Raw genomic sequence first — 57671 nt, forward strand, 5'->3', positions numbered from 1 at the left:
CTGGGACATGCTGAATAGATTTGACTTTGGGTATAACCCGGCACATGCCATCGACAATCTTGGGATTGGGGAATTAGGGAGTTTCGAGATCCTCGGCGACCCTCTTCAAATCATGTCTGAATATGCAGGAACGTTGTTATTCCGAAATGGCTTCATTGAAAAAGCAGATCCGCGATTTATATTCGTAAGAGATAAAACATATAGCACCACGGATGAGAAGGGCGCACAGCCGCAAATTGGGCTTGAGAACCTCTACTATATTTCTCATTTATATAATACACAGACGGTTTATGCCGACAAACCAGGAGAACCGCTTACCATCTATAAGGTTACCCCTGATCTGACGCCAGCCCAGATCGCAAGCGGGAATATTCCATCTCAAAATAAGTTGAACATCACGTCCTCGATGACGTTGAAAGAAGCAGCTCAGGTTTTCATCCGCTCACTCGGAAACGAAGATATGGACATTAAAAATAGGCAGCTTGCCTATTTAGAGCAGGATAAGCTGATTTCCGATACTGGCGAGTTGGTTTTTGACATAGGAACGGATGTATATACCGTGAATACACCTTATTTGGTTGCAGCTGCCGGTACGCTCAACAATCACATTTTTACGTTTGATAAAGCGTCAGCCTCCTTCCAAGGCAGTGTGGACAAGGGCACGTTTATGGCATCATCGCTTGAAAGTAAACATTTAGATCAGAGCAGTAGAATTTTAATTACGCATACGACAAACGCGGCAAGTACGGGGGAAAGCCTTGTCCAATTAACGAATGGAGAAGTGCAATTCAGCAAAGGGAGCAGGCCCACGTTAACCAAATATGGTACAGCCGAATTCGGTATGACAACAACGCTGGATCCAACGCAGTTTAAGGCTTACAAGTTGGCGACGAACGGTGCAAGACTGGAAGAAATGCCTGTCCATGTGAGCGGTCAGCATATCTCCATTAATCTGGATACGGCGAAGGGGTTTGCTTTTGAACTTGTTGCGTATCCGATTGATCTTCCGATTGTTGTACCTCCAACAACGCAGCCTCCGGTTGTTCCGCCTGCGCCTGTGAAGCCGGCAACGGAGATCACCGTCGATAATGGAAGTGCGGAATTTACGGGAACCTGGAGCACAGCCTCGATCAATGCCAACAAATATGGCGCGGATTATGCCATTGTGGCCGGAGGCGGAGCAGGTGCCAATAAGATGAGATGGAGGCCGAATATTCAGGCATCCGGCGAATATGAGGCGTACTACTGGCTGCCTGATGGCAATAACAGTATGGCGAAAAACGTTGCGTTTACGGTTTATAATGGCTTGGCGAGCAAAGCCATAACGGTAGACGAGAGTAAACCTGGTGGACAGTGGGTTTCGCTTGGCACGTATACATTTACGCGCGGCACCACAGGGTATGTTGAAATTGCTGACAACGTGACAGGCAACATCGTTGGTGACGCTGTCAAATTCGTCATGCGAAGTATGATCATGGATGATAGCGATGCGCTGGCCACAGGGAAATGGACACAATCCAGCTTTAACCCCAACTATTTTTCGAGTAGTTATATGAATGCCACGAACGGAGCTGGAGCTAACAAATTAACCTGGAGACCGTATATACCGGTAAGCGGCAATTACGACGTCTACTACTGGCTCCCTGACGGCAGCAGCAACAGAGCGAATGCGGCACCTTTTACGATTAATTACAGTGGTGACAACCAAGTGTTCTATGTCGATCAAACTGTCCCAGGGGGCAAGTGGGTTGAATTCGGCAGCTTCTTCTTTGATGAAGGAACGAGTGGCTATGTGGAGCTTAATGATAATGCAAGCGGTTATGTGATTGGCGATGCTATCAAATTTGCTCTTCCTAACAGTACACCACCCGTGATACCAGAGATACCGACGACTCCGCCTGTAACACAACCGATAGAAATCATCATCGATAATACTGGAGCGGCCACTGTAGGAACGTGGACTTATGGAACAGCCCAACCTAACAAATACGGTGCCAACTATAGTACCATTGCGGGGGATGGTACTGGCACACACAAATTCAAATGGACACCAACGATCGCTACAGAAGGCGATTATGACGTGTATTACTGGCTTCCTGATGGCAACAGCAATCGTCCGAGTGCAGCCCAATTTACGGTTTTCTATAGCGGAGGCAGCAAGCTCTACACGGTTGATGAAAGGGTTGTTCCAGGAGGCAACTGGATCTTGCTTGGCAAGCATCATTTCGTTCCGGGTACTTCAGGGTATGTGGAGTTAACCGATAAAGCAAGCTATGGGAATATCATTGCCGATGCGATTCGATTCTATTTGCCGGCAACCCCGCAAGGAGACATGCAGCCGCCGTCATGGCCGGCAGGAGGCAATATAACCGTCAGCAATGCGACCTACAATAGCGTTACTTTAAACTGGCTGCCAGCAACCGATCTTGTTGGTGTAACCAATTATAGAATCTATCAAGATGGGGCCTTGCTGCAAACCGTTGGAGGAAATGTATATCAACTTGATGTAACGGGTCTTTCAACGAACACGTCCTACAAATTTAAGGTTACAGCTGGAGACGCAGCCGGCAATTGGTCAACGGACAGCGTGACCACGACAACGAAGTTGAATGTGAACACGACGAATTCACTCTATACCTCTTTTGACAATAAAGCCAAGATTATGGAAGCAGGGGAAGAAACCACAGTCGTTCTGATGGCATCGACAGCTGTATGGGGCGGCAATATTAGCATCTCCTACGATAGTAGCTTGTTCGACGTTGGGACAGCGGACATTGTGCTGAGCGACCAGTTGGCTAATCTTGGTGTAACAGCGTCTGTCTATTCAAACGTCTATCGTGCGGACGGGATTCTTAACATTAAATTGAATCTTAACAATCAGATCAATCCGCAGATTGGCAGCAGCGTGGAGCTTTTGAAAGTTAAATTCAAGGGCAAACAGCTAACAGGCAAAGCCCTATTTAAAATTCGCAAGGAAAGCGCGATCGCGAAGAAAGACGGCAGCTTTACATTCGCTCAAAGCGATTATCTGGATAATTTCATATTGGCAAATGCAAATGTAGACGGAGATGCCATCATTAACGAACAAACCTATATTAAGGTGCTAACCAATATCGCCAATCAATTGCGATTGACAAGCAGCGATAGTCATTTTGATCCACGACTAGACATGAATATGGACGGAAAGATCGACATCGTGGATATGGTTTATGTGTATAAAAAACTTATCCTGCTGAGAAGTCCAAGGTAAACCGTATAGAATGGCAATTACAAAAGGGGAGGTAGCACAATGCGGAAGAGAGTGGCCATGTTGCTGGCGCTGATGTTTTTAATCGGTACGGCAGTTGTGATGAATACATCGAAAGTCCATGCGCTGAATACGACGTCAATTGTAGCAACGACCGACAAAACAAGCTATTCTGTAGGTGATACCGTAAAGGTCACCATAACGGGACAGAATATGCTCGACCTGAATGGGGTTGGATTTACGCTGAAATATGATACGAGCCTATTAAATTTGCAAGGAAATGGGATTGTACTGTCTCCGACGTACGAAACCTTTGGAGGAGCAATCGTAGATACAACCAATGGTGTCTTGACCTATGCCTTATTAAATAAGGCCCCTGTTCAAGTAACAAAAACCGAAGTCATCGGACAAATCAATTTTAACGTGTTGAAGAGTGGAATTGGCACGCTACAGCTAAGTGGAATTACAGCGATAGATGGTAATCTGTCGCAAGTTCAGGCCAGTACACAGGCGCAGACTGCATTTAGCGCCAGTGCTCAACAGCCACCAACGACGCCGACAACTCCAACAACACCGTCGACGCCTACGTCGACACCTGCAACAACATCAGAACCAACGTCGACTCAACTTGTTTCCCAAAATGATTTGCCAGCTGCAACTAAGGGGACGATAGCCCTTCAAATTCAAGACGGCAAACATACCGTGAAGCTGCCAAGCCGTCTTGCTGACCTCGTTGGCGTTAACAGTCTTCAATTGATAGGGAAAGATTTTACAATCGAATTCTCCAACGAAGCGCTCAAAAATATCGAGGCAACGTTTACGGGCAAGCAAGCTGATGGTGCCCAAATCAGCTTCTCGGCGACAGTTGCTTCGAAAGATGTGGCAACAAATCTCACGAACCATCACGTAATAAACAGTTCTGTCCGTGTAGACCCGGCAAGTGCTGTATATAACTTCAACGTACATGTTGTTGCTACAGATGGAACTCAAGTACCTGTAACAACGCTTAAGGAGCCATTGATGCTCTCATTTAAAGTGAATCCGAGTGCAAATTGGGATTTACTAGGCGTGTATGAGATAGCGTCTGATGGAACCATTCGCTATGTAGGGGGTACTTTCGTTCAAGGCATGATCACCGTTCAAATAACAGAGCTCAGTCAATATGCTGTGCTTGAATTTAACAAAACATTTTCCGATGTAGCTTCGTCCTTCTGGGCGAACGATGTGATTAAGAAAATGGCGGCAAAGCATCTCATTGATGGCGTAACGGATACGAATTTTAACCCTGAGGGCAATGTGACTCGGGCACAATTTGCCGCCATGCTTGCACGAACGATGGGATTGAAAGCGGCAGGCAGCGCTTCATTTAAAGATGTGAACCCGGGGGCATGGTATGCAGAGGTGGTGGCTCAGGTTAGCGAAGCGGGGATCGTGCTTGGACGCAGTTCAGATACGTTTGCACCAGACGAACCCATTACGCGAGAAGAAATGGCGGTTATGAGTATGCGAGCTTATGAACATCTGAAAGGCAAGCAAGTAACGGTGACGAACACTGCCTCGTTTCATGATCATGCACAAATTCAGGCGTGGGCACAAAATGCAGTAAGTGCTGCCCAATCCGTGGGTTTGATTCAAGGACGCAGCACGAATCAATTTGCACCGCAAGCGCTGATGACACGTGCTGAAAGCGCTCAAGTGATTTCCAATCTATTGTCCAAATATCAGAATTTATAAGTTTTACTTAATAATTATGCTGAATTTCTAGATAAACGCTCCTGTCCTTCAAAGGACGGCGTAGCCGTTTATTTCGGGTATACAGAAATGATCTTCGTCATTGCACCGATCGTAGGCAGGTTCTATAATTAAATAATAACCATTTTAGTGAGAAAGCCCCAAAATCTTTTGGGGCTTTCTCCAATCAACACGCTGAATGGAGACACATACATGGATGATCATGTTTTAAGCGTACTTATTGTGGATGATGAAATTCTCATTCGCCAAGAACTGCAAATGTTTGATTGGGAATCTCGCGGATCCGTACTTGTAGGCGAAGCTAGCAATGGTGAAGAGGCACTTGCCTTTTGCAGGAAGTATGTACCCGATGTGATTATAACGGACATTACGATGCCAGTTATGAATGGGCTGGCTTTAATTCGAACCTTGAAAAAGGAATTTCCTCAGATTCAGGTTGTGATCCTTAGTTGCCACAGTGACTTCGAGTACGCAAGAGAGGCTCTAAAGTTAGGGGCTATTGGATATGTCGTTAAAGTCATGATGGATGATAGCGAATTAGAACAAGCACTTGTAGAAGCTAGAAGATCGATTGAAAAAGAAAAATCGTACAGTACCAAAAAAAAGGAAGAGGACAGGTGGAACCAATCCAAGCTGCTCGGACAACTGCTGAATCACAATGATTCCACGATGCTCCTATATACAAGTTTGGCGGATAATGGGCTTCCGATTGTTTTTCCTCTCCAGATCGTACGGTTTTATGTGGAAGCCAAACATGGTGATTGGCTATTTGTTGACCGTGAGGTTCGGCACGTATTGGGGAGCTATGACCAAGATTTTGCTTGGGTGCCGGTAGATATCGGGGAGCATTTTGTATACTTTGGTCATCAAAGTAAGGATCGCATGCCCATCATGCAAACGATTGAAGCGGTCATTTCTGATATGCATCACAGATTGAAAAGTATACATTTGCATAAGCCTGAATGTATTCATATCTATGCATCCATCAGTGATGATGTGGAAAAGCCCGAGCAATTCAATCAAGCTTTCCAAGAAATGAACTTGTGGAAAAATGATTATTTTTACAACAGCAGCAATCGCGTGTTTCTGGGAAAACCAGAAGGCACACATGCCATTGAACCAAAGGCCCTTGCAGTGATTGAAGAGAAGATGAAAAAGGTGATCTGGAATCAGGCTGGGTTATCGACTTTCATAGAAGGAGATTTTCTCAATTGGGCGAGGGAACATCGCATTATGCCGAATGAGCTCAAAAAATTGGTCCATAAATGGCACGTCTTATGGAATGAAGAGCTTGGGGATTCGAATGATGATGTCATATTGTCTCAGCACACCTATCAGACTGTAACCCTTGACGAAATGATTGCAGCGTTGATTCATGATATCTACATCAATTTCGGTAAAGAAAATAAGTATCGACCGGAGATTCGCCTTGTCATGAAGATCATACGAGAGAAGATCAGCCAGCCGCTCAGTCTATCCTCTGTAGCTGAACAAGTCGGCTTCAGCTCCCCTTATCTAAGTCGTTTATTTAGCGAAGAAGTCGGAGAATCATTTAATGATTATGTGACTCGGCTTCGCATGGAAAAAGCAGCATTCCTCCTGAAAAATATGAATCTAAAAGTATATGAAGTAGCTGAACAGGTTGGAATTCCAAGCTATAGATATTTCTCGATCGTCTTCCGTAACTGGATGGGAGTTACGCCATTGGAGTTTAAAAAGGGATGATACAAATGAAGAACAAGGTTTTTGTGAAAAGCTATAGAAACTATGGCATTGCAACCAAACAGTTTTTATTGCTTTTTGTGCTGACCGTCACGATATTTATGACAATTTCTTGGAATAACATCGGGATATCCAAAAAAAGCTTTGAAAACAAGATGATTGAGGACTCCAAGCTGACGGTGTTACGGACAAATACTTTTTTGAATATGTATCTGGAAAACATTACGAATATTTTGCTGCCTATTTCTGCACAAAAAGATCTGATTGAAAACGGAACAACCGATGAGTCACAAAATATTTTACAGCATTATGGAGAAATGAACAGCCATCTTATCAAAACACTTTATTTGGTGCGATCAGATGGCATGGTTTGGAGCAGCAAGCAAGTCCTATATGAGATCTATGGCAATCAAATGCTGCCCAAATTAAATGAAATGGGTAGTCAAGGCGTTGAAGGATTAAGGTGGAGTGAACCCTATGAAACGGCCTTATCGGATCGTACAGTTGCTTTTATTTTTCCAATAAGGAGTAAGACTAACAAGTATTTAGGATCAGCAATCGCCGAGATTAGCCTAGAGTATTTGAATCAGAAAATCATTCCGATGATTTCAAGCAGTGAACAGTCGATCATATTGAGTTCATTAGCAAACGAGCCGATTGTTTTTGACCCACAGAGCGAATTGCTGCCTTATGAAAAAGGGGTTTTTCCTCCCGTGATTACGAGTGATTTTATGAAAGGCATCGGGCAGTTGATCGATGGTGTAGACAGTACTGAATTAGGAACACAGCATTATATTGTTGCGAACTCGAAAGGAAATAATTTGGGCTGGCGTGTGTCCTTGCTCACGAATGAAAAAATATTGAATGAAAACGTTTCAAAGCTATACAACAATTTTGCCTTTACCGCCTTGCTTTGGATTATCGTTTTTTTAATCGGCTCTTTTCTGATCTCCTATTATTTTACGAATCCCATACGGAAGCTTGTCCTCATCATGAATACGGTCACCAAATATGGGCGATTATCCACGATTGAAATGAAGCGTGAAGACGAAATTGGACAGCTTGCCATGAGTTACAACTCCATGATGGACCGGATTAATGGCTTAATTCGCGAGATCAGAGAAGTTGAGGTGCAGAAACAAGCATATGAATTAAAAATGCTGCAAAGCCAGATAGGCCCGCATTTTTTATATAACACATTAGCTGGGATAGGAAGCTTGGCGAAACAGGGGCGGAATACGGAAGTCCGGGATACGATTCGTTCACTTGTCAATCTGTTGTCGTACAGCTTTGACAAAAGGTATGAGTACATTGCGCTCGAAGAAGAAATAGAAGCTTTGAACAGCTATATCTATATTCAAAAAACAAGATATGGCGATATATTCACCTGTCATTTTGATATTAGTCCGGAATTAATGAGATGCAAGGTGCTTAAGCTTACTCTGCAGCCTATCGTGGAAAATGCTATTTTTCACGGCTTGCTTTCAAAGAAAAGCTCCGGCAGAATTGAAATACGCGGTAGGCTGGTCAAAAATACAATGAGAATATACGTTATAGATAACGGAGTCGGCATGGAAAAGGAGCAGTACAGCAAGCTGTTGATTTCCAGCAGTGAAAGGAAGCTGAGAGATGGGTTTAACAGTATCGGCATCATGAATGTGCATGAACGGATTCAGATTTACTTTGGCAACCAATACGGCCTGCATATTGTAAGCCGTATACATCGAGGGACGATTGTCCGTATCGATCTGCCCATCATGAATGATGATCACGAGGTTGAAATGTCGGGAATACGCAACAGATAAAGGGACCATCAGAGCAATTATGCCTGATGGTCTTTTCTTTCTAATCTAGACAAAATCCATTACATAATTGAACTTTTTATGTATATCTGTCTGCATGATAGGGGCGATATAATGAGTGTAGAAAGTGAATGAAAGCGGTTTATAAGGGAATCTGAGGCTTGAAAGTCCTCACATGGAGGGAACGCGAGATGCAGGAAGACTTGGCAATACAACGGGCTAAGGTGGTTCGTCGGAAGTTTGTAGGGAGTAAATTATTGCGCAATATATGGAGATATAGAACTTTATATCTCATGCTTGCCCCTGGCATCATCTATTACTTGATATTTAAGTACATGCCCATGTTCGGGATCATCATTGCCTTCAAAGAGTATAACATTACGAAAGGCATTCTAAAGAGCCCTTGGGCAGATCCCTGGTATAAGTATTTTGAAGTTTTCGTAAGCTCGCCTTATTTTTCGCAACTGCTGACGAATACGCTTTTAATTAGTTTTTATAAGCTCATATTCGGCATGATTCCGCCCATTATTTTGGCGATACTGCTCAACGAATGCAGAGTTTCGTGGTTCAAGAGACTGATACAAACCTTGAGCTATATGCCGCACTTTTTATCGTGGGTCATTATCTATGGCATTTTAATCGCTTTATTATCACAAGATAGCGGCCTATTCAATCGATGGATTGTTGAAGCTGGCGGCAAAGCCATTCCATTCTTGACATCAGAGAGTTGGTTCAGAAGCCTGTTGGTGAGTTCGGACATTTGGCAGAACATGGGGTGGGGAGCAATTATTTATCTGGCAGCAATCGCAGGCATCGATCCCTCACAGTATGAAGCAGCAACAATGGATGGGTGCAAACGGATTCGCCTCATTTGGCATGTGACGCTGCCTAATTTACGCTCTATCATCACAATTCTATTAATCTTAAGACTAGGTAGTATTATGGATGCAGGATTTGAACAAATCTATGTCTTGTATAATAGTTATGTGTATTCCGTAGGAGATATCATTGATACATGGGTGTTCCGAACAGGTCTTGAACAGTTGAATTTTAGTTTGGCAGCATCAGTTGGCTTGTTTAAATCTATCATTGGCTGTGTGCTAGTCTTACTTTCCAATAGAATCGCTAAGAAATGGGGTGATGGCATATGGTAAGGGGGAAAGGGGATAAAATTTTTGACGGCTTCGTGTTTATGTTTCTGTTAGCAGTTGGCATTGTGGCTCTATTCCCTCTACTGTATGTGTTATCGGTTTCACTCACCCCGTTTTCAGAGCTTTTGAAAAATGGCGGATTTGTCATTATACCGAAATCGATTACTTTCTTAGCGTACAAGGAACTTTTTTCGATGCCGCGCATCCCGGATGCGTTTCGAGTTACACTTTTTATCACCGTCGTAGGCACGATTGTTAATATGATTCTAACGGTGCTGCTTGCTTACCCACTGAGTAGAAAAAAGCTTCCTGGCCGTAGTTTTTTCTTGTTGATGATTGTGTTCACGATGTTGTTTAGTGGCGGGATCATTCCCTCTTACTTGACCGTTAAATATTTGGGTTTGCTGAATAGTGTATGGGCTATGATCATCCCAGGAGCGATCTGGAGCTTTAATGTGTTAATTGTAAAAAGCTTTGTTGAAAGCTTGCCTGAGGAGCTAATAGAGTCGGCCCATATAGATGGCGCTAAAGAGCTAAAGATCTTAATGAAGATTATTGTTCCCTTGTCCATGCCTGTCATCATGACTGTGAGCCTCTTTTATATGGTCGGGCATTGGAATGAGTTTTTCCAGGCGATTTTGTATGTGACGCCGATTAAGCTGCAACCGCTCCAGATTGTTGTAAGGTCTATTTTATTGCAGTCTAATCAGGCATTTGAAAATCCTGAAGTAACGCTCCCTTCTGCTACGCTGCAGATGGCGGTGGTCATTTTCGCGAGTGCACCGATAATTATGGTGTATCCGTTTATTCAGAAATATTTTACAAAAGGCATGATGCTTGGCGCGATTAAGGGTTGATATTTTGACGAGGCAGTTGAGTTTTCGAAGAGCTGCTTGTCAAATTCAATAAATAAGAAAAATAGAAGGGTTGATCACGATGAAGAAATTAAGGGGCTTAACAACATTTCTAGCTATGACGATTCCTGTTACTGTCATGATGGCAGGATGTTCTAACGGGACAGAAACCAACCAAACAGCTGCAACGAATGCACCAACAACGAGCAAGGCGCCAGCAGCTCCGGTAAAAATTGAATGGATGCAAGTAGGGTGGGGGACGAATGTACCTACTAATGATGACTTCGTCAAGACGGAATTGGATAAAAAATTAGGAACAAATCTAATTTTAACGTCTCCGGCTACAAATGAAGACTATCAGAACCAATTGAACGTGCGTTTGGCAGGCGGGACGCCTCCAGATGTTTATCAAATTTTGAACAGGGACAGCTTGCTTAAAAGCGTCAGTACAGATAGTTTGTTAGACATAACTCCCTATTTGAAAACCAAGTTGAAACCATTTGCTGACTTTGTTGGCGAGGAAACCCTGAATAACGATAAGGTAGACGGTAAACTTTACACCATAACCAAGAAACCAGGGAATGTTAGTTCCAACAGTTATTGGCTTCGCAAAGATTGGTTGGATAATTTGAAATTGCAAGCACCTGTTACGTTGGATGATTTGTATGCGGTTGCGAAAGCCTTTACAAATGATGATCCTGATAAAAATGGCAAAAAGGATACCTATGCGATCACGGGAGCAGGATTCGATGCTTTCTCTGTTATATATGGAGCGTTTGGCGTGGGGTCACCAATTCCGAACAACGGATTGCCGGAAATCTATGTAAAAGACAATAAGATGGTAAGCGCTCTGTATGATCCCAATATGAAAAACGCACTTGCATTCATTAAAAAAATGATAGATGAAGGACTCGTCGATCCTGAATTACTTGCGTCCACGGGTCAACAATTTGTTCAGAAAGCCATTCAGGGCAAGGCAGGTATGGGCAATTTTTCATGGACGGATCTAGCGAAGGATGCGCCTGCGAAGCAAATCAAGGAAGTCAACCCTAAGGCAGAGTGGATGCAGATTGCTCCTCCTAAAGGGCCAGGTGGACAGTATGATCTATCTACAGGTAAAGGAACATCCTTCACTATGTTCGGAATACCCAAGGCATTAGAGAAGGATACGGCTAAACTAGATAAAATTTTTGAATACATTAATTACATATCGACCAAAGAGGGCAATCGTTTGGTCAGTTATGGCTTGGAAGGGCGTCATTATACATTAAATGGTGAAAAAGTAATTCCTACAGATTTAATGGCGAAAGAAGGGGCGTACACATGGCTCTACCAAGTGACAGGTCGTCCTGAAGCGGAGTACTTGCAAACGAAATTTGCTGCTCAAGCCCCGTTAATCGACTTTGTGCAGAAACAGCCGAGACTGACAGCTTACAATGGTCTTCTAAACCCGCCGGCGGACTTTATGTCTGCTGATGCCACAAGATTTATTAAAGAAGAATTGTCTAGATTTATTTACGGTAAAACGTCGTTGGATAAATACGATGAATTCTTGAAGAATCTAGAAACAAAATTCAAATATAATCTGTACTTGGATGGGGCACAAAAACGCTTGAAAGAACTTGGTTATACAAACTAATCGATAAGTCGCCAAACGGAGGGGAGAAACTTGTTTCTTCTCTCCGTACTTGTTAAAGGTACACAGAAATTGGAGTTTGAAACAATAAAAACGGAGCGCCGCAAACCTGCGGGCTCCGTTTTCTAATTTATACTGGATTATCAGACTTGTAGCCGATTGTCTCATGAAATAATAACATTCTCCTATATTCAAAACAGCTGCAATGAACTTACAATTTGAAGTAATTGAAATCGTCAAGCGGCAGCTTTCTGACGGAGAATGCAAAGGAAATGATCGTGTTTCAGACTATTCCATATACAGGGTGGAAGTCAATTATTCGAGTTCCTTATCCCGAAATTGCCAGCGGCATCTATCGCATGCGGAATGTTACAGTGTTAATTGCTATCGTTAGTGTTGCTATTTCAATCTTGCTCATCCTTTTCATCTCTTCATCCTTTACGAAAGGACTGCAAAGTCTTCGTCGCACGACTCTGTCAACGCAAGTGGGTAATGCAGTCGCAAATTCTTTCGCACTTTCTATTTAATGCGCTAGAATCCATTAACGCGATGGCTAATTTAATTAATCACGAGCCCATCGAACGGACAGCTATTTCTTTATCCAAAATTCATGTTAAGTTTTCATAGAATCAACTCACGAAGTGCTTCAGCAAATCTGGATATCCCCAATGCAATCTCATCTGACTTCGCCCTAGCGAATGTAAACCGCACGAATCCCGAATCGGAACCATAAACACTCCCGGGTACCATTACGATACCTTTCTTTATGGATTCTTCCAACAATATACCGTCTGGAATACTCGGAATTAATTTGCACCAAAAATGAATGCCACCTACGGGAACCACGTACTCAATCAGACCTGAAAGTTCCTTTTCTAAAGATTCGATGAGTAAATCACGTTTAAATTGAAGCTGAATTCGCAAACGCTCCAAATGAGGAGCAAAATAAGCTGACTGTAAAAATTGTCCCGCAACTTGCTGCGGAATGATGCTTAATCCAAAATCCATCTGTTGCCTAGCATCGGCTAGCCGTTCCACGATAGAACGAGGAGCTACCATCCATCCTATCCGTAAGCCAGAAGCTGCGATCTTGGAGAATGAACCAATATATAGAACCGATCCTGTCGTATCCATGGATTTGAGTGACAAAGGAGGAACACCGTCATACGAGGTTAAGCTATATGGATCATCTTCTACTACAGGAAGTCCTAGTTCACTAATGATATCAAGAAGACGTCTGCGTCTTTCTTCACTTAGTACCGCTCCAGTTGGATTCTGATAATTCGGATTCAAAAACACCATTTTAATACGGTGTTTTTTGTATAAAGTGCGAATATCCTCTGGCTGTACGCCATGATTATCGACTGGAAGACGGTACAAGCGAAGGCCAGCCGATTGAAACATGGGCAGCGAATAGCAGTAGGAAGGATCTTCTATGGCAACTGCGTCACCTGGAGACAGAAGACATTGCGTAATTAAAAACAACGATTGTTGAGAGCCCGATGTGATAAGAATGGAGGATTCTGTTGTCCGGATTCCTCGATAATTAGCTAGATATTCAACCAAAGCTTCTCTTAATGGAGTTGAACCTTGAGGGTTAACGTAACCCAAGTAGGACGTGTATGCATGATTACTCATGAGTGCAGCGATTTCGTCTGTTGGAGCTAGATCAGCAGAGAGCTCACCACTCGCAAAATCGATTAATGATGGATTATGAGCTAACGCTTCGCGAATCCTCCGTAAAAAAGGCAGGTTAGGAAGAAAACTTCCTCCTTCGGCAAACCGACTCCAGTTTGGGGTATGTTTCGGAGTTGCCCCCCATTTGGTAGTACTTACCCGAGTTCCGCTGCCAATGCGGCTCTCGATTATCCCCATAGATCGCAGTTCCGCGAATGCCGAAATGACAGTGCTGCGGTTCACATCAAATTGTTCAGCAAGTTTTCGTTCGGGGGGCAGCAAACTCCCTGGAGGAAACTCCCCATATGAAATTCTTTGCTCGAGATAGTCGGCAATTTGCTCATATAGAGCTTTTTTACTATTGCGATCAGGTTTCCACATCTTAAAAATCCCCTTGAATAATAGATCAAACCAGATCAATTTTACATTTATAATACCACTTCTTATGAAAAATATCCGATCTTTTCTTCTATAGCATTCTGTAAACAGGGATGAGAGCAAATTTTGGATGGCATAAAAACTGAAAAATTGGTTGGTTACATTCATCCCCTTCAAATTTATGATAGTTATTAATAACGCTTGGTGTTACTAACTGTGGGGAGGAGATGGAACAATGACAGCTTTGATATCTTTCATTTTGCTTTGTACTGCGCTTGTATCAAGTCCTTTGCTCATCGCTATAGGAGGTGCTCGTCTCATCCGTGAAGATGATCGTGAAATTGAATGTAATAAGGCGAGAAACAATATAGCCATTTCATAAAAAAAGGAGAGAATAAGAATGAATAATTCACATAGAAACGATTATGAACAGAGATTGGATGGACTTCTCCCATTAACAATTATATTTTTTCTTTCCATTTTTTCAGGGTTCTTTTTCTTTCTAATAACCCATTTTTTATAGAAGTAATGCTTTTGTTTCAACTATAAAAAGAAAAAAACCTTAGTACAGTGATTTACTGAACTAAGGTTTTTTTGTCATTTGACAATATAAATGATTAAAGCTAACAATCCTAGAGGGATAATAACCGCATAATAGAGAGTAAGATTAACGAATATGCTTTTTGTTTGGCGATCATAACCCGGATTACCTTCTTTATTTGCATTAGAGTGTCCAATCGCTACTGTTGCTACTCCACCGGTAATTAAGATAGCAGCAAATATCATATAATAAAGATATAACGACATATTTCTTCACTCCTCTAAGTTATTGAAAACGATACTATCAGAATCATAGTATCAGTTCATCCGCGTCATGTAACCATCCAATTCGCATTCGAAATATCCATCCAATTATGATCTGCAGAGTGTTATCCGTGTCACCGTATCATTCGTGATCTCCCCATGGTTGTCGAATCGACACTACTGTCTCCCCAGTTCTAATAGCCTGCTCTATCAACATGCCAATATAGTGGTCCTGAGAAGCTTCCGGTAGACCATAAAACCCAGGTCCTCCCTTGGCATAAACCGCCATTTTCTGCAAACAGGCTGCAATAGCAATTTCATCATCATATAATCTAGCAGGTATGTAGGGGTTTTCATAAACCCATTGATCTCCCGCCATAATTCCTTTAAGGAAGTAGCCTTCCGCGTTTTCATACTCACCTTTATTGATGCGCCTTAATTCCATTTGAATCTGTCGGCAAGAAGGATCTTGAATGCTAATCCGATTATCAAATATTTCCCCACGTTCTCCCCGAATACATAGGTGATTTGAACGGGTCCATGAACGATGCTGATCCTTGGTGAAATCGTATATCCCCAGTTTTCCGCCAAAATCCAACCAAGCGATATCTCTTTCAGATTTGATTAATTTATCTTCGGTTGGCGGACCACTTCGGTTTGGCCCAGCGACCCAATCGGATTCAAATCTCATTCCTTTAATTGTGACCTCTTCAAACCGCACACCTAACATTTTCCGAATTAAACTTACAGCATGATAGTATTGAGATATAGATACAGTCACTTGATTAACGTTGCCTAACTGTCCTGACGTAATAATCTGATGTCGGGCTTCTTGTATTGGATGAAATTGATACTGTTCCGCAACTTGAATTCGCGCGCCTTGTCGAGTCAGTTTGTCGTGTATTTGAAGTAAACCTTCTAAATTAGGTGCAGGAGGTGTCTCAGTAAGTACGGGGATTCCTCGTTCCGCCAACTGCAGCATATAATCGACTGCAGCCGAGACATTGATAGATAGTACAATAAAGTCCGGTTGTTCATGTAGTAAGAGTTGATCCAGTGTTCGATAAGTGGTTACTCGCCATAAGTCTTCCATTTCCTTACCCTTGATTTCGTCACGAATGACCATCCCGCTGACACAAAATTGCTCTGGAAGAGCTTGTGCAATTCTTAGAAAATACTGTGCGCGAAAGCCTCCGCCGCCTATAATGCTGAATCTAATTGGTTTCCCCATCCATTACACCGCCTTCTTCAGTCGTAGCTTCGTTTTATCAAATATATATCTTATAGTCAAGCAGGATTAGTTTTCTAATAAAATGTGAACCATCACAATTACTATTATTTTTTTTGAAGATAGTTCCTCAAAATTGTTGAGAAATCTATCATTATGAATTAACATACAGGAAGTAGTTCATAACGATGGAAGCCCTTCTCATGAAGGGCTTTTGCTTTTGATGAGAACGCAAAGTAAATGCAGATCATCCGTTACAAATCGTAAGGCTAATTCACTTCGTAGGAGTTGACTGTCGGGTCATGATAAAGAAAGAAATCGCGCATATTCGCAAGCACTTTAGACTGGATAACGAAATGCTTAAAATCTTTGATATTTTTAACGTGTATATCATGAAGGAAAGCAACGAGATCTACCATTACGAGCGTCAACCGTTCGCTTTAGTGGATAGGGAGAAGCAGGAGCTATATATGGCCAATTTCAAAAAACTGCTGACCGGCGAATTAGATCACAAGATGTACGAGTTGAAGTTTCAGGAGGAAGCGGAGCAACCTTCACAGGTGCTTCTCCATCAAGCATTGGTGACCGGTAATGCGGAAGAATGGCAAGATCTGATGCTCTTGATGGTAGAGAAAATGTTGGTGGATACCAAATACGAACAGGACACGGTGGTTACTTTCGTTCGCGGACAGTATTCGCGGCCCACCAAGAGCAGGAATGAAGATGCCATGGAGAGCGAAAAGAACGAGATGTTCGCGAATCTGTTCATTTTGTGCAGCGTGAACTCCACGGAACAACAGAAGAAAACACTCATGTTCGACTTTGTTGAGCGGGAGTTTAAGTATAATGTCTTCGTAGATCCTATCGTCAAATTGAACACGCCGGAACAAGGCTTTTTCTACCCAAGTGTGACGGACAACTATTCCGACGTGAATCGCATCCTGTATTGCTCGGGGAGAGCGAATGAACCGAATTGGCACTTTATCGACCAAGTCTTAAATGCTGAGAAGACCGTGACGGCGTTAGAAGAGAGAGCCATCTTTGAAGACATCGTGAAGGAAGTGGCTGGCGATCAACTGGATGCCGCTACAATCGCTCAGGTGTACGAGGAAATTCATCGTGTCATTGAGTCCAATGAGGAGGAAGAGCCTCCTAGGTTGGATTTTAAAGATGTTGAACGCATGCTGTCGGTAAGTGGCGTGGAAAACGTAACGAGTGAAAAGGTAGAACGAGCTTTCCAAAACGTCATCGACGATAGAAACTATGAAATCAAGGCGAGCAGTGTCCTCCCGAAATTCACGTCGAAATCGATTAAGATTGATACGAAGGTAGCTACGATTACGGTCTCTCCACAAGATTTAAAGTACGTGAGACAGGTGAATTACCAAGGAAAACGATGTATCTTGATCGAGGTTGACGAAGACGTCATGATCGAAGGTTTTACGCTCAATACGGAGACGTTGTAGAGCCCTGAACATCCAAGTAGACTGCGCATTTAGCGTGCTAAGGGATGACTCACTCTTTAAGTACTTATATATAGGGATTATTAGTGTAAAAGCCAGGACGATGATTTAATCGCCCTGGCTTTATTTGTTTTGGGAACCCCATATATTTTCAGGTTGACAGCATGAAGAAATCGTATTATATTTCATATTGTTAGAATAAATAATTTTAGGATAAATAATTCTAGCGTAAAATATAAGAAGGAGTGGTTGTTGCATGCATATTTTATCAGTTGTACTACAGAGTATTTTGGGAATTGGGTTTCTGCTATTCGGTCTCATGAAATTTGGCGGCAAACAGATGGTCGATGAATTTAAGCGGTACAGGCTGTCATCATCGGCGAGAGTATTTACAGGCTTGGTTGAAGTCATCTCTGCCGCTATCATTATTATTGGTATATGGATTGATCCTTATGCTGAGCTAGGCGGGTTGTTGATTGCGGTAACGATGATTGGTGCAATTTTTACCCATTTGGTTCGTGTTAAAGATCCAGCGTCAAAGGTAATGATGCCTTTCATTCTGTTGATACTTGCCATAGCTGTCATCAGCTTGAACTGGAACACGCTATAAAGAGGTGAGAGTCGAATGATTGAACGCGATGCTGAAGGGAAAGCTCTTGACTTAAGGTTTTCGCGCGTATTGAAGAACATGGTGAAGGCTCTGTTTGGGAGCTTAGAACGCGATATAGAGAACTATGGGCTGGATAAGGAAACCTTTCAAATCCTTGAGTTTCTTTACAATAAAGGTCCGCATCCGATCCAGAAAATAAGTGAAACCTTCTCCATTCCAAGTGGGAGCATCACCTATGTGGTCGATAAGTTGGAGAAGAAGGGACTCGTAGAACGGCTTTCTATCCCGGGCGACAGGCGCAAAACAAATGTAGCCTTAACGGGGGAAGGACGAAGCTACTTCGATAACATTTTTCCAAAGCATGCGCAATTGATCTCTGATAATTTGTCCTTCGCGACAGACGAGGAGAAACTCGAACTTATACAAGTGCTAAAGAAGATTGGGTACGGGATTAAGAATCGTGAAGGCATAGCCAACAATGAGAATTCTATATAAATAAGAAGTTAATTTTAACTAGGTACAAGGGGGAAATGAAAATGGAAATTGGTGTAGATACTTTTGTTGAAACAACGCCGGATATTCATACAGGTGAGACAATAAGCCATGCGCAGCGATTACGTGAGGTTGTGGAGGAGATCGTCCTCGCTGATCAGGTCGGATTAGATGTATTTGGAGTCGGCGAGCATCATCGGAAGGAGTTCGGGGATTCGGCTACTGCTGTTATATTGGCGGCAGGAGCATCCTTGACGAAAAGAATTCGGTTAACGAGCTCGGTAACGGTGCTATCTGCTGTTGATCCTGTTCGTTTGTTCCAGCAATTTGCCACACTCGATGGGATTTCTAACGGCCGTGCCGAAATTATCGCAGGCAGAGGCTCGATGGTGGATGCATTCCCTTTGTTTGGGTATGATTTGAAAGACTACGAAGAGCTGTTCGAGGAGAAACTTGAACTGTTATTAAAATTGAGGGATTCGGAGAAAGTGTCTTGGCGAGGAGGGCATCGTCCAGCCTTTACGAATCTCGGTGTGTACCCACGTCCGGTACAGGATCCTTTACCGATTTGGCTAGGCAGCGGCGGGAATACAGAGTCTGTTATACGAGCTGGCGTACTTGGATTACCCCTTGTTTTGGCGATTATTGGCGGTAGTCCCTTACAGTTTGCACCACTTGTTCCCATCTATAAAAAAGCGGCTGCTCGAGCAGGACACGATGTATCGAAATTAAAAATAGCTGTACACTCACTGGGATTCGTTGCCGATAGTACATCGATTGCGGTAGATCAGTATTTCCCTCCCACACAGGCATCGTTTAATTACTTTGCCAGGGAGCGCGGCTGGGCTCAGTATACCCGTTCAGGCTTTGATGCCTCACGCACTTTGGAAGGTGCGCTGTACGTCGGCGATTCTGAAACGGTGGCTAACAAAATTATTTACATGCGCCAGCATCTTGGTTTCTCCCGATTCTTCTTGCATTTACCTGTCGGTACCATGCCGCATGAGCAAGTGATGAGAGCCATTGAACTGTTGGGGACGGAAGTCGCCCCACGCGTTCGGGAAGAGGTAGCAAGATTGGAAGCAGAGGAACAAAATACAAAATAATAACGATGACCGATAGTCATCTGAGATTGTACAACGAAGGAGGAAATCATCATGGGAATACTCGACAATAAAGTCGTATTGGTAACAGGCACTGGTGGCGGATTGGGACGCGCGGCAGCGCTGACCTTTGCTCGAGAGGGTGCAAAGGTTGTAGGATCTGACATTAATGTGAATGCCAACAACGAGACCGTTGAACTTGTACGTCAAGCCGGCGGTGAGATGACAGCAGTCGCACCAATTGACCTTACTGACCCTGAACAAGCGCGGAAGATGGTTGAGGAAGCGGTCGCTGCCTATGGCGGGCTCGACGTTGTATACAACAACGCGGCGATTCAATACTTCGGACCGATGCCTGATTTCTCTGTGGAAGACTGGCGGAAAACGATAGCAGGTGAACTTGATATTCCTTTCTTCGTTTCGAAATTTGCTTGGCCGCATCTGGTTCAGCGCGGTGGCGGTGTCATTATCAATGTCGCCTCCATATCAGGTGTGATTGCCGGAGAAATTCCTCCGATGGTGGGGCACAGCGCAGCGAAAGCTGGTGTCATTGCGATGACTCGACAATTGGCACTTGAAGGTGCACGCCATGGAATTCGTGCGGTGACGATCAGTCCGGGACCCTTCCTAACCCCAGCCAGCGATCGCGACCTCGGCGACAACCAAGAGGCTCGAGATGCGATAACGAAGAAGACGCTTCTCAAACGTTTCGGTCAACCGGAGGAGCTCGTAGAGCTTGCGGTATTCCTTGCTTCTGACCGTGCGTCTTATATCACAGGCGCGAATTACGTTGTCGACGGCGGCGCGACCGCTTGGTAAAAAACAATAAAAACGGAGCGCCGCGAGTTTGCGGGCTCCGTTTTTTATTGTACGGATGAAAGAATTAACTATAACAACGAATTTCATAAATAGAAGCAGCGGGATCCCCATTCGTCGCCTTAACCGTCATGCGAATACGATCACTCTGAACGGCTTGATCCAATGTATGTTTCACTAAACGTTGGTAGTTCCCTTCAACAGTTACAATAGTAACCCATTGTTCTTGAACATACGCTTCGATTGTATAGTCTTTAGGACATTGAGGATCACGGTAGAATGGCTCATAGCGATGGTACTCTTGAAGCAGATGCCCAGGGAATGTCGCATGAATTTCGCGAATAGATTGTGAATTCGTCCATTGCAACTGCACATATTGTGGCAGTGGTTGCATGGGATCAGACATCCACATATTCGTAAATTGATGAGGACGCGTTACACCGCTTGTAACATGGACGGCTCCATAACTTTGTTGAGCTGGTGCTATGCGGTAGCTGAGTGTACCGCCATCATTTAGATAACGTCGCATTTTTCCGCTGCCCATGTCGTAAGCAGAAATGTGACCTGGCAGGATACGGTTAGCTGAATGCCATTCAACCGATGGATTAACTCCCAGTTGGAGTTGGATGTAACGGCTGCCAACTGAAGCATCATGCCAATTCAGCGGCCATTCCACCCAAACATGTTGCCCAACTGGAACTGTCAAAGTCGTTTCTGCATAAACGATACCCGTGTCTGTTCGATAATCCCAAATGTGGTCTACCGGGATTATTTTCGCTGGCAGCTGCTGGGGACGATCCGTGTTGTTGCTCAAGCAGACAGAGATGGTATCTATGCGGCCTTTTTCAATGGCAATCCATTGCCCGCGTGTGAACGTAAGCGGCTCCGCTTGTTGCTTTCTCGCTTCTTGCGCTTCCTTGGAACGGAAGCCGAATGTGAAATCGTGACTTTCAGGTCCAACGCCATGAATTGTTGCCGTACTGCTGGCACTAATCGCCGCCTGTTTTGCAAGATCCAACGCATCCTCATTCTTATAGTTAGGAAGGAAGCATCCGTCGCGAAGCAGCGATTGCTGTACATTCACAATGTGTTCACCAGACATGTCAGATAGGTTCACTTGGTTACTCAACGCGTAAGCAGCACCTGTACCTGCTGCTTGCCCCATCAGGGCTGTTGTTGACATAACTCGAACGGTACCAAGTGCAGCGTGGGTAACGCTGACGTTACGTCCCACCATCATTAAGTTGCTAATATCTTTGCTAATCATGATGCGGAATGGAATGCCGTAAGGTCCGCAGTAGCTTTTTTGGGCATATTCGCTAGTTTCGTTATAGCCTTCGGCGCTAGCGGGTTCTGCTGTTGGAGCCAAGAGTCCTCCAGGCGTGTGAAGATCAACGAACCAACCGCCATAAGCGATTTCGTCCTCGAAGACGGTTCGGTTTTGAATATCATGCTCAGTCATGAAGTAGCGGCCGATAATGCGGCGGCTCTCACGTTTGCCTGGAACTTGACCGATCCAATCTAGTGCAAGGTTGGCTGTTTGTTCCTTCAGAAGCGGGTCGTGATTTTTCATCCAATCCCAAATGCCAAGGGTATGTCTGGTCAGCTCGTGACGAATGTTTTCATTATCGTAAATCGTGTTATAAGGGACGCCAATCTCAATCCACCAAAACCCAGATTCCGTGTCGTAGAAAGTTCGTCCTTGCTTATAGAAGTAGTCAGCATCTTCGTGATGGATAGCCCAGTCAGGTGCTTTAAAAGGAACAGGGCGTCCCATATCTTTGGCTCGGAAATGGATGGAGTTACCCATGGTATCAGAGCTGGCAACAAGTGGAGCATGAGGTTCGTTGAACTCATCACGCCCCTCGGATCCCCAACGCCATTCGCAGCCAGCCATATCAGCGAGGATGCCGTCTCCAGTACAGTCGATGAAGATATTACTTGTAATTTCAAGCTCAGTCTCTGCATTTGCGATCACGGCCTTAATCGAGGTGAGTTTACCGTCTGTCACTTGTGCACTGTTGACTGAGGTATTCAAATGGAAACTCAGATTTGGCGTTTTGACAGCCATGTCGTACATAACCATATCCCACACACTATTCGTCCAACCATTTTCACGAATTTTCTCATGATTGACAGCTCGTTCTTCAATAAGCAGCTCCGAGATAATACCTGTTTCTCTTCCATAGGCATGAAAGGCAGCGGCACCGTGTGGTGTTACGCGAATTTCAGAAGAACTATTGCCTCCAAATACAGGTCTATCTTGAATAAGACAAGTCTTCGCACCATTTCTTGCAGAGGCTACAGCGGCACAAAAGCCAGCGAGTCCACCACCGCACACGACGACATCAAACGCTTGTTGAATCGATTTCATATGCATATCCCCCTAAAATTTACTCGAGTAAATAACATTTCATGAGCACATTGTAGCATCACTTTTATGGCTTGCCAAGTGTTTTCTGATTAGAATTTACACGAGTAGATGATTAGGAGATGTGGACGGCTAGTCGTTAAGAAGTAGCGGAACTTGCTGAATTCAGGGAGCTTTTTTTATATTTATTTTTCAAGGGAATAATAGGATAGGGGAGAAAGTCAAGATACACAGAAATTCACTCGAAACGAGTGGAATATCACATGTTGTGAAGTACGATTTCGTGCTATAACTATACAGTTAAGGTAAACAAAATTATTCCTTGTTTGAGGTGGAGAAATTTGGCCGGGCAAATCAAACGTTTCCGTTCTATTCGCAGCAAATTGCTAGGGGCTTTTATTCTCGTCGTTGCACTCCCTACCCTCATCGTCTTCTATCAATACGCGACTAATTCATCCAAATTGTTGGAGCATGAGGTGTATACGGCCAATCAGGTACTGGTGGATCAATCGGTAAGCAACATGAATCAGAACGCCGAAAAAATGGTGAAAATGACCTATATGCTGGACTCTCAATTGTTTACGACGTTTCAAAACAAAGCTAAGCGCTGGAATCCAGACCAGATAGAGGATATGTTACTATTTATCCAAACTCAGAGGAAGATGCTGAGCTTGCGGGATATCCTGCTCGATAACTTTGCTTTCATTGGTGTCGTAGATTTCAAGGGCGATGTGGTGACGACGTTGACGGATTTTCACAGAGACGCTGTTCAAAACATCAGCAGCGAACCCTGGTATGGCATGGGAATTAAGCGTAAGGGATACCCTTATTGGATGCAGGCTTATAAAATTCCAACAGCATGGGGTTATGTAGAAGGTGTGCCTAACAAGGACTTTGTTCTCGTCTCCAGAGTGCTTAATGGCGTTGGGAACGTTGATGATTACGGGGTAGTTGTCATTGGCATGGCTATTGATAAATTTTATGGTTCGCAGCCCACAAATACTGAGGATTCTACCCAATTTCTAATTTGGGATGGCAGTGAGCGGTTGAATGATTTGAGCGGCAAACTAACCATTTCGTTAACATCCGAACAAATCAGTGAGTTGAACAAGGATGCCAAGTCAATTAAAAAGATTACAATTGATCATAAAGATTATTTAGTGAATGTGGCTAAAATACCGCAAGTAGGCGTTTCCGTTGCTGCGCTATTGCCTATGGATCAGTTCCATCTGCAGATGGATAAAAGTAAGAACCGATCTCTTGCCATCATCTTATTCTTCTATATTATCGGTCTGTCCATCTTTGTTTACTTATTGCTTCGCTTTACGAAGCCCCTATATTCCCTGTTGAAATCCATTATTTTAGTGGGAAAAGGTGATTTCAAGCAAAAGGTTCCCGTTGTGGGAAATGATGAAGCCTCTGTGCTTGGGAGTAATTTCAATAGTATGGTAGCCAGGCTGGATGAGCTTGTCCACAATGTGTCAGAAGAGCAGCGAAAGAAGGAAGAAGCACACTTCCAAGCACTTCAAGCTCAAATCAATCCGCATTTTCTGTTTAATACCTTGAATTCCATTAAGTTAATGGCGATGCTCTCGAATACCAACCGTGATGTGAGTGATATGATTACCGCGCTTGGTAAATTGATGGAATTCTCCATGAAACAAAATACCATCTTTGTAACGTTACAACAGGAAATTCAGTATCTAGAACTGTATATGATGCTTCAGAAAATCCGATACCACGATGATATTAATATTACGACGCAAGTGCCAGATCAGCTTCTCGATTGTACAGTATTAAAATTTACGCTGCAGCCGCTTGTAGAAAATAGCATCATTCATGGCTCTAGGCTGCCTTTGCATATTTGGATTGAGGCTGTGGAATCTGGCGATGATATTCAGATTTATGTGCGTGATAACGGAAAGGGAGTATCCCCGGATAAGATGCAGACGATTCAGAATCAATTAATTCAGGATCACGCCAAATATAGCGGTATCGGCATGCTGAATGTAGATAGACGAATCAAGCTTCACTTCGGCAGTCAGTATGGGCTTGAAGTCGTTACGCCTGAAACGGGCGGCATGCAAATTGTCATCACGATTCCTAATCGAAAGGAGTTGATGGAATGAGTACACGAATACTCGTCGTAGATGATGAAATTTTGGTGCGTATCTCCCTCAAAACGTTGATTCCATGGGAGGAATCTGGTTTTGAAATCATAGGTGAGGCCATGAACGGTGTGGAAGCGCTGACGTTGCTCGAGGAACAACCTTGCCATATTGTACTGACAGATATTCGTATGCCAGAAATGGACGGCTTGGAGCTTCTCAATCATATTCGTGTGAAATGGCCAAGAATCAAATGTGTGATTTTATCTAACCATAACGACTTTGAATATGTCCAAAAAGCGCTCCGTCTAGGAGCTGTTGACTTTATTTTGAAACTAGCATGGACGCCGGAAGAATTGCTGGATAAATGCAAACGAATACGGCATGTATTGCTCGAAGAACAGAAGGAACAGCTAGAAAAGGAGAAGCAGTCTTACCGAATGGAACTATTGAACCGGCAATCGACAGAAGTACTGCTTAGAAATTTACTAGGCAAGCAAGCCTCTAAGCCGGAAATTGATACACAGATTAGGGGGAATCTGCTTCCTTTATTTCTAAAGGAAACCTATCGTATCGTAGTTGTGTCTATTGACCAAAGCGGTCAAGTGATGGAAGAGAATCGCTTTAAAAGCGAGCAGCTATTGATCTATACGGTAGCGAATATTATCAATGAGATTCTGAGGAAATACGGCAGCAGCGAGTTGGTTGATATGCATAGCGGCAAGTTAGCATTTCTTCATGTTTCAATTACCGATGAGATGCTGCTGGAAATCCGCTCTGCCGTCAGCAGATTTGCTCAGGTTAGTGTGAGCTTCGGTGTTTCTCATATACACACTGGTGAATATGAACTTCATCAAGGTTTTCTTGAAGCGGAGAAATCACTGCAAAGACGGTTCATGAAGGATAAAGAGTTTATTTTCTATCCTTCCCAAGAGAAGGAGGAGTCCTTATCGCGCTTAAATCCGCTGCCCATCGACAAATGGTGGAGATTGATAGAGACGGGCGAAGTGCCAACTCTACAGCAGGAATTTGTCCTATGGCAAGAATCCTTATTGCAAAAACAACAACTTGGTGATTCATGGGTACGGGAACAATGGCTGCAGCTGATGCATTATATTAGTCAGAAGCTTGAAGAGGAAGGAAAGGACATTCATGCGCTTCAAGACTATGGGGGCAGGTTTCCTTTCGATGTGATACGGAATGCAGAAACACTTCAGGAGATCGGGGACTGGTTCTTCAATTGGCTTCCCAACGCGATGGCATATATCCGCCAGCCGATTCGCCCGATCTATCGTGAGGAAGTACTGGCGGTTATACAAATCATGCAGGACGATTACGGTAGTTCGCTGAAAGTTTCCGATTTGGCTCGAAAAGTTGGATTTGCTGAAAACTATTTAAGCGTCCTGTTTAAAAAAGAAACAGGTGTGAAGATCGTTGATTTTTTAACGCAAATTCGTATGCAGAAGGCCAGAGAGCTTTTGCGAAACCCTTCATTGAAAGTTTATGAGATTTCAGAGATGGTAGGCTACACAGATGCAAACCACTTCAGTAAGTATTTTAAAAAGATAGAGGGCTTATTTCCATTAGAGTATCGTAAACTTGTGACTGGCCGAGGAGAAGTGAACATAGAATTTCCCCCGAACCCCAAAGAATAATCCATTCGTTATAGCTGGTTGATTTGTTATAACTAGATTGTAAAACTTCTAAGGGGGATGAAGGAATGAAACGTACTTTAAAAGTAAGTCTATCGGTCATGTTGATGGCGTCGGTCCTATTAACCGCGTGCGGTAAGAAAGAAGAAACAGTTGCAGGCTCGTCTGCGGCTCCAAGTGCAGCAACAGGCAAGGTTGTTAAATTAAAATGGTGGGGCGGCGTTCCTGAAGAAAACGGTCCTAAGGCTGTTGTCGATGCATGGAATGCAGCGAATAAAGATATTCAAGTGGAATATGTTCGTTTCGTGAATGATGATTCGGGTAACACCAAATTAGATACAGCTTTGTTATCTACTTCTGATGCGCCTGATCTCTTCGTTTCCTATGGTGACTTCTTGTTGGATCGCCGTGTAAAAGGTGACATGGTTGAGCCGTTGGAAGATCTAATTAAGAAAACCAATTTCGATCTTGAAGGTACGATTGGTTCTGAGAATTTGCTGAAAATTAACAACAAGATCTACCAATTGCCAGGAAGCAAGGATATGAGATTCTTCGCTTTTAACAAAGCATCCTTGGATGCGGCTGGTGAAAAAGTGCCTACTGCAGACTGGACATGGAGCGATTACGCGGCACTTGGTAAGAAGCTGACAAAATCAGGTCAATACGGTACGTTCCTTCTTCCTACGTGGGAGCCAATCGCGTTTGACGTAATTGGGTCAGATAAGCCCAATGATCCTTATTACAAAGCAGATGGTACAACAAACTTTGATGCGCCATCGTTCAAAATGGGTCTAGAGCTTCAAAAAGGTCTCCTGGATGCAAAAGCAATGATGCCATATCAAGAAGCTCTTGCTAATAAGTCCCAACCACAGGACGAGTTGTTGAAAGGGAAAGCTGCAACAGTCTACTCTTCCTTGTATTTCATTCGATACATCAAAGATGACAAAGCTTACCCAGGTCGTGATTTCAAAGTTGCCTTTGCCCCTACACCACAAATGGAAAAAGGTAAAAATGTGAACAACGCCAAGCTTAGCGATTACACGAGCATCAACTCTAAAAGTACCCACAAAGAAGAAGCTATGAAATTCTTAAGCTGGTACTTGAAAGAAGGGAACTTGAACATGGTTCCTGGCGGTCGTATTCCATCCAACAAAAATGTTGATGTGGATAAACTTGCAGATTTGATTATGGGAGATAAATCTCAGTATTTTGACAAGGATTCTTTCGTTAGCATGCTGAAAGGCAAATACACCCCTACTACTTCCGTAAATACAACTGCAAGCACACAAATTCGTCAAATCTTCATGGAAGAAGCGGAAAAATATTTCATGAACGCTCAACCGATTGATAAAACCGTTGGGGCGATCAAATCCCGCTCTGACGAAGCTGTTAAAAGCGCAAAGAAATAAACAGGTAACGTTTATTAGGAAGCCGTACTCCTTGATAGGAGTGCGGCTTTTTCATATAGATAGCGGCATCGCCTGAAACTAAGAAATTCCCTCTATAGAACTTAGGAATTCCCTCAATCTTCGAAGTTTATGACATTCAGATCATCGTTCAGTACAGCTATAGTAAGAGTACGAGAGGAGAGGTGTAGACAGGATGAAAGAGAAAACGAAAGAGAGTTTCGCGGGGTATTTGTTTATTCTACCGAATTTACTTGGGTTTATTACGTTTATTTTATTCCCGATGGTATTTAGTTTTATTCTCGTTTTTACAGAATGGGACTATATGAAGGGATTGAAGGGACTGGACTTTATCGGTCTTGAAAATATAACTAAATTGCTAGGGGATCATTATGTATGGAAAGCACTTCAGCATAATGTCGTGTTCTCCTTAGTGAGTGTTCCGATGGCAATGTTGATCGGACTACTGTTTGCTGCGATGCTGAATCAATTCGTGTTTATGAAAACAGCGATTCGGACCATGGTGTTCCTGCCTTATATGAGCAGCTTGGTGGCGATGGCTGTTGTTTGGCGGGTTATGTACAATCCGACGGAAGGTCCAATCAACGGCTTCCTTCATCAAATCGGAATCGCTAACCCGCCAGGCTGGTTGTCGAGCCCAGATTGGTCATTATTCGCCGTTATCATGATGACGATATGGACGTATGTCGGATATGCCATGATTATTTATATGGCCGGTATTCAAGGAATTTCTAAGGATATCTACGAAGCAGCGGATATTGACGGCGCAGGTAAACTTAGAAAATTCTTATCCATGACGGTACCACTTCTAAGACCGACGACATTCGTTATTGCGATTACGTTAGTCATTTCTTCCTTCCAAGTATTCGCCTCTGTACAGGTTATGAATAACGGAGGTCCAATGAAATCCTCTTCTGTATTGGCACTCTACATCTATCAACAAGCCTTTGAATTGCATGATATGAGCTATGCCGCCACCGTTTCTTGGTTGCTCTTTGCCTTCATCTTCCTTATTACGATGATCCAATGGCGGACACAGAAAAAATGGCAGGATCAATATTAAAGGAGCGGAACAACATGGAGCCTATAATCGTGAATAGCAAAGCGAACGCCAACCGTGTAGCACAGCGAAGAAACAAGGCTGGCACCATCGGCAAAATAATAGCAACCCTTCTCTTTTTTGCGCTCGGAATTGGGATGATTATGCCATTTATCTGGATGTTCTCAGCATCCTTCAAGAACAGTGCGGATTTGTTTGAGTATCCCATCCGATGGATTCCAAAAACATGGGATTTAAGCAATTATGAGAAGGTTTGGAACGGATCCATCACATTTTCTACCTTTTACTTCAACTCCATTAAGATTACAGCTTTCCAAGTCGTTGGTTCATTAATTACGAGCTCGCTGGCAGGGTATGCCTTTGCCAAACTGCGGTTCCCTGGAAAGAATACAATTTTCCTTCTCTATTTGGCCACTATGATTATTCCAGCACAAGTATTCTTCGTGCCGCGGTTCATTATGTTTGACAAACTGGGTCTGGTGAACACGCATCTCGCCATTATTTTACCAGGGATGTTCACGGTGCTCGGTACCTTTATCATGCGTCAGTTTTTCGGTACATTGCCATCCGAACTCATGGAAGCCGCGAAAGTGGACGGAGCCGGGTATTGGCGAACGTATTGGCAGATTGCGCTGCCACTTACCAAATCGGCCCTTGTAACCTTGTTGATTCTTACCTTTACATGGCATTGGAATGAATATGAGAATCCGCTTATCTTGCTAAGAAGTCGAGATTTATTTACGATTCCATTAGGCTTGACCAGCTTCTCTGATGAAAATGGAACCGATTATCCTGCGATTATGGCAGCGTCGGTATCGGCAATGATTCCGTTGGTAATCGTCGTAACGGTTTTCCAGAGATGGTTTGTACAAGGGATTGCGAATACGGGTCTTAAAGGGTAATAAGTTTGGCCTGTTAACATATCCGGCAAACATTATCAATCTGAGTGACATAGAAAAAGTACCGCAATCACTGTGGTACTTTTTCTATGGCTATTAGGAAGAGACTCTTGCAGGCTTAACTCCCTTAATGTGCTCTTTTCTTCAGTCCCTTCACATAAGTGATACTCCAGAATACCGCCACTCCAATAATGATAATGGTAACAATCGGGGCTATCACCAAGAATCGATCTGTCGGCAGGAAGAAAATAAAAAATATTTTCAAGGAAACCTCAAGCAGTAGAACGAAACCCCATACGGCAGTTAATTTAACGAACGTTCCGCGGACAGCTTTATTTGTTGTGTATCGTTGCTCTAAAGTAGGATCGTTCATAAATCGTTTCGCAAAATAGTAGAACAATGGTTTTTGAAATATAAGGGAAACGATGATATTCACTCCTGAAATATCCTAAGAATACATAAGAGTGTTATATTATAGTCAGACAAGCGAATAAATGCCGTTTGACATGAGAGGAGAAGGACAATTGGATTCACTTTGGTTAGAGTATGCATGGGCTTTACTAGTACTTATCGGATTGGAAGGTTTATTATCCGCGGATAATGCTCTTGTTTTGGCTGTAATCGCGAAGCATTTACCGGAAGAAGAGAAGAAGAAAGCCATCAACTATGGGATCATTATGGCGTTTGTTTTCCGCTTCGCTGCTTTGTTTGCGATTTCATTTATTGCGAACGTCTGGCAAATACAGGCGATTGGTGCTGCTTACCTCCTATATCTGGGGTTAAAGCACATCATCAAAGCGCGTTTCTTTAAGGAAAATGAGAACAATCGCGAGGACATGAAAAAAAATGCTGCTGGAAAAAGTTTTTGGCCAACCGTGGGGAAAATTGCTCTTGCGGATCTCGCATTTGCGATTGATTCCATTCTTGCCGCAGTAGCACTGGCACTTGGTCTCCCAGATTCACCGCTTGATGATTTCGGCGGTCTGGACGGAGGGAAATTCCTAGTCGTTGTGCTTGGCGGAATCGCAGGGCTCGTCCTGATTAAATTCGCAGCCACATGGTTTGTGAAGCTGCTTGCTGAGCGACCAGCGCTCGAGACCACGGCTTATGCGATTGTAGCCTGGGTCGGCGTGAAGCTGGCTGTAATAACCCTAGCCCATGAAGATATTGCTGTATTAAATCATCAGTTCCCGCATAGCACAGTTTGGACCCTTATCTTCTATGGTGTCTTGCTTGCGATAGCCATATTAGGGTGGTTTGCACCAGCAAGTAAAAAACATTCACAAGCGGATCAACTTTAGATGTTATATCAAAGCCATAATAGAGTTTACCAAGTGGAACGGAAACGGACTTGGTGAACTCTATTTTTTTGTGCATTTCATTTAGAGTTGAAGTGTAGCATATGTCATTTTAGGTTAGGTTAAAGAAGAATTGAATAATAAGGTAGTGGGTGATGCGAATTGAAAATAATCGGTGTGTTTTTGGTCGTGCTAACATGTAGTATTTTTTTTGTGATTCTTATGGATGTAGCCCTAGGTTTTAGCATCCATCGCTCGCTGAATAACATAGTGGAGCGGTTTCGGTTCTTTTCGCCGATTGAATACGGGCTTTTAATCATTTTGTTCTTGTTCTTGTTTGGCATTCCGATCAAAATGTTTACGAATAATGGCGATACATAGAATCAAAAAAGGAATCCCCGTTTGCATAGGGAATTGAAAATATTTCGTTACCACTTGCATGCCTTCTTCAATATGCTCGATATAGTTGGTCGCCATCATCACGGAGGATAAAAGGATGATGATACCGATGGGCAAAGCTAACTTCCCATAATTTTTTACATGAAATAATTCGGATGCTGCAAGGATTGCAGCAAGAAAAAAAGTGCCTATCTTGAAGAAACTAGTAACCACGAGCAGCAACACGACAAGAGAATCCAAACGCTGCATGAATTCGCCGATATTGATTTCGCCAATCGTTTCAATTAGCGGGAACACAGCGGTTTGTGTTTGAAAGACACCGAGTGTTGCTACGTTGAGAAGAGCAATAATGCTCAATAAAATTCCTGAGCATAGTATACTCACTAGCCCGACTTTAACAACGGCTTTGGCATTTTGCAAGAATGGTAAAAACATCGTAAAAGCAATCATTTCAGCGAATGGAAACGTATACACGAAAGGCACAGCTTGGATAATCGGTTGTATTCCATCATCAAAAACAGGTCTAAGATTATCTCTATCCATTTGTCCAGAAACGATTAATAGAAGGAATCCTAAGATGAAAACGAACATAAATAACCCAAAAAAGATTTCAGCAGCTCGTACATAAACTTCTACACCTTTACGGAGGCCATAGACAAGAGCAATGATCATAATGCCATTAATCATGAAGACAGGGGTTTGATCAAAGGAGATCGTAGAAGTTAATGTCCCGAAATCTAGCAAGTCTCTACCCGAAATATAAGTAAAGTAAATGAGATAAAAAAGACCAAGTGGCCAGCCGATGTACTTTCCAAGTATGATTTGCGTGTATTTTGTAAACGTGTGATTGGGGTATAAGCGAAACAACGGGAAGTAGATTAAAGCAAATGTACCTACTCCTGCAATCATAGCGATAAGAATGGCTAACCAGGCAGTTTGTTTGGCCTCTTCTCCAAGGTTCATGATAATGGCGTTACCGAGCTCAAATAACATGATCCATGCAAACAGTTGTCCATTATTGATTCTTTCTTTGAGCATTGGACTCCCCTTCTGGAAATATGGTTTCTTGTTTTAATTATTGCCCAAATAGTGAATTGTAAAAGCTGGTCTTTAAAAAGTCTAAAACCATCGAATGTGGTGATAATGAGAAATAAGTATGTTAATGAAATGAGAGGATGTCATGATGGACTTCTTTAAGAAACTAACGAAGAGCAGTTTTCGTCGTACTTCTTCCCAACAGATCATTTCGGGCATCGATTCTTCTTTAAACTTATTACACGTGAATCTGCAAGATAATATTCAAGAGGTTAAGAAAAAACTTGGCAACAGTTCAGATATCATTCTTAGAGAATTCACACTAGGCAGTGAAGAGAAGTTTAAAGTGTGCATTTTATTCACGGATGGGCTGACCGATACGATATCCGTCCAAAACTTCATCATGGATTCGTTATTACCAGAAATTCATCTAGAGCGAGGTACGACGTCACCCCCTCATGAAATTTGGTTAGAAAAGTTTAAAAATCAAATCCTTGCCGTAAGCGAAATCGAAGAAGTGGCTGATTTTAATTCCTTATTCAATTTATTATTATCTGGCGATGTCATTCTCTTGGTTGATGGCTATTCACAAGGTTTTGCTATCGGAATGCGTGGTTGGGTTGAACGGGGTGTAACGGAATCTAATAATGAAACGGTTATGCGAGGACCAAGAGAAGGGTTTTCGGAGAACCTTAGAACGAACACAGCGTTACTTCGCCGAAAAATCAAAGATCCTAATCTATGGTTGGAATCGAGAAAGATTGGGAGAGTTACACAAACGAATGTGGCCATCATGTATATCAAAGGAATTACAGATGATCATATTGTGGAAGAAGTCCGAAAACGGTTAGATGATATTGACATCGACAGTATTCTGGAAAGTGGATATATCGAAGAGTTGATTGAGGATAAAACGTTCACTCCTTTTCCTACTATTTATAGCTCAGAACGTCCTGATGTTATAGCTGCTGAAATGTTGGAAGGGAAAGTGGCTATTCTGGTAGATGGCACGCCTGTAGCCCTCGTCGTCCCTGCCTTATTTGCTTCCTTCTTACAAGCTGCGGAAGATTACTATCAGCGTTGGGATATCAGTACCTTACTTCGAATTTTACGTTACACGTCCTTTCTTATCGCGTTATTGGGCCCGTCTTTATACATTGCCATAACGACATTTCATCAGGAAATGCTACCCACTCAGCTTCTAGTTAGTTTAGCTGCTCAACGGGAGGGAGTTCCCTTTCCCGCATTTATCGAAGCTCTGATGATGGAATTGACATTCGAAGTCGTTCGTGAGGGCAGTTTGCGTATGCCCAAAGCTATTGTAAGTTCACTCACGATCGTAGGTTCGCTAGTTATGGGGACAGCAGCTGTAGAAGCTGGCATTGTATCGGCGGCGATGGTTATCGTGGTGTCGATCACTGCGATTGCAGGCTTCGTTGTTCCTGCCTTCACGCTTTCCACGTCAATTCGGATGCTTCGTTTCCCAATGATGGCTTTGGCTGCATCTTTTGGGTTATATGGGATTATCATTGGGGTTATTATTTTGGTGCTTCACTTGTGCAGCTTACGCTCATTTGGGGTGCCTTATATGAGCCCATTTGCGCCTTTTAATCTAAAGGGAAACAAGGATACGATCATGCGCGTACCTTTATGGGCACTTTTTTCTCGTCCACGTATCATAAATAAGTTAAACGTCGTGCGTGAACAGACGAACGCTCCTGCTCCACCGAAAAGGAATGAAACGGAGGGGTGACCTATGGTGAAGAGGATAGTCATACCCCTCTTTTTTATGGGTATATTTATGATGCTTACAGGCTGCTGGAATCGCAATGAACTAACGGATTTGGCTATTGTAGCGGGTATGTCCATTGATAAAAGCGGAGACCAACTCGAGGTGTCCATACAGGTCATTGAGCCCCAACAAGTGAATGCGAAAGGTACATCATCTCGAATTCCTGCCACGACTTATGTGAGTAAGGCGAATTCTATTTCAGAAGCGCTCAGAAAAATGACAACGATCTCCCCTAGAAAGCCATATATGTCTCATTTACGTATTTTATCAATCGGAGAGCCATTAGCACGAGAGGGAATCGCTGAAGCGTTAGATTATATATCTCGGAATCATGGGTTTAGGAATGATTTTTCGATTGTTATTGCCAAAGGAGGCAAAGGAGCAGATATCTTATCGATCTTGACAGCTCTGGAGCCGCTTCCAGCCAACAGTCTATTTGATACGTTGAAAGTATCCTCTAAAGAGTGGGCGCCAACAACCAGTATAGCGTTGGATAAGCTCATTACGGATATGGTTAGTGAAGGCAAGAATCCAGTCCTTTCTGGCGTGCAAACGATCGGTGATGAAGAGGATGGGAGGTCATTGAAAAACTTGGAGACGACAACCCCTCATGATATTGTCTTTTATAAGGGACTGGCCGTATTCAACAAAGATAAACTGATTGGGTGGTTAGACGAACAAGACAGCAAGGGATTCAACTATATTGTGGGTAATGTGAAGCGTACGATTGGGATTATCGGTTGTCCAAAAGGGGGATCTATCTCGTTTGAAGTCTTGCAAACCAAATCTAACGTGAAGGGCATCGTGGAAAACGGGAAGCCGCATATCGATATTAAACTGCTCGTCGAACAAAATATCGCAGAGGTCAAATGCCAAATTGACTTGACTCAATTACAAACGATCGATGAACTCCAGAAGATGTCGAGCGAGAAGTTAAAGGAGCTTTTGGAACATGCGATCCATGAGGTTCAAACAAGGTATAAATCGGATATTTTCGGGTTTGGTGAAGCTATTCACCGTGATGATCCGAAGGCGTGGAGGAACATAAAAAAAGATTGGCATGTGTTATTTCCCGAACTAACAGTAAATGTACAGGTTGATGCGAGAATACGACTAACTGGAACGATTTCCAATTCCCTTCTCGAAGAAATGAAGAAAAAGGAGTAATCTTCCATTGATTGTTGTAGCAGGAATCCTTATTGTTGTCACAATGATCATCGTAATAGATGCTGTTCCTTTGTGGAAGAGGAAAATGAACAGGGAGCTAGTCCTATTCTTCTTTCTACTCTTGGTGGGAACAGGGTTAAATTTGGCTCAAACCTTGCATATGGAAATTCCAAACCCAGTCGATTGGATAAAAGCATTTTACTTACCTGCTAGCGATTTCCTCATGCGTTTATTTAAGTAAATGCGCTACTGTTCTCATTTTTTAATGGGTTAGGAAGGGTAAAATGGATCCTACTTTCGTACAAATCAGTTCACGGCAGTTTATGGTTTTAGTCATATTTTATACAATGGGCTCTGCAATCGTCCTCATGCCAGGCGTGATTTCGCATGGAGCTGATCAAGATGCGTGGATTGCGGCCTTGATTGGGATGATCGCAGGAATCGTGCCTATCTGGATATATCTCTCACTTGGGGGCAGATTTCCTGGATTGACAATCGTGGAATACAACGAGCTTCTTTTGGGTAAATGGTTAGGGAAAACAGTATCCTTATTGTTCCTTGCCTTTTATCTCCTGTTTTCAGCTATTTTACTGCGGGAAATTGGAGATTTTGTTTCAACACAGACGTTAACGGAAACACCAATCATGGTCATTCACGCGATGTTTATGATCATGATCGTTACAGCTGCAAGACTAGGCATTGAGACTTTGGGACGTGCTGGGGAAGTCATGTTCCCTTTTGTTATGGTATTATTGCTCATTTTTTTTGGTTTTTTATTACCAGAAATTAAAGTTCAAAATATTCAACCTATCATGGCAACGGAAGCGAAACCCATCATTGAAAGTGCGATTCTCTTTGTGGTGGATCCATTTCTAGAATTAAGTGTCTTTCTGATGATTTTCCCTTATGTAAAGACGAAGAAATGGAAGAAGTCTTTTATATGGGGGGCATTGATTGGATCAGTAGTGCTCACAAGCATGATCTTATTTTCTATTTTGGTTCTTGGTGCCTATATCACTGTCATTCAGTTGTACCCAAGTTACGCACTAGCTAGGTACATTAGATTTGGCGGTTTTATTCAACGGATAGAAGAAGTTGTGTCGGGAATCTGGTATATTTCAATGTTCTTTAAGCTTACGCTTACGTTCTGTGCATCCACGCTTCTCATCAAACAGACCTTTCAATTAAGGGAATCCAAATTTCTGGTTTTTCCCTTAGCTGTTGTAATAGTCCCGCTTGCTCAGATCGTTAGTCCAAATCGGTCCTACTCACTAGATTTCGCTGAGGAATCGTGGACATTATTCACAGCGACGTTTGCGCTAGTCATTCCTGTTGTTTTGCTTCTATTAGCGAGTTGGAGGAAAGTTAGATTGCGAAGAAAGGCAAGTCATTAAAAAAGAAGAGTATCCCTTAGTGAGCCTCGTAAGAAATTGTAACTTAGAAAGAGAGCTTCAGCACTCTAAAGCAGTGTTGATAGCTCTCTTTTTCTCATATCAAGCCTATCAGCGAATTGTTTTGCGGTAATCTCCTGGGGTTAGCCCCTCATAGCGCTTAAAGAACCGAATGAAGCTGTTGACGTTGTTATAGCCGACATTCGTCGCAATTTCAAGAATCGTTTGCTCGGTTTCCTTCAGAAACACCTTGCTGACCTCGAGACGCTTCAGCGTTAGATATTCCAGCATGGTTTTGCCAACTTCCTGCTTAAACATGCGGCTGACGTAGGCATGATTCAAATTCACTTGCTCGGCGATCATTTCGACCGAGAGGTCTTGATTGTAATTCGCATCCATATAGGCGATGACGGTTTCGATGTGTGTATTCTTTTTGGGCTGTTGCTGCTCTAGTGCGTGATACATTTTTTGCACCATGCCGCAAATCCATTCATGGATTGCCTGTATCGTCTCTTTGGAGGCTAGTTCACGAAAAAGGTTATGGTTTTTGCCGAAAATCGTTTCGGTCTGCACGTTAAATTCCTGCATATTGCGTAAAATATCTTCCACGATCAAATTATACGTCCGGAAAATGACTTCCTCGCTCAACTTCGTGCGCGCCTTCATCTGTTGATACAATTCTTCAAGACTGCCAAGTGCCTCACTCAGCTGCCCGGCTTTTAAGAAGTTGTACATGTGATTGGTAAAATGCGGCGGCAAATAGAACTCGTCATCCACTTCCTTAATCAAATCCTCATAGGTGAGTACGGTATTGGTACCGACCATAATCTTGGAGCGAATGACCTCACACGCTTCTTTGTAGGAATAATGGGCGTCCAAAAGCTGTGGATAAGGACGTCCGATACCAATGGTAACGGAGATTTTCAGCAATTGGTAAATTACGTTCTTAATTTGCTCGCCTAGCGCTGCAAGCTCGTGTTTCATATGATCGGAGTCACCGCCAATATTGACCAGCAGTGCGAGCTGGTTCTCATCCGCTTCAGCAGCTAAAGCGATATGGCTGACGGTCGCAATTTCTTCGGCAATGTTCATCATGGCGTATTTATACAAGTTTTGGTCTGTAACGGAGTAACTGCCGACGAGCAGGCTGTAATCATCGATCTCAATTAGGAAAACGACGTACTGCGGATACGGAAATTGCAGATGCAGAAATTCCAATTTACCATTCATTTCGTGAATACTGCTGTATTTATGATTGATAAGGGCAAGCAGGAATCGTTCTCGTAATACAGGCAAATTCATATGAAACTGCTGCTCCCAAGCCTCATTTTTACGGAATACATGATCCAGAATATGAGAGATCGCTTCCAGTTCGTTCTTCTGCGGTCGAAGCGGATCTTTTGCTTCATTGCCGCTTTTATTATAAGGAAGCGTCTTTTTAATTAATAATTGAATCGGACTGATCATCTTTCTGGATATGAAATAGGATAGAATAAGTCCCATAGCAACTAAAATGATAAAAGCGGCCCAAGCGACAGTCCGAATATAGGACAGTTTGGAGAGTAAATACTGTAAGGGCGTTTCGGTGACAATGCTCCACTGATTATGCAGTGTTTTGACATATGTAATGAGATTTCGATCGCCATCTTGTTTCAAAATGCGGTACCCGATGCTGGCAGGAGCCTTGCTGCTCTCTTGGAATAAGGCTTGGACATGTTCCGGATTCAATGAAGCTGCAGCGGAGGTGGAGATGACGTTGCCCAGATGGTCCATAATGTAAGTAATGGTGTGCGGATTGCCTTCCATTTTCTGAAGCAGACTGCTTAGGACAGATTCATGAATATGCACTGCCAAGAGACCTTGAAATTCATTTCGTTGTACGGGCACCTTGACGACATAAGTCACAATTTTATCTAGATCAATACCGTTGCCGTGACGAGAGCTTAGCCAAAAACCCATTTCGTTCTTACCGAGATCCCCATCGATCCAAGTATCTTGTGTTGAATTCGTATATGTGCGCGTATAGCCGTCAGAGGCAATAATCAGATTAGCTTCTTTGGCATAAAAGTCGATCGACTGTATGGCTTGGTTAGCGGAAGCGGCGGTTTTTAGAATATCGCGAGTCTCATTCAAAAGGAACGGATTCGTCGAGTCGTTCAGAAAGCTGGTGATCCGACCGTCTAGTCCGATTCTAATGGCGATCGATTGGATTTCAGATATCGTATTCTCGATGGAAGCATTTTTTTGTTTGGACGCGTAGATGGTTGCCTGACTCAATTCGTTCTCCAGCGTGGATACAGTGAAATTATAGGATGCATAACTCAGTGCAATAAGTGGTAAGAGAATGACAATCAAGTAGGAAATGAAATATGTCCAGAACAGCTTCGGCAATTCTTGGAGCGACCTTTGTAGGTTTACGATAGAAACCAGAACAATCACCTGCTTCATAATAAGTACTCATATTATGCCATAAACGAGAGCCTTGAAGTCAAAAACAAACTGAATAACAGACCAAATGTCATGAATTTATGAGAGATGTCAAGACTTGATGATGCGCAAAGTCATGATTTATGTGTGTTTCTCTCGCATTGGAGATATACGGTCTACATGGGGACATCGATAATAAAGGTGTGAAGTTCACACAACAAATAAAGCTTCAACCAAAAGGGAGGAACTACAAGATGAAGATGAAAAAAGCGGCGTACTTAACATTATCGGCAGCTTTGCTGACCAGCGCACTTACTGCATGCGGCTCGAACACAGATACACCTAAAGAGGCAGGAGCAACAGCGAGTATAGGGAAGAGCAGCGAACCGTTTAAATTGACGTTTGCATCCTGGAGTATTAGTGAGGCGGCAACTAAAGGCGCATTAGAAGAAATGGTGAAAAATTACGAAGTGAGTAATCCGAACGTCAAAATTGAGTTTGTCGGCATTCCTTTTGCGGATATTAAACAGCAAACGTTCGTCATGGCTTCAACGGGGAATGCACCGGATATTATTCAAACGTTCCCAGCTTGGTTCGGTTCTTATGCAGCCTCGGATATTATTACGCCATTGGATGATCTCATGGGCAAATCATATGTAGATGATTTAATGCCAAGCTTTAAGGAAGATTTCTCTTATAATGGCAAACTGATGGGAGTACCTTGGGCGCCGACGCCATACATTCTCTACTATAATAAAGAGCTGTTCAAGAAAGCAGGCTTGCCGGATAAAGCACCTGCAACGGTGGACGAAATGCTGAAGGCGGCAAAGGCGATTTCAAATTTGAAAACAGACAGTGGTCAGAAGATTTATGGCTTCGGCGAGCCATCCGACAAGCTGGCGATTAACGGCGAGATCGCGATGCGGAACTTATACGGCTTTGGCGGATCTATTTTGGATACAAATGGCAAAGTAAACGCGAATACGCCAGAAATGGTGAGTACATTGAACTATTATAAAAGCTTGGTGAAAGACGGCATCGGTCCGTCTGGCGCGAAGCTGAAGGATCTTCGAAACCTTTTCTCCATCGGCCAATTAGGCATGTATGTTGACGGGAACTACGGAAAAGCGGTGTTCCGCAATTTGAGCGGTAAAGGCGCAGAGTTTGACAAAGTGTGGGGAGCGGCTCCGATTCCGGCAGGTGCAACAGGCAAGAGTGTGTCGATCGGAGAAGCGCACGGCCTTGTCATCTCGGCCGATTCCAAGCATAAACAAGCCGCTGCCGACTTCATTAAATATTTGACCGATAAAGAAGCGATCTCGATTTATCATACAAAGAATGACGTGATCTCCGCTCGCAAATCGCTCAGTTCGATGTTCACGGAAAGCGAATTCGATAAAGTACTGATGCAGCAAATGACTAACATTCAACCGCTGCCTAAGAATCACCCTGGTATGGAGCAAGCGTACATCGACATTGCCGATGCGCTGTTGAAAGTGTCGACGGATACCGCTACACCGGAGAAAGCTGCGCAAGAGCTTGACGCGAAGCTGAAAACATCCCTGAAATAACAACCATCATCTGGCAGGAGAGTTCCGCCCGGAACTCTCCCTTTAGAAGCGGATAGGAGTGAATCATACATGAGAGGAACAAGACTTTCCGAGCTGGCGAAGGACCGCCTTTTTTTACTCGCGCTGATTTTACCAGCACTGGCCATGCTGCTCTTTACGATTGGCATACCGATCGTAAAGTCCATTACAATGAGCTTTTTTAAAGTTTCATTGCTAAGCATGAAAAGTCAGCCGTGGAACAACTTTGCAAATTATAAGGAAATTTTGCAGGACGGTGAATTTTTCACTGCGCTTCGCGTCACCTTAACCTATGTCTTTTGTATCGTAGGTGTCCAGTTTGTACTAGGCATGGCATTGGCCCTGATCCTAAACAGCTCGATTCGCTTCAAGAAATTTTTTCGTACGATCATACTCATTCCTTGGATAGTACCGACCATTGTTTCCGCGCTGCTTTGGATGTGGCTGTTCCAGCCGCAATACGGCTTAATTAACTACGTACTTCAGCAGCTCCACATCATCGACAAGCCACAGGAATGGTTAACGAATATGGATCTCGCGCTTCCAGCGGTGATCGTGACGGCACTCTGGCGCCAGCTGCCATTCATGAGTACGATGCTGCTTGCAGGGATGCAAGGCATCTCCGAAGATATGTATGAGGCAGCGCGTATCGACGGCGCGAACCGCTGGCAGATTTTGACCAACATCACCCTTCCATTGCTCAAGAACAACATCAAGACGATTACGCTGATTTCGATAATTGAGAACTTCAAAATGTTCCCGCTCTTCTGGATCATGACAGGCGGCGGACCGCTAGACAAAACGACGACGTTGGCGATTTACAGTTATAAAGCGGCGTTTGTCCAGATGAACTTAGGAAAAGGTGCTGCAATTGGGGCATTATGGCTCATCATCATGGTCCTTATTTCAAGTCTTTATAACAAGCTCTTCGCTTTGGGAGAAGACACACCGGCATCTAGAAAGGAGAAGAGGCATGCAAAGATCGGCTCCGTCAAGCAAAAGCAAGCTACCTAATCTTGGGCAATATGCGGGTTTGCTCGTATTCATTCTCTTTCTCATCTTTCCGTTGTACTGGATGTTCGTCACTTCATTCAAAGATAATTCCGTGCTGTTTCAGATACCGCCGGAATGGATTCCGAAGAAGCCTGTTCTTGCGCATTATGTCAAGCTGTTCGCCGACAATTACTTTGTGATTTATTATCGTAATAGTTTGTTTGTCAGCGGCTGTACAACATTGATTACGTTGCTTGTGGCGATGTTTGCCGGATACGGCTTTTCCAGATTCCATTTTAAATTCAAAAACTTTCTGATGTTCGCTATTCTGTCGACGCAGATGCTGCCGGTCGTTTCACTGCTGATTGCGCTTTATGCCATGTACAAATCATACGGTCTGCTGAACACACATGCAGGCTTGGTCATTGCACTTACGACGGCATCCTTGCCATTCTCTATCTGGATGATCAAAGTGTTCTTCGACAACATCCCGCATTCGCTCGAAGAAGCCGCCAAAATCGACGGCTGCAGCCGGTTCGGTATTCTGTTTCGCATTATTTTTCCGCTTTCAAAGCCGGGGATCTTTTCCGTTGGGATTTATACGTTCATTCTTTCATGGGATGATTTGTTGTACTCCTTAACCCTCATTAATAAGGATAATTTGCGGACGCTGAACCCCGGCATTTCCATTCGGTACATGGGTGAAGTGGCGTATGACTGGGCAAATATTATGACGGTCTGTGTGACGGCAACGATTCCAATTGTCATTCTGTTTCTATTTTTCCAGAAGTATATGGTGGCTGGTTTAACAGCCGGTGCTGTAAAAGAATAGGAAGGCGTATAAAAGCAAGTTCAAACCCTTAAGTGAAGGTGGTTTGAACTTGTTTTTTTTAGTTTATTTAATGGATTTATGCTATAAATCTCACGATTGTTCTTTCGCTTAAATTACGTTAACATTAGTAAAAAGTGTAAGGAATTCATGCAATCTTACTCTTAGCACACTTCGAATTATCTCCTCCATCCTCTCACTCCTTTACAGAGATCGCTTATTCAGTTGGTTATTGGCTTAGAAGTCGTATGTATATTATCTGTCGTGAGGGGGACATGTTGTGTTCAGTAAAATTACGATTAGAAATCAGCTCTTTTTTCTCGCTGCTTCGACGTTTGTTCTATTAGTGGTCATCTTTTTAGTTTTTTACTCGCAAAACAAACATATCATTAAACAAAAAAATGATGAGTATACCTTAAACATGATCTCACAATTACAACACGATATATCATCGTATAAGAATAGTATGGATAATCTTTTAATGAACATAGCTTATAATCCGGACATGCAAGAATTTATGCTAGAAAAAGACTATGGGAAAAAATATGAAATTAGTAAAAAAATCGGCAGTGTATTAAATAATGCTAGACTCATGAAAGATGGCATTGTAGACGTCATTGTAGTAGGAAATTCAGGGAATTTCTACAGTACGTTTGGCGGTAATGAATATGTAACCAAGTATCAGCAGCTTTTTAGCGCTACCCCTTTTATTACAGGGCTTAAAGAAGTGAAATATGGATCCAATATTGCTGGATCTCATTTTTTCATTGCAGGATTATCTATTTTTGCAGCTTATGACCCAGAATTTATTGGCAAACAAATCGGCTATTGTTATTTGGTTATTGATGCCAAAGAAATAGCTCCTATTTCTGTTCCTAAAATTGATGGCGAAGAGATGAAGTTTTATTTGATAGATCGTGATCATCAGCTTTTTTCCTCCAATGACATGGCTTCTGGTAAAGAAATAACTGATTTCCTACATACAGCTGAAAATTTAGAAGGACAATCGGCTACGCTTATGTTGAATGGCGAGAGAAACATTGTGCATACGGAACGAATTCCAGAACTAGGCGGTACGATTATAAGCGCGGTTTCTGAAAAAGCGTTATATGCAGAAATAAGGGAACTCAGGTTAAATGTTTTCTATCTGCTGCTCACTGCCATGTTCATTCTCTCACTGCCATTTACCTTGATTATGAATAACCTAATGAAACCGATTCGTCAATTGGCTAATTTTATTAAAGGTATCCGTACACAGCAATCCGTCGCGCCCAAGGAGAATATTCATCTAGAGGGTTATTTCGAAATGACGATTCTTTCTTCCAAATTGAATACGATGTTCAATGAGATCGATTCCTTAACGCAAAACTTGATCCAAACGAATGTGCAGTTGTATAAAGTAGAGATCGAGAAGAAGCAAGCGGAATTAGCTTTCTTGCAGAGCCAGATTAATCCTCATTTTTTATATAACACGTTCGAAATGATTAAAGGCATGGCTTCGATTAAAGGCGTACCCGAAATCAAAGAGTTGGTTCAAGATTTAAGTCGCATTTTCCGCTATAGTATCAAAGGCGCTGAGGAAGTGTTGCTGCAAGAGGAGTTGGACATGATCAGCGCCTATCTAAGAATACAGAAAGCAAGGTTCAAAGAAAGATTTGACATTCAATTGGACATTTCGTCCGATGCGCTAAAGTGCCTGGTTCCAAGAATGATTCTCCAACCCATAGTCGAGAACGCGATCATTCATGGGCTTGAGCCTTTAACGATGAAAGGTCTTCTGCTTATTACAGCGGAGATCGATCCATTCCATAGACTTATTATTCGCGTTACAGATAACGGTGTCGGCATGCACGACGACGTTGTCGCTTCCATGAATGCTAGTCGAGATCGGGGGCAGCATATTGGCATCCATAACGTCGCTAATCGAATTAAGTTTATGTGTGGCGATGAGTTCGGTATAACGATACTAAGCGTGGAGAATCAAGGTACAGAAGTCGTCATGCAATTGCCGTTCAAGGGGGAAGATTATGTTCAAAGTCCTGCTAGTTGATGATGAAGATTGGGTTATACAGAGTTTGAGATCGAGTATCGTGTGGGAAGATTATGGCTTTCAAATCGTGGGTGAAGCCAATAACGCGGATGAAGCATTGAAGTTTATCGAAGAAAACAAGCCGAATTTGGTATTTACGGATATAAAAATGCCTGGCATGAACGGTCTTGAGTTAATGAAACGCGCTGCAAGCAAAGTAGAGGACATTCAATTTGTCGTGGCGAGTGGACATGCCGAGTTTGTATATGCACAGAAAGCCATGCAATATGGCGCTATAGGCTATTGCCTGAAGCCATTCGAAGAAAATGAGATTAGAGATTGTCTTGTGAAAACGAAGCGAAAACTCGAAGCGAGTAAAAAGAACGATCATACAGCGTTGATCGACGTGATTTTTGGGCAAAGTGAGTCGGACTATCGAGAAGTTAATCGACTTCTGTACCAAGCAGGTGTTCATCTTGAACAAAATGGACTGGCCATCATTCAAATCGTTGGTCAGTTCCTTTCCCCATTGGAGCCAGCCATTCCGTACTGTTCGTTGAAGACTGGCCCAAGCAAACGTGTATTTCTGATTAATCAAACCGATTTCCATTTGTTTATTCCCTATATAGAATCGCTTAACGATGTAAGCTTTGGTTATGTGACAAACATAACTCACCTACAGGATATCAGAGAAGGATTAAAAGCCGCGCATGTGTCTGCGTTTCACTTTTTCATAACAGGAAGAAAAGACGGATACGAGAAACGTCCAATGTCAGATGATGTCAGAAGTCAATTGAGCGTAATTGCAGCAGCGATTGGTAAACGTGATCTGAAATTGATAGATAGTTCCTTTCAAGAGATGACGAATTGTTTGCAGACGATGCAAGTTACGATTAAAGACGCTTATATGGTGTATACCCAAATCATATTTCTTATGAATGACAGGCTTTCTTTATATGTAGACTACGGGATTGAACACTTTGAACAGCTTGCCTATGTGTTTTCACATGTGGGCCCTATGTTAGATGAGCTCAGAACGCAAATGAAACAGCACCTAATTTCACTTTCAACGATATCTTACGAGGAAATCGGTCATCAAACGATTCGCGGAGTTGCGAAATTCGTTGCAGAAAACTTTTATAAGGATATCAATGTAAATGAAATTTCCAAGTTATTTTATGTGACCCCGAATTATGTCAGTTATTTATTTAAAAAGGAAATGGGGATCAATTTGACAGAGTATATCACCAAACTGCGAATTGATTATGCAGGAAACTTGCTCCTTAGTTCCGACATGACCATTCAGGAAATTAGCGAGAAATCGGGCTTTAATGATTATTTCTATTTCACGAAAATATTCAAGAAAATGATAGGGCTCACACCATCCGACTATCGCAAAAGAAGTAAATAAGGTTGTACCGCCATACAGCATAGAGACGTTTCTTCGAGATGTGTACGATTTCAAGATTTTATATGTAAAATTCTACGATAACTTATATGCGCAATATCTAGAAAACGGAAAGATTCAATAATTCTGCCTAGATATGTCTATACGTCGTAGCCAAACATTCATATAAAATTAACATTAAGAAATCAACAACATCTTAGGGGAGGGTTCAAATGGCGACCACAACGAAACTAGTTCTGAATACGCCAGTTCAGGAACGATCCAGCTTGTGGAGAAGAATTGTGTTCCACAAGTATTTTTATATTATGTTAGTTCCAATACTTACATGGTATGTCATATTTTGCTATATACCCATGTATGGTTTGACGTTAGCGTTTAAAACATACCACTTCGGCAAAGGTATTGGAGGCAGTCCATGGGCTGGACTTCAAAACTTTACAGATATTCTGAATGACAGCCAGTATATCGTTTCATTAAAAAATACAGTTATTATTTCACTAGGTAAGCTTGTTTTTCATTTTCCGATTCCCATTATTCTAGCCCTCCTCTTAAATCAAATCGTTGGACAACGAATTAAAAAACTATATCAAACAGTACTCACCTTTCCTCATTTCATCTCTTGGGTCGTCTTGGGCGGAATTATTACAAATATTTTAGGCTCGCAAGGCGTTTACAACCAGATTACAGGCTTATTCGGGTGGGATCCATCATCTCCTCTCACGAACCCAGAGATATTTCGACCACTCGTCTACGTCACGCATATCTGGAAAGAAGTAGGATGGGATTCCATCATTTATCTGGCCGCACTTGCCGGTATTAATCCTGAATTGTACGAAGCCGCTGACATGGATGGGGCTGGTTCATTCAAGAAAATGATACATGTCTCATGGCCAGGCATTAAATCCACCGTAGCTATCTTATTCATTCTGAACGTAGGACTTATGATGAATGTTAGTTTCGATCAGATTTACAATCTGTACAGTGCCCCAGTATATGAGGTGGCGGATACGGTAGACACGTATATCTTAAGAACGACGATGTCGGTTGGAAGTAATTTCGGGCTACTGGCTGCAGCAGGTTTTATCAAGTCCGTACTCAGTATGATGTTACTACTGATGGCCAACTATGTCGTGAAGCGGTTTGGGGAGCAAGGTCTGTTCTAGAGAGGGGGAGAAAGAGTGAAAGTTTCAGCAGGATCAAGAAACCGAGTATCCGTATCAAGCTTCGCGAGGCATATGTTTTTAGCGGTATTTGCACTGATTTCGGTGTTTCCATTCTATACCGTCATCCTATCTTCATTTGCCTCTTTTGATGCGATTACCAAAAAGAAAGTGTATTTATTCCCTACTTCATTTGTACTCACGAACTACACAACGATACTGAGTGAAGATCAGTTCTTTCATTCCTTAACAGTTACGCTATTTATAACGGTGGTCGGCGTTGCTATCAATATGTTTCTTTCCGTAACAGGCGCTTATGCACTTTCCAAAAAGAACTTGCCAGGTCGGAATTTATTTTTAACTTTGATTATTTTCACGATGTTTTTCAACGGCGGCTTAATTCCTTGGTATTTACTTGTGAAAGATTTAGGTTTAATCGATAACGTATTTTCAATGATCTTGCCGGTAGCCATCAATACGTTCTATCTCATTATAATGAAAAATTATTTCAACACGCTCCCTGAGGGTTTGGAAGAATCAGCCAAAATGGACGGAGCCAATGATCTCTACATATTAGTCAAAATCATTTTACCGATCTCGGCACCATTCATGGCGACTTTCGCTTTGTTCTACGCTGTTGAACGGTGGAATGAGTGGTATAACTCCTTACTGTTCATCCATTCTCCTTCTAAAGCGCCACTGCAAATTCTGCTTCGTGAATTACTGATTAACTTCAATACGGATATCGGCTCCATAGGTGCGGCCATTCGTGACAGCAAAAGCATCTATGTACAAGGTGTACAGATGGCCTCCGTTGTTGTAACCAGCTTACCGATCATTATTATGTATCCATTTCTTCAGAAACATTTTGCCAGTGGGATTATGGTGGGCTCGTTGAAAGAGTAGGCAGTTACACATTGTTTGGTGTCAAAGAATAATGGGATAGGGGCATTGTTCTTTCATATAAAAAATAAGTACTCAGGGAGGTCAAGTATGAAAATGTTGAAAAAGAGTCTTACGTTCTCCATGCTTGCAGTGGTTTTCGCTACATCTTTATCTGCTTGCAGCAGTAAGAGTGCTGACACAGGAGTAGCTAGTACGACACCAACGAATGAAGTTGTGACAACTTCGCCTAATGCTGAGGCAAGCAAGTATAAGGATCCGATCGAGATTTCCCTTGCTTTATGGGATGTCGAATCTGGCTTGGCTAAATCCAAAGACGATGCTATTTATCAACTCCTCTCTAAAAAGTTTAACGTTACGTTCAAGCCTGTTGGCATCACGTGGGATGACTATGCGCAAAAGATTAATCTCTGGGCAGCTTCTGATTCACTACCGGATATATTCTCGATCGACGCGATTGGAACACCAACATTCTATAATTGGGTGAATCAAGGCGTTGTCAAACCGCTTCCGAAAGACCTTTCCAAATATCAAAATTTATCTAAGTACCTAGATGTGAATGATATTCAAGCAACGAAAATCAACGGACAATTCTACGGTGTTCCAAGACGAACGTATCCATCACTGGATTATAACGCTAACGATCGTGTTATTTTCTATCGCTGGGATTGGGCACAGGCTGCAGGCGTGACGAAAGAACCGAATACGTACGATGAATTCAAAGATATGATGGTCAAAATTGTGAACGCTAATCCCGAAGGAAAGAAACCGGTTGGTTTAACAGGACTACCGAAAACAGCTCCGGATGTTTTGTGGACGTATAGCAATCCATTAGCTACATCCGATGGCAGCGGTGCTGACTCCAAGTGGGTGAAGGAAGAGGGCAAATATATTCCAGCCATTTTCAGCAAAAATTCCATTCCTACATTGAAGTTAGCTCGCGATTGGTTCTCGTCAGGAATCGTGGATAAAGATTTGCCCCTATTAAAAGGTGAACAACATTATGAGAAATTCGCCTCTGGTAAAGCAGCAGCGATTGTAGTTAGTGGTGGTTACATCAATGGCTATAAGAATATAAGAAAATTGAGAAAGATCGATTTAACAAGGTGTATCCGGACAAGAAATTTACGGAAGCTGTGAAATCGTTGAAACCTTTGGTTAGTACAGATGGCAATAGGTACCACCCTGTATTCAAAACCTACTGGTCAGAAAGCTATTTTAATGCCAAAATCAACGACAAAAAGATGGAACGCATCTTGGATTTCTACGATTACTTGCTAAGTAACGAAGGAAAACGTCTCGTGAACTATGGGATCGAAAATGTCGATTACAAGCTAGATGGCGCTAAAATTGTTCCGATTGATCCAAAAACTGTGATTGGTGAGAAATATCCAAGTACACTCGTGTTCAATACATTAGCCACTTGGGAAACTTTGTATCCCGTGGATGATGCAAATGATCAAAGCTGGATGAATAAGGATCTGCAGAAAGACGCGATTGATTATATGAAATTTATTAAAAGTAATACCAAAGTTCCGAGCTTCTCACCTGAATTGACGCTAGTATCAACGCCAGCTAAAGACAAATTCTCCGTCATTAACTCGGATTTACTAATCAAAATCATGGTAGGTACAGATGATGTTGAGAAAATGTTTACGAAGGAAGTAGAGGCTTATAAAGGAAAGGGCTTGGATAAAGTCATTCAAGAAGTGAATGAGAAGTCACAGCAAATGGGAATCAAGTAAGTGATATTCACCCTGGTCGATTTCGGAGATCGGCTGGGGTGATCTTTTATCGAGGAGTGATGCTTCATGACCAACGAAAACTGGACGTTTTTTCCTGAAGTTAAACAGGTTGAATGCTGCAATGGTTCCTTTGGTGATTGGCGGATTGGCCGGATTTAGCTGTTCGTGGGCATCATTTGGACTTCAAAGGAAGTGTTCCCTTGATGTCTTATGTGAAAGAAACCATTGAGCGGCTGGCACATTTACGAATAAATACACTTTTAATTGAATATGAAGATCAGTTTCCTTATCAGAATCTGCCATATATCCATCATCCAAATGGGTTTACCCAACAAGATATCCGTGAAATGCTTGCAACGGCAGAACAATTTGGGATGGAAGTTATCCCCTTTATTCAAAGTTTAGGACATGTCGACTTCGTACTAAAACACGATGCCTATGGGATTTATGTGAAGATGGATTGACCTTTCAATATTGCCCATGCCATCCGGGAGCTCTGCAATTATTCAAGGACATGGTGGATTTACATGCAGCATATGGCGTACAGGCGATCCAACGTATGGCTACGTGTATGTGTATGACGGCGCTCAGATCATTGCGCAAGATTTCACGAATACAACGAAATCAATTAATCTTGCTTTTACGCCGACAAGTAATCAGCTTCGTATTGTGTTGCAAGCGTACAAACAGCAAACGGGCGTATTTCATTTTGATAATCTGAACCTTACGACACCTTAATCATGAAACGAAGGAGTTAAGCATTTATCATGCTTAGCTCCTTATTCATATTTAAAATATTGTTTGGGCGTCTGGCCATACGTTCGTTTGAAAATTCGGATGAAATAGCTAGTCTCCATACCCAGTTGCTGAGCCACTTTCTCAACAGTCATCGAAGGGTTCTCTTCAAATAGTTGGACAGAACGACGCATTCGGATCTGTTGGATATACAACATGGGGGAAATGCCATAAATGCCAACGAACAAACGGTGGAAATGTTGAACAGAGTATCCGACAGCTCTAGCTAAGTTGGATAAATGCAAACGTTCATTATAGTGATCATGTATGAGTTTGATCGCTTCTTGAAGAGCAGGATTGGATTGCCCGACTGGTTTCATTCGCTGCTTTATTTCTTGATTAGACTGTCCTTCAAGGACAGATAACAGGAAATCATACATTTTCCTAGATGCTTCCCAATAACCGCTTTCGCCATTCAAATTGATTAGTTGCCATAAGGATTCAAGCTTATTCCAATACGCATGGAATTGCGTTTTCTTTAATAGCGTCGGTTTTTGGTTACCTAGGTGCTCGAGAACGGCACTTGCAGTAGAGCCGCTAAAAGCCACGAAGCCTAGCTCCCATGCATCTTCACTATCATCAGGAAAATATTCATGGGGTACACCGGCGGGAAGGATGAGCATGGTACCAGGCGTCATCACCATATCGCGATTACCTTCTATGCGAAATATTCCTTTCCCGCTTCGACTTAAGAAGAGTTGGTGGGTGGGATACCCATCGGGTCTTAGAAGATGCTTCTGCTCATGACTGCCAACACAATACACATAGAGAGGCAACTTGTTCTCGAGCAAAGCAAATTCAGCTAGAAGAAATGGCATCATACGATCTGTCACCACCAATGTTCATATTGTACGATTTTTAATATCGTAAGTTCTATTAGTTTATCAACTTTTTCTCCTATAATCAAAATTAATAAGTGAATACGACGATTACTACTGACGTTTACTAATGAGGAGAGATGATTTGAATATGACTCACAAATTTCAACCAATTAGCCCTAAACTGCCCGTCATGATGCACGGCGCTGATTATAATCCAGACCAATGGCTTCACGACCCACAGGTGTTGGAAGAAGATATTCGCCTGATGAAGCTGGCTGGCTGCAATGTGATGGCTATTGGTATTTTTGCATGGACTGCACTAGAGCCTGCTGAGGGAACGTTTACTTTCGAGTGGATGGATCAGATTTTGAATAGGTTTGCTGAGAATGGCATCTATGCATGGCTCTCAACACCTAGTGGAGCGCGTCCTGCGTGGATGTCAGATCGCTATCCAGAAGTGAGAAGGGTAGGAGCCAACCGCGTACGCAATTTGCATGGCATCAGACATAATCATTGCTTCACCAGCCCCATCTATCGAGAGAAGACAGGAATTATTAATAACAAACTTGCTGAACGGTATGGTCAGCATCCAGCGGTTATTGGCTGGCACATTTCCAATGAATTTGGCGGAGATTGCCATTGTGCGTATTGCCAGGATGCTTTCCGTGCGTGGCTGCAAAAGAAATATGGCACGCTGGAAGCATTAAATGCGGCATGGTGGACTTCCTTCTGGGCGCATACGTATACGGATTGGCAGCAAGTTGAATCTCCAGCTCCACATGGTGAAAATATGTTACACGGGCATAACTTGGATTGGCGTCGATTCGTTACGGACCAAACAATCGATTTCTGCAAGCATGAGATTGATGCGGTTCGGGGAGCTAATCCTGCACTCCCGGTTACAACGAATATGCATTTAATTGAAGGGCTAGACTATCGCAAGTTTGCTGATCTGTTGGACGTTATTTCGTGGGATGCCTATCCAACTTGGCATGAACAGAAGAGCGACAGCCAATTAGCTGCTTACATTGCCTTCTACCACGACCTGTTCCGCTCACTGAAGCAGATGCCGTTCTTGCTGATGGAAAGCACACCTAGTCTTACGAATTGGCAGTCGGTCAGCAAGCTGAAACAACCTGGTATGCACCGATTGTCCTCTCTTCAAGCTGTAGCGCATGGCTCAGATTCCGTACAATATTTCCAATGGCGTAAAAGCAGAGGATCCAGTGAGAAATTTCATGGAGCCGTCGTTGACCATTGCGGACATGAACATACACGCGTGTTTAAGGATGTAGCAGAGCTGGGTGAGACCTTATCCAATATTATCGAAGTAGTAGGCACTACGACGCCTTCGGAAACAGCTATTCTGTTCGATTGGGATAACCGGTGGGCAGTTAAAGACGCTCAAGGACCGCGCAATATGGGTATTCATTATGAGGAAACCATTTTTGCCCATCATCAAGCATTCTGGGAACAAGGTGTACCGGTTGATGTTATTGGCTCGGAGGATGACCTATCTGCATACAAGCTAGTCGTTGCGCCAATGTTGTATCTTTGCCGCGAAGAAACGGGACGCAAACTCCAAAGGTTCGTTGAGCAAGGCGGAACGCTGGTAACAACGTATTGGTCTGGTATTGTGAACGAGCATGATTTGTGTCATCTGGGCGGATTCCCGGGACCGCTTCGGAAAACGCTCGGCATATGGGCAGAAGAGATTGAAGGCCTATACGACCACGATCGCAATGGCTTATCGATGTCAATAGATAATCAACTTGGACTAACGGGCACTTTCGAGTCGCATGAGATCTGTGAACTGATCCATACCGAAGGCGCAGAGGTGCTAGGAGTTTATACAGATAGCTTTTATGCAGGGCAACCCGCACTTACGCTAAATCGGTTGGGAGAAGGGAAAGCCTATCACATGGCCACACGGCTAAAGGCAGATTTTCTCCAAGCATTTTACGCGAAACTGGTTGAGCAAACTGGCGTTACAAGAGCGATGAATACGTACCTCCCTCAGGGAGTAACCGTTCAGGTGCGAACGGACGGAGTGGCGGATTATGTATTTATCATGAATTTCAGTGGTCAAAACGAACAAATTGCGCTTGATGATAGAGCCTACACGTATTTGGAGTCAAATGAAGCGGTAGAAGGTGTAGTCGATCTGCCGATTAATGGGATTGTGCTACTTAAACGCAGCAAATGAAAGACTGAATAAACATATGAACCGACTGCTGAAATGAGAAGCAGTCGGTTTTGCGTTTTATTGAGATCCTATGGCCATTCTCGGTCTCTAAATAGTTGAAAACGTTTAGTTTTCGTTGATTGAATCGCTGTTCAGGGATTCACGCAGTGGGCTAAACTGAGCGTGTGATGAAAGCGTTTCATCAAATCTAAGGATAGAGGAGGCTTATGATGTAAGGCACTACAAGAATGAAAGTGTTGTACGCTTTGAAGTTATCTGTTCGACAAATTTCAATTGCGATCACTAACCGCAATAGCAGCAAAGTGATTGGAACGGTAGGCGAGGCGACAGTAGCAGGTACAAATATTGAACAGCGTCCCTATTCGGGTGCGGCAAGCCAGTCCTGGAAGTTTAGAGAAATACATGTAAATCTGTAGATAATTTGACCGAACCACCTGGGATTCAGGCAGACGAAAATTTCCTTACAATTACACCAAGGAGAGGTGCATTCCCTTATGAAGATGAATCAACAGTCATTTGTTTCGAAAAAAATCGTTACGTTTCTGTTAGCTGTACTGATCGCAGTGACTAGCTTTGTATATGCACATCCTGCGCATGCAGCCTCGACGCCAATTGTAAACGCTGTAAATAAGTATGCAACGAATGGTGATCCGATCTGGTCCCAAGGCGGCTGGATGATGAAAGAAGGAGATACTTACTATTGGTACGGCTTGGACGCGTCAGAGCCCATGAAGTTAGCAGACAATACGCTAAATCCAAATTGGAAAAAGAAAGTGAGTGCATACTCGTCGACAGATCTCGTAAATTGGACGGCACATCGGGAAATAGTTAACTTCCCTTCCATTGATGCCAAGCTTGGCGCTGACACTTTCAGTCTTAATCAATGGTTCGGCAGGCCCTTAGTTCAATATAACAACGAGCTCGGTAAATATGTGATGTACTTGGAATGGGGCTGCTGTGATTACCGTGTCTCCATTTCAATCTGGTATAGCGATTCACCAGTAGGTCCGTTTGAATTCCAGAAAGTCATTGCAAATCCAGGCGGTTTATATGGAAATGGAGATCTAGGGTCCATTTATACCGACATGGATGGCACCACTTACATTACGCAAACCGTTGATCGGAGACTAACGTCCAAATTGAAACCAGATGGCAGCCTTCAACCTGATTACAATTCCGGCATTTATATCGGCAGAGTGGATACACAGATGAATGGAAGTAATGAATATGAGATTACGATTACGCCAGTGAAACTATTTGAATCAATAGCTCCGTATAAAGAAGCAACAACGTTGTTCAAAGTAGGTTCGACGTACTATATGCTGGCATCCGAGACCAACGGTTGGAAATCTAGTCCAACGTATTACTATACCGCATCAAGTGTAACGGGTGCATGGAGTTCAGCTACGAAGGTGGGGACAACCTCATGGAATGGCTCCACGTATACGGGAAGTAGTCCTACGGGTACCAATTCGTTCGATACTCAATTTGATCAAGTCTTTGCCATTCAAGGAACTGCAGGTACGACCTATCTGTTCATTGGCGACCGTTGGAACAATATGAAGAATAGTGACGGTACGCCTGGAAGCTATGGTCCTGGTCGAAACCAGTGGTATCCTCTGACCTTTGATAGTGCTGGCAAGCCTATTCTTAACGGGTATCAACAATGGTATATGGACTTGGCTGCGGGTACATGGAGCCCAACAGCTCCTGCATTTGCTGTAGATACGCAGTTAACCTATGCGATCGTGAACGGCAACTCGAGCAAGGCACTTGGCATAACGAGCAATCTGACGACAGATGGCGCAACACTCGAGCAGCGTCCTTATACCGGAACAGCTAGTCAGTCATGGAAATTTGTTGAGGCAGGTTCCGGTTATTACAAAATCCAAAATACGAACAGTGGCAAATACATGGATATTCAAAGCGCATCAACGACGGATGGCGGACAGAGCATTCAATGGACGGCTAGCAGCGCAAATAGTCAGCAATGGCAGCTTATCGACGCAGGTGGCGGCAACTATAAAATTAAAAACCGCAACAGTGGCAAGGTGTTAGGCATTAGTGGTGGTTCAACGGGAGACGGTGCTCCTGTTATCCAGTGGGCAGAAACTGGTTCAGCGAACCAAACGTGGCGCCTCGACGCCGTTGCACCGATTGATTTGACGAAGACATATGCGATTGCAAACCGTAATAGTACTAAGTCACTTGGTACAGTCGGGAACGCAATCGCAGCAGGTACGAATATCGAGCAACGTACTTTTGCAGGCGCGATAAGCCAGTCTTGGCAATTCGAATATGCGAATGGCTCCTATAAAATTAAAAACGTAAACAGTGGCACTTACATGGATATTGCCAGTTCTTCCACAGCCAATGGCGCGAGTAGCGTCATTAACACAGCTAGCAGCTCCAATAGCCAACTATGGCAGCTTGTTGATGTAGGTGGCGGCTACTACAAGCTCAAAAATGTAAATAGTGGAAAAATGCTTGGTTTTTCCGGTGGGAGTACGGCCGATGGGGCAATTAATATGCAGTGGGCAGAATCGAGCTCTCTGAACCAGAACTGGAGCTTTACGGTTCTTAATCCTTAATTTGAAAGTGACCGGGGACATAACACGTCTCCGGTTTTTCATTTTCTGATACAATAGTTGATAATATACGCTTTTTCGTTGTTTTCCTGTATATTCTAGGCATGCGCGTATACGCTAAACTGAAAGACAACGTTCTAAAGTTTAACCGTATCTCTGACCGTAATTCACTCGTAGAAGGGTTGACTTTAATATGGCTCGATTGTTCTTCAAAAGCAAATACATGCCATTTACGTATAAAATGATGATTCCGTATCTCTTGCTCGTACTGATTACTGACGCAGCGATAGGCTATGCCTCGTATACCATGCTTGTAAAGTCACGTACGGAAGTAGCGCAGACGGGTATTCGGGCAGCACTTGAGCAGACCCGCAATAATGCCAATTACCGCATGGCAGAAATTCAGCGAATCTCTGATCTGTTGTTTGGCAATTTACCGTTCCAACGCGCCCTTATAAAGCATGACGACAGGCGCAGCATGTACTTAACAGTCATGGATGAAGTGATTCCGCTGCTTCAAGCTCCGCTTGAATTGTTCGGAAGCCCGATCTGGCTAACGCTCTACCCAGTCAACCCGGATATTGGTGAATCCATGGGCTCATCGGACACGAATCCGATTACTAGAAGTGATTATTTTATTCAGTCATTTTCATCGTTGGAGGGCAGTGCATGGTTTCAAAAACTGCAGGCGGAAGGCGCAGATAATCTCTGGTTTCAAACGGATATAGACCAGGAGCGAGGCAATGTATCCCTTTTCCGCAAGCTCGTCTTATTTACGGACTATAGCAACGTCATTGGATATATTAAAATAACCGTTAATCTAAACAGCTTGCTTGACAACATA

At 43.0% G+C, this 57671-nt stretch carries 49 protein-coding genes (2 of these 49 only partly in view); 41 read left to right on the forward strand and 8 right to left on the reverse strand.

Going from position 1 to position 57671, the window contains the following annotated elements:
* The 9 genes from HQN88_RS14090 to HQN88_RS38645 all read left to right on the forward strand — a co-directional run.
* Positions 1–3250, forward strand: the 3' portion of a protein-coding gene (locus HQN88_RS14090) for a golvesin C-terminal-like domain-containing protein (protein WP_173112760.1). 2951 nt of this gene lie to the left of the window's left edge; only the last 3250 of its 6201 coding nucleotides appear in the window; the start codon falls outside the window, past its left edge; it ends in the stop codon at positions 3248–3250.
* Between the two features lie 39 nt (positions 3251–3289).
* Complete coding sequence (locus HQN88_RS14095; RefSeq protein ID WP_173112763.1) at positions 3290–4981, forward strand: S-layer homology domain-containing protein; 1692 nt, start codon at positions 3290–3292, stop codon at positions 4979–4981.
* A 210-nt stretch (positions 4982–5191) separates the two neighbouring features.
* Positions 5192–6724, forward strand: coding sequence for a response regulator (locus HQN88_RS14100; protein ID WP_173112766.1), 1533 nt, complete (start codon positions 5192–5194; stop codon positions 6722–6724).
* A gap of 5 nt (positions 6725–6729) precedes the next feature.
* Positions 6730–8526, forward strand: coding sequence for a sensor histidine kinase (locus tag HQN88_RS14105; protein WP_173112768.1), 1797 nt, complete (start codon positions 6730–6732; stop codon positions 8524–8526).
* Between the two features lie 188 nt (positions 8527–8714).
* Positions 8715–9677, forward strand: coding sequence for an ABC transporter permease (locus HQN88_RS14110; RefSeq protein WP_173112771.1), 963 nt, complete (start codon positions 8715–8717; stop codon positions 9675–9677).
* Complete coding sequence (locus HQN88_RS14115) at positions 9671–10531, forward strand: carbohydrate ABC transporter permease (RefSeq protein ID WP_173112774.1); 861 nt, start codon at positions 9671–9673, stop codon at positions 10529–10531. The genes HQN88_RS14110 and HQN88_RS14115 overlap by 7 nt, the downstream gene beginning before the upstream one ends.
* 79 nt (positions 10532–10610) lie before the next feature.
* Positions 10611–12167, forward strand: a complete 1557-nt coding sequence (locus tag HQN88_RS14120) for a type 2 periplasmic-binding domain-containing protein (protein WP_173112777.1) — start codon at positions 10611–10613, stop codon at positions 12165–12167.
* Between the two features lie 269 nt (positions 12168–12436).
* Positions 12437–12691 carry a hypothetical protein gene (locus HQN88_RS14125; protein WP_173112438.1) on the forward strand — a complete coding sequence of 85 codons (255 nt, stop codon included), beginning with the start codon at positions 12437–12439 and terminating at the stop codon, positions 12689–12691.
* Positions 12657–12791 carry a histidine kinase gene (locus HQN88_RS38645; protein WP_173112780.1) on the forward strand — a complete coding sequence of 45 codons (135 nt, stop codon included), beginning with the start codon at positions 12657–12659 and terminating at the stop codon, positions 12789–12791. The genes HQN88_RS14125 and HQN88_RS38645 overlap by 35 nt, the downstream gene beginning before the upstream one ends.
* Here HQN88_RS38645 and pdxR read toward each other — a convergent pair.
* A complete protein-coding gene (pdxR, locus tag HQN88_RS14135; RefSeq protein WP_173112783.1) occupies positions 12786–14222 on the reverse strand; it encodes a MocR-like pyridoxine biosynthesis transcription factor PdxR in 1437 nt (478 codons plus the stop codon). The genes HQN88_RS38645 and pdxR overlap by 6 nt on opposite strands.
* Before the next feature lie 232 nt (positions 14223–14454).
* Here pdxR and HQN88_RS14140 point away from each other — a divergent pair, with 232 nt between their 5' ends.
* Positions 14455–14601, forward strand: coding sequence for a hypothetical protein (locus HQN88_RS14140; protein ID WP_173112785.1), 147 nt, complete (start codon positions 14455–14457; stop codon positions 14599–14601).
* Between the two features lie 215 nt (positions 14602–14816).
* On the opposite strand, the gene HQN88_RS14145 is transcribed toward HQN88_RS14140, so the two are convergent.
* Together HQN88_RS14145 and HQN88_RS14150 are read right to left on the reverse strand one after the other, a co-directional pair.
* Positions 14817–15026 carry a hypothetical protein gene (locus HQN88_RS14145; RefSeq protein WP_173112787.1) on the reverse strand — a complete coding sequence of 70 codons (210 nt, stop codon included), beginning with the start codon at positions 15024–15026 and terminating at the stop codon, positions 14817–14819.
* Positions 15027–15165: 139 nt separating this feature from the next.
* Positions 15166–16254 carry a Gfo/Idh/MocA family protein gene (locus tag HQN88_RS14150; protein ID WP_173112789.1) on the reverse strand — a complete coding sequence of 363 codons (1089 nt, stop codon included), beginning with the start codon at positions 16252–16254 and terminating at the stop codon, positions 15166–15168.
* A 299-nt stretch (positions 16255–16553) separates the two neighbouring features.
* Here HQN88_RS14150 and HQN88_RS14155 point away from each other — a divergent pair, with 299 nt between their 5' ends.
* The 5 genes from HQN88_RS14155 to HQN88_RS14175 all read left to right on the forward strand — a co-directional run bounded on the left by HQN88_RS14155 (position 16554) and on the right by HQN88_RS14175 (position 20738).
* Positions 16554–17717, forward strand: coding sequence for a DUF4317 domain-containing protein (locus HQN88_RS14155; protein WP_173112792.1), 1164 nt, complete (start codon positions 16554–16556; stop codon positions 17715–17717).
* 253 nt (positions 17718–17970) lie between these two features.
* A complete protein-coding gene (locus HQN88_RS14160) occupies positions 17971–18324 on the forward strand; it encodes a DoxX family protein (RefSeq protein WP_173112794.1) in 354 nt (117 codons plus the stop codon).
* Positions 18325–18339: 15 nt separating this feature from the next.
* Entirely contained in the window at positions 18340–18819 is a 480-nt protein-coding gene (locus HQN88_RS14165; protein ID WP_173112796.1) for a MarR family winged helix-turn-helix transcriptional regulator, read from the forward strand.
* A gap of 41 nt (positions 18820–18860) precedes the next feature.
* Positions 18861–19922 (forward strand): LLM class flavin-dependent oxidoreductase, encoded by a 1062-nt coding sequence (locus HQN88_RS14170; protein ID WP_173112798.1) that lies wholly within the window; start codon positions 18861–18863, stop codon positions 19920–19922.
* A 51-nt stretch (positions 19923–19973) separates the two neighbouring features.
* Positions 19974–20738, forward strand: a complete 765-nt coding sequence (locus HQN88_RS14175) for an SDR family NAD(P)-dependent oxidoreductase (RefSeq protein ID WP_173112800.1) — start codon at positions 19974–19976, stop codon at positions 20736–20738.
* Positions 20739–20802: 64 nt separating this feature from the next.
* Here HQN88_RS14175 and HQN88_RS14180 read toward each other — a convergent pair whose 3' ends face one another.
* Positions 20803–23109 (reverse strand): FAD-dependent oxidoreductase, encoded by a 2307-nt coding sequence (locus HQN88_RS14180; protein ID WP_173112802.1) that lies wholly within the window; start codon positions 23107–23109, stop codon positions 20803–20805.
* 338 nt (positions 23110–23447) lie between these two features.
* On the opposite strand from HQN88_RS14180, the gene HQN88_RS14185 reads away from it, so the two are divergent.
* The 5 genes from HQN88_RS14185 (at position 23448) to HQN88_RS14205 (ending at position 30255) form a co-directional block, all read left to right on the forward strand.
* Positions 23448–25235: a cache domain-containing sensor histidine kinase gene (locus HQN88_RS14185; protein WP_173112804.1), complete on the forward strand. Its 1788-nt coding sequence runs from the start codon at positions 23448–23450 to the stop codon at positions 25233–25235.
* A complete protein-coding gene (locus HQN88_RS14190; RefSeq protein WP_173112806.1) occupies positions 25232–26869 on the forward strand; it encodes a response regulator in 1638 nt (545 codons plus the stop codon). Before HQN88_RS14185 ends, HQN88_RS14190 begins: the two co-directional genes overlap by 4 nt.
* A 65-nt stretch (positions 26870–26934) precedes the next feature.
* A complete protein-coding gene (locus HQN88_RS14195) occupies positions 26935–28275 on the forward strand; it encodes an ABC transporter substrate-binding protein (RefSeq protein WP_173112808.1) in 1341 nt (446 codons plus the stop codon).
* A 193-nt stretch (positions 28276–28468) separates the two neighbouring features.
* Positions 28469–29356 (forward strand): carbohydrate ABC transporter permease, encoded by an 888-nt coding sequence (locus HQN88_RS14200; protein WP_173112811.1) that lies wholly within the window; start codon positions 28469–28471, stop codon positions 29354–29356.
* A gap of 14 nt (positions 29357–29370) precedes the next feature.
* Positions 29371–30255, forward strand: coding sequence for a carbohydrate ABC transporter permease (locus HQN88_RS14205; protein ID WP_173112813.1), 885 nt, complete (start codon positions 29371–29373; stop codon positions 30253–30255).
* A gap of 124 nt (positions 30256–30379) precedes the next feature.
* Here the strand turns inward: HQN88_RS14205 and HQN88_RS14210 are convergent, their stop codons facing one another.
* Complete coding sequence (locus HQN88_RS14210) at positions 30380–30688, reverse strand: DUF3159 domain-containing protein (RefSeq protein ID WP_173112816.1); 309 nt, start codon at positions 30686–30688, stop codon at positions 30380–30382.
* Positions 30689–30776: 88 nt separating this feature from the next.
* On the opposite strand from HQN88_RS14210, the gene HQN88_RS14215 reads away from it, so the two are divergent.
* Positions 30777–31553, forward strand: coding sequence for a TerC family protein (locus HQN88_RS14215; RefSeq protein WP_173112819.1), 777 nt, complete (start codon positions 30777–30779; stop codon positions 31551–31553).
* 219 nt (positions 31554–31772) lie between these two features.
* The gene (locus HQN88_RS38750; RefSeq protein WP_476445351.1) at positions 31773–31931 is read left to right on the forward strand and encodes a YczF family membrane protein; all 159 of its coding nucleotides are present in this window, start codon (positions 31773–31775) and stop codon (positions 31929–31931) included.
* On the opposite strand, the gene HQN88_RS14220 is transcribed toward HQN88_RS38750, so the two are convergent.
* On the reverse strand, positions 31863–32987 hold the full coding sequence (locus HQN88_RS14220) for a GerAB/ArcD/ProY family transporter (protein WP_173112822.1): 1125 nt from the start codon (positions 32985–32987) through the stop codon (positions 31863–31865). The two genes, HQN88_RS38750 and HQN88_RS14220, sit on opposite strands and share 69 nt — an antisense overlap.
* A gap of 145 nt (positions 32988–33132) precedes the next feature.
* Here HQN88_RS14220 and HQN88_RS14225 point away from each other — a divergent pair, with 145 nt between their 5' ends.
* From HQN88_RS14225 to HQN88_RS14240, 4 genes are read left to right on the forward strand one after another with little or no spacing between them, the layout of a single operon-like run.
* Positions 33133–34737 (forward strand): spore germination protein, encoded by a 1605-nt coding sequence (locus HQN88_RS14225; RefSeq protein ID WP_173113122.1) that lies wholly within the window; start codon positions 33133–33135, stop codon positions 34735–34737.
* Between the two features lie 3 nt (positions 34738–34740).
* Positions 34741–35943, forward strand: coding sequence for a Ger(x)C family spore germination protein (locus tag HQN88_RS14230; protein ID WP_173112825.1), 1203 nt, complete (start codon positions 34741–34743; stop codon positions 35941–35943).
* Between the two features lie 7 nt (positions 35944–35950).
* Entirely contained in the window at positions 35951–36184 is a 234-nt protein-coding gene (locus HQN88_RS14235) for a hypothetical protein (RefSeq protein WP_173112828.1), read from the forward strand.
* 43 nt (positions 36185–36227) lie between these two features.
* Positions 36228–37337, forward strand: coding sequence for a GerAB/ArcD/ProY family transporter (locus tag HQN88_RS14240; RefSeq protein ID WP_173112831.1), 1110 nt, complete (start codon positions 36228–36230; stop codon positions 37335–37337).
* 108 nt (positions 37338–37445) lie between these two features.
* Here HQN88_RS14240 and HQN88_RS14245 read toward each other — a convergent pair whose 3' ends face one another.
* Complete coding sequence (locus HQN88_RS14245) at positions 37446–39782, reverse strand: helix-turn-helix domain-containing protein (protein WP_173112834.1); 2337 nt, start codon at positions 39780–39782, stop codon at positions 37446–37448.
* Positions 39783–40015: 233 nt separating this feature from the next.
* Here HQN88_RS14245 and HQN88_RS14250 point away from each other — a divergent pair, with 233 nt between their 5' ends.
* From HQN88_RS14250 to HQN88_RS14300, 11 genes are all read left to right on the forward strand, one after another.
* Entirely contained in the window at positions 40016–41332 is a 1317-nt protein-coding gene (locus HQN88_RS14250; protein WP_173112837.1) for an ABC transporter substrate-binding protein, read from the forward strand.
* Between the two features lie 69 nt (positions 41333–41401).
* A complete protein-coding gene (locus tag HQN88_RS14255; RefSeq protein WP_173112840.1) occupies positions 41402–42364 on the forward strand; it encodes a carbohydrate ABC transporter permease in 963 nt (320 codons plus the stop codon).
* Positions 42324–43175, forward strand: a complete 852-nt coding sequence (locus HQN88_RS14260) for a carbohydrate ABC transporter permease (protein WP_173112842.1) — start codon at positions 42324–42326, stop codon at positions 43173–43175. Before HQN88_RS14255 ends, HQN88_RS14260 begins: the two co-directional genes overlap by 41 nt.
* A gap of 277 nt (positions 43176–43452) precedes the next feature.
* Entirely contained in the window at positions 43453–45222 is a 1770-nt protein-coding gene (locus HQN88_RS38375) for a cache domain-containing sensor histidine kinase (RefSeq protein WP_173112846.1), read from the forward strand.
* Positions 45200–46612, forward strand: coding sequence for a response regulator transcription factor (locus tag HQN88_RS14270; protein ID WP_173112849.1), 1413 nt, complete (start codon positions 45200–45202; stop codon positions 46610–46612). Before HQN88_RS38375 ends, HQN88_RS14270 begins: the two co-directional genes overlap by 23 nt.
* Positions 46613–46821: 209 nt before the next feature.
* Complete coding sequence (locus HQN88_RS14275; RefSeq protein WP_173112852.1) at positions 46822–47772, forward strand: ABC transporter permease; 951 nt, start codon at positions 46822–46824, stop codon at positions 47770–47772.
* A 15-nt stretch (positions 47773–47787) separates the two neighbouring features.
* Positions 47788–48675 carry a carbohydrate ABC transporter permease gene (locus HQN88_RS14280; protein WP_216855710.1) on the forward strand — a complete coding sequence of 296 codons (888 nt, stop codon included), beginning with the start codon at positions 47788–47790 and terminating at the stop codon, positions 48673–48675.
* A gap of 87 nt (positions 48676–48762) precedes the next feature.
* Positions 48763–49812, forward strand: coding sequence for an extracellular solute-binding protein (locus tag HQN88_RS14285; RefSeq protein WP_173112855.1), 1050 nt, complete (start codon positions 48763–48765; stop codon positions 49810–49812).
* A 5-nt stretch (positions 49813–49817) separates the two neighbouring features.
* A complete protein-coding gene (locus HQN88_RS14290) occupies positions 49818–50417 on the forward strand; it encodes a type 2 periplasmic-binding domain-containing protein (protein ID WP_173112858.1) in 600 nt (199 codons plus the stop codon).
* A gap of 203 nt (positions 50418–50620) precedes the next feature.
* A complete protein-coding gene (locus HQN88_RS14295; RefSeq protein WP_173112862.1) occupies positions 50621–50881 on the forward strand; it encodes a hypothetical protein in 261 nt (86 codons plus the stop codon).
* A 10-nt stretch (positions 50882–50891) separates the two neighbouring features.
* Positions 50892–51155 (forward strand): hypothetical protein, encoded by a 264-nt coding sequence (locus HQN88_RS14300; RefSeq protein WP_173112865.1) that lies wholly within the window; start codon positions 50892–50894, stop codon positions 51153–51155.
* Between the two features lie 41 nt (positions 51156–51196).
* Here the strand turns inward: HQN88_RS14300 and HQN88_RS14305 are convergent, their stop codons facing one another.
* Positions 51197–52033, reverse strand: a complete 837-nt coding sequence (locus tag HQN88_RS14305; protein ID WP_173112868.1) for an AraC family transcriptional regulator — start codon at positions 52031–52033, stop codon at positions 51197–51199.
* Positions 52034–52181: 148 nt separating this feature from the next.
* Between HQN88_RS14305 and HQN88_RS14310 the strand changes: the two genes are divergently transcribed.
* The 4 genes from HQN88_RS14310 to HQN88_RS14325 all read left to right on the forward strand — a co-directional run.
* Complete coding sequence (locus tag HQN88_RS14310; protein WP_173112871.1) at positions 52182–54239, forward strand: beta-galactosidase; 2058 nt, start codon at positions 52182–52184, stop codon at positions 54237–54239.
* 227 nt (positions 54240–54466) lie between these two features.
* Positions 54467–54655 (forward strand): RICIN domain-containing protein, encoded by a 189-nt coding sequence (locus HQN88_RS14315; protein ID WP_173112873.1) that lies wholly within the window; start codon positions 54467–54469, stop codon positions 54653–54655.
* A gap of 78 nt (positions 54656–54733) precedes the next feature.
* Entirely contained in the window at positions 54734–56830 is a 2097-nt protein-coding gene (locus HQN88_RS14320) for an RICIN domain-containing protein (RefSeq protein ID WP_173112876.1), read from the forward strand.
* Positions 56831–57020: 190 nt separating this feature from the next.
* Positions 57021–57671, forward strand: partial view of a sensor histidine kinase gene (locus HQN88_RS14325; RefSeq protein ID WP_173112879.1) — the start only. The gene runs 1116 nt beyond the window's last position; the window shows 651 of its 1767 coding nt (coding positions 1–651); the start codon lies at positions 57021–57023; the stop codon falls past the right edge of the window.

Origin of the sequence: Paenibacillus qinlingensis, from assembly GCF_013204845.1 — a bacterium.
GTDB lineage: Bacteria > Bacillota > Bacilli > Paenibacillales > NBRC-103111 > Paenibacillus_E > Paenibacillus_E qinlingensis.

Bases quoted from the DNA above. Each gene is read 5' to 3' on its own strand.
- HQN88_RS14095 (WP_173112763.1), top strand. From the start codon at position 3,290: ATGCGGAAGAGAGTGGCCATGTTGCTGGCGCTGATGTTTTTAATCGGT.
- HQN88_RS14100 (WP_173112766.1), top strand. From the start codon at position 5,192: ATGGATGATCATGTTTTAAGCGTACTTATTGTGGATGATGAAATTCTC.
- HQN88_RS14105 (WP_173112768.1), top strand. From the start codon at position 6,730: ATGAAGAACAAGGTTTTTGTGAAAAGCTATAGAAACTATGGCATTGCA.
- HQN88_RS14110 (WP_173112771.1), top strand. From the start codon at position 8,715: ATGCAGGAAGACTTGGCAATACAACGGGCTAAGGTGGTTCGTCGGAAG.
- HQN88_RS14115 (WP_173112774.1), top strand. From the start codon at position 9,671: ATGGTAAGGGGGAAAGGGGATAAAATTTTTGACGGCTTCGTGTTTATG.
- HQN88_RS14120 (WP_173112777.1), top strand. From the start codon at position 10,611: ATGAAGAAATTAAGGGGCTTAACAACATTTCTAGCTATGACGATTCCT.
- HQN88_RS14125 (WP_173112438.1), top strand. From the start codon at position 12,437: ATGATCGTGTTTCAGACTATTCCATATACAGGGTGGAAGTCAATTATT.
- HQN88_RS38645 (WP_173112780.1), top strand. From the start codon at position 12,657: ATGCAGTCGCAAATTCTTTCGCACTTTCTATTTAATGCGCTAGAATCC.
- pdxR (WP_173112783.1), bottom strand. From the start codon at position 14,222: ATGTGGAAACCTGATCGCAATAGTAAAAAAGCTCTATATGAGCAAATT.
- HQN88_RS14140 (WP_173112785.1), top strand. From the start codon at position 14,455: ATGACAGCTTTGATATCTTTCATTTTGCTTTGTACTGCGCTTGTATCA.
- HQN88_RS14145 (WP_173112787.1), bottom strand. From the start codon at position 15,026: ATGTCGTTATATCTTTATTATATGATATTTGCTGCTATCTTAATTACC.
- HQN88_RS14150 (WP_173112789.1), bottom strand. From the start codon at position 16,254: ATGGGGAAACCAATTAGATTCAGCATTATAGGCGGCGGAGGCTTTCGC.
- HQN88_RS14155 (WP_173112792.1), top strand. From the start codon at position 16,554: ATGATAAAGAAAGAAATCGCGCATATTCGCAAGCACTTTAGACTGGAT.
- HQN88_RS14160 (WP_173112794.1), top strand. From the start codon at position 17,971: ATGCATATTTTATCAGTTGTACTACAGAGTATTTTGGGAATTGGGTTT.
- HQN88_RS14165 (WP_173112796.1), top strand. From the start codon at position 18,340: ATGATTGAACGCGATGCTGAAGGGAAAGCTCTTGACTTAAGGTTTTCG.
- HQN88_RS14170 (WP_173112798.1), top strand. From the start codon at position 18,861: ATGGAAATTGGTGTAGATACTTTTGTTGAAACAACGCCGGATATTCAT.
- HQN88_RS14175 (WP_173112800.1), top strand. From the start codon at position 19,974: ATGGGAATACTCGACAATAAAGTCGTATTGGTAACAGGCACTGGTGGC.
- HQN88_RS14180 (WP_173112802.1), bottom strand. From the start codon at position 23,109: ATGAAATCGATTCAACAAGCGTTTGATGTCGTCGTGTGCGGTGGTGGA.
- HQN88_RS14190 (WP_173112806.1), top strand. From the start codon at position 25,232: ATGAGTACACGAATACTCGTCGTAGATGATGAAATTTTGGTGCGTATC.
- HQN88_RS14195 (WP_173112808.1), top strand. From the start codon at position 26,935: ATGAAACGTACTTTAAAAGTAAGTCTATCGGTCATGTTGATGGCGTCG.
- HQN88_RS14200 (WP_173112811.1), top strand. From the start codon at position 28,469: ATGAAAGAGAAAACGAAAGAGAGTTTCGCGGGGTATTTGTTTATTCTA.
- HQN88_RS14205 (WP_173112813.1), top strand. From the start codon at position 29,371: ATGGAGCCTATAATCGTGAATAGCAAAGCGAACGCCAACCGTGTAGCA.
- HQN88_RS38750 (WP_476445351.1), top strand. From the start codon at position 31,773: ATGGATGTAGCCCTAGGTTTTAGCATCCATCGCTCGCTGAATAACATA.
- HQN88_RS14220 (WP_173112822.1), bottom strand. From the start codon at position 32,987: ATGCTCAAAGAAAGAATCAATAATGGACAACTGTTTGCATGGATCATG.
- HQN88_RS14225 (WP_173113122.1), top strand. From the start codon at position 33,133: ATGGACTTCTTTAAGAAACTAACGAAGAGCAGTTTTCGTCGTACTTCT.
- HQN88_RS14230 (WP_173112825.1), top strand. From the start codon at position 34,741: ATGGTGAAGAGGATAGTCATACCCCTCTTTTTTATGGGTATATTTATG.
- HQN88_RS14240 (WP_173112831.1), top strand. From the start codon at position 36,228: ATGGATCCTACTTTCGTACAAATCAGTTCACGGCAGTTTATGGTTTTA.
- HQN88_RS14245 (WP_173112834.1), bottom strand. From the start codon at position 39,782: ATGAAGCAGGTGATTGTTCTGGTTTCTATCGTAAACCTACAAAGGTCG.
- HQN88_RS14250 (WP_173112837.1), top strand. From the start codon at position 40,016: ATGAAGATGAAAAAAGCGGCGTACTTAACATTATCGGCAGCTTTGCTG.
- HQN88_RS14255 (WP_173112840.1), top strand. From the start codon at position 41,402: ATGAGAGGAACAAGACTTTCCGAGCTGGCGAAGGACCGCCTTTTTTTA.
- HQN88_RS14260 (WP_173112842.1), top strand. From the start codon at position 42,324: ATGCAAAGATCGGCTCCGTCAAGCAAAAGCAAGCTACCTAATCTTGGG.
- HQN88_RS14270 (WP_173112849.1), top strand. From the start codon at position 45,200: ATGTTCAAAGTCCTGCTAGTTGATGATGAAGATTGGGTTATACAGAGT.
- HQN88_RS14275 (WP_173112852.1), top strand. From the start codon at position 46,822: ATGGCGACCACAACGAAACTAGTTCTGAATACGCCAGTTCAGGAACGA.
- HQN88_RS14285 (WP_173112855.1), top strand. From the start codon at position 48,763: ATGAAAATGTTGAAAAAGAGTCTTACGTTCTCCATGCTTGCAGTGGTT.
- HQN88_RS14295 (WP_173112862.1), top strand. From the start codon at position 50,621: ATGTCTTATGTGAAAGAAACCATTGAGCGGCTGGCACATTTACGAATA.
- HQN88_RS14305 (WP_173112868.1), bottom strand. From the start codon at position 52,033: ATGATGCCATTTCTTCTAGCTGAATTTGCTTTGCTCGAGAACAAGTTG.
- HQN88_RS14310 (WP_173112871.1), top strand. From the start codon at position 52,182: ATGACTCACAAATTTCAACCAATTAGCCCTAAACTGCCCGTCATGATG.
- HQN88_RS14315 (WP_173112873.1), top strand. From the start codon at position 54,467: ATGAAAGTGTTGTACGCTTTGAAGTTATCTGTTCGACAAATTTCAATT.
- HQN88_RS14320 (WP_173112876.1), top strand. From the start codon at position 54,734: ATGAAGATGAATCAACAGTCATTTGTTTCGAAAAAAATCGTTACGTTT.